The following is a 57,671-nucleotide window of genomic DNA, read 5'->3' as shown; positions in this document are numbered from 1 at the left end:
TGATTTCTGGATCATCAAAAATAACTTGACCTGCTGATTTAACAGTAATACTACCATTGATTGGATTCTTAATACTCAAAATACTAGTAATAATTTCTGCATCAATATTTTCACAATATTCAAATGCTAAATCCGTTCTCAAGACTTTACAGTTAATCATCTTCAACCCATCGATATAACAAAGTCCCTGTTCACTTTCAATTGTACAATTAACCAGAGTAATATTCTTAGTATTCCAAGCTAAATACTCACCGCTAATTTTTGAATCATAAATTGTTACATTTTCACAATTCCAAAAGGCATCTTTTGAAACAAAATTAGAATTATGAATTTCAACATTCCTAGCTCCATCGAAAACATAATTTCCAATTACATCAAGATTTTCAGCATAAATGTTATTACTATCCTTACCAAAATAATTACCATTAACTTGAACATTATTCATTTTAATATTGTCACAAGTCCACATAGTCTCTTCGGCATCGGCGAAATGAACGTTATTCAATACAATATCTGAGGCCCGACGGAACAACTTTGGTGCTTGTAGAGCTGAATTATTTATTTCTATATCCTCGGTATACCAAATACCTGAACGTGACATGGTTTCAAAAATACTGTTATCAACTTTTACATGCTTGCTATACCATAAAGGATATTTCCATTTAAATGTAACATCATCCAAAATTAAATCATGAGTTTCTTTAAGTGGCGATTCACCATTTCCAAAGGTTGTATCAATAATTTCAACATCATGTGCTTTAAACAATGGACGTTCACCATCAAAATAATTTTCTTTAATTTGTTTTTTCATTTAATTCCTCTTAATTATAAATTTTTTTCGTTGGCCGATTGTAATTCATATAATTCAGCATAATGACCACCGGCCTTTAGTAACTCATCATGCTTACCGCGCTCAATGATCTTTCCATGATTCAAAACTAAAATCTGATCTGCATCTTGAATCGTTGACAGGCGATGGGCAATAGCAATCGTTGTACGATCATCTCGCATTTTCGACATTCCTTTAGTAATACTCTGTTCAGTTTGGGGATCAATATTAGCTGTAGCTTCGTCTAAGACCAATATCTTAGGATTACGAACTATTGTCCTAGCAAAAGAAATTAATTGTCTCTGACCAGTCGAAAAGCTTGCTCCCCTTTCGGTTACCTTGGCATGATACTTGCCAGGCAATTTCTGAATAAATTCATCTGCATCAACAAATTTACCTGCTTGCTCAACTTGTTTATCGCTTATTTGATCGTCAAACATTCTAATATTTTTGGCAATATCCCCATAGAATAAATATGGTTCCTGAATTACTAACCCAAGTTTTTGATGCAGTTCCCTGGTTGAATAATCCCGTATATCTCGATCATCAATTAGAATCTCGCCTTCATTAAATTCATAAAAGCGCATTAATAAATTAATAATCGAACTTTTACCACTACCCGTGTGTCCAACAAAAGCCACTGTTTGTCCTGGTTGTACGGTAAAAGAAATATCTTTCAAAACCGGTTTCTTCGAATCATAACCAAAAGTTACATGACGAAATTCTATTTTACCTCTACGAATTTCTTCCAAACTTGTTTCATCTTGCTTAGGTGAATAGCCTTGGTTATCAAAAAGCTTCATAATCCGATATCCTGCTACTAATCCATCTTGAAAGAATGACATATAATTCATAACATCAGATAAGGGATTAAAAAAATTCTGTTGATAAGACAGGAAGGCATAAATTACACCTGCCTGTACAACCAAGTTCATACTTTGCCAACCAAATCCACTCAACGAAATAACCTCAGCTAAAATAAACATTAAACTGACAGTCGGATAAAGTAGGAAGGCATTAACATTAATCATCTTATTGCGCATTTGAAAATAAGCACCATTTTTATCTTCAAACTCAGAAGTCATGCGCCTTTGTTGACCAAACTGCTGAATAATATTAATACCCATCAGAGATTCATTTAATTTGGTGTTTATTTGGCTTAAATATTCACGTAAGTGCTGATAAATATTAAAACTGAGATGTTGATACAACCAGATGACCCCATAAAAAACAAAAACAAATAATCCAGTAGCAATCGCTAATTTAACATTGACCGAGAGCATTGCAATAAAGGCTGATATCATTGCAAACGCAGAAATAACAATTGTTAAAAATAACGTCCAAAAATTATAGAGTGTTTTTGTATCATTAGTAACCCGAGAAACAATTGAACCTGCTGGAGTTGTATCAAAATAATTCAATCCCAAAGTATGCAACTTGTGAAACAACTTACTCCGTATTTCTTCCAACGTTCGTTCAGCTCCCATTGAAAAAACAAATTCTTGAATAAACTGAACAATCGCTTTGATAATTGTCCCTATTGCATATACTGCTGCAAATCCTAAAATAACTTTGATACTGGTACTTTGTTTACTTAAATAGTGATCCATATAAAATTGCAACATCCTTGGAAGAAAAACATTAACAATGCTCAAAATAATAGCAAAGATTATTGCGATAATAAATTGACGTTTAAATAAATAAGCAAATTTAAAAAGGCGTTTAAGTACCTCTCGTCGACTACTCTTTGAAAGTGAATTTATTTCTTTCAAAGTCTCTTCGTTCTCATCCTTCATGATTTAGCCTCCCTTCAATTTCAGAGTTTTTAACCTGTAAATTGAACGTTTCAGCATACCATCCTGGTTTTTTTAACAGCTCCTGATGCGTTCCTTGTTCAACAATCGTTCCATGATCAACGACAATTATTTCATCGGCATTCTCAACCGAGCTTAATCGACTAGCGGCAATGATTGTTGTTCCATTTTGTCGATTCTCAGAAATTCTTTTTTCAATATTTCGTTCCGTTCTTGAATCAACTGCAGACAAAGAGTCATCCAGAATCAATAACTTAGGATCACTTAAAATAGCTCTGGCAATTGATAGACGTTGTTTTTGTCCACCTGATAAAGAAACTCCCATTTCACCAACCTGTGTATCATAACCTTCTGACATTTGTTTTACATCATGATCCAAATCTGCAATTTGACTCGCATTTCTGACTTCTTCCTCTGAAGCATCAATTCTAGCAAAACGAATATTATCTCTGATATTAGTTGAGAAGAGAAAATTAGTTTGAGGGACATAGCCAATCGTGTTCAAATAACTATCTAAAGCGTATTTACGAATATCAATATTTCCGAAGTTAATTGATCCTCTATAGTGATCAAAGTCACGCATCAAAAGACTAATAATCGTCGATTTTCCACCACCAGTGGGGCCAACGATTCCTAACGTTTGTCCAGAATCTAATTTAAAATGCAAATTATTCAGAGCCGTTGTCGGATCATCTGGATAATTAAATTTATCAATTTTAAAATCTAAAGTACCACTTGGTACACTCTTTATAGCATTTTTAGTTTCAACTAAAGAAGATTTCTCGGCTAGCAATTCATTGATTCGATCGTAACTAGCTGATCCTCGTTCCAAAAGATTAAACAAACTACCAACGGCATACATAGGCCACATTAATTCGGCCATATAAGTAATAAATGAAACTAATTGTCCAATAGTTATATTGTTATGAACTACAGCCAATCCACCAAAAATAATAATAATAATATATGAAATCCCCATAATAATTGTCGTTAAAGGATCAAACATCGCATCCAAACGATATGATTTCTTATTAGCTTTAATGTTTTCTTGAACATAATTATTAAAGTCAGCTTCATCCTCTTTTTCTTGACCCAAGGCCTTCAAAACTTTGATTCCTACAACACTCTCTTGAGTTTTATTATTAATACTGGAAAAAGCTGCCTGGGAATCTCTAAAAGCAACATGGATCTTATTTCCAAGTACATTAGCCATAACCGCTAAAAGAATTAATGGTAGAACCGCCATCAATGTTAATTTCCAATCAATCAACATCCCCATTGCTAAAATCATTGAAGATCCTGTAATTAATGAGTCAGCTAACGTCAAAATACCTGGTCCAGCAACATCACGTACTGCATCAATGTCATTAGTCGCATGTGCCATTAAATCACCAGTTCGCCATTTTTGGTAAAAAGTAGTATCCATCTTCATAAAATGACGAAAAAGTTTACTCCTCAAATCACGCTCCAAAACAAATGAACTTCCATAAATCATTTTTTGCCATAAAAATCTCAATAAATATTGAATAATAGCAATGACAAATAACAACGACATATTTTTAACTAGATAATTAATTGTCATATTTCTTTTACTTACAGTATCAACAATGTTTCCAACTATTCTTGGTGGAATGACGTTACAAATTGCAACTAGAATTAATGCAATTACACCAATTAAATACTGTTTCCATTGATGTTTAAAAAACCAACTCAATCTGGAAAATATCCCCATATTGCCTCACCACCTAATATCTAACTTACTTTGATAATTACTTTACACCCTAAAGTTAACTTCAATACAAGTATTTTAATTCGTGAAAACGTATTCAATTGAATATATTCAAAATAAATAGTCTGTATCGACATCAACCGTGTTCTTCCTTGAACACAATTGATAAACAATACAGACTATTTTTGATTATTTAAAAGTTTAGATAAGAATATATCTCTAATCTAATAATTCAGTATTCTTTACATCATTAATGGTTTTAGTACCTGCCAATTGCATAGTAATTGATAATTCCATATTCAAATGATCAATTACATCAGTAACACCTTGAGCACCACCAAGGTTCAAACCATAGATAATTGGACGGCCAATAGCAACCAAATCAGCTCCACTAGCCAATGCCTTAAAGACATGTTCACCACGACGTACACCACTATCGAAGACAATTGGTACACGCTTATCAACAACCTCGGCTATATATGGTAATACATCAAATGATGCGGGACCACCATCAAGTTGACGACCACCATGATTTGAAACCCAGATACCATCAGCTCCAAAATCAATTGCTAATTCGGCATCATCGGGTGATTGAATACCTTTAACAAAGACTGGAAGTCCTGACATATCTTTAATTTTTTGAATATCTGAAGGAACAATTCCCTGTTTAGCTGAAGCATAAATTTCAGAGATACCCTTACCTTCGCCATCACCGGCTGAATAACCTGCTAAATTAGGCATTGGTAATGGGAATTGGAATTTGTTAACAACATCAGCTTCACGGTATCCACCAAGTGTTGAGTCAACAGTCAAAATAATAGCCTTAGCTCCGGCAGCAACTGCCTTTTTAATCAAAAATTCGTTAAACTTATCATCTTTACTCATATACAATTGGAAAAATTGTGGAGCATCTGGAGCAGCAGCAGCAGCATCTTCAACTGAAGTACTTGCGTAAGTACTGATTGAAAAAATTGATCCAGCTGCGGCAACCCCTTTGGCAGTATCAGTTTCACCTTTGGCATGTGCCAAACCTTGAGCAGCAGATGGTGCTTGAATAATTGGTGTTTTTAGATCAATATCCCATAATTTAGTACTTAGATCCGCATGATCAATACCTTGAATTACACGAGGCATAATTGACTTATGATTAAATGATTCAGTATTTTGTTTCTTAGTCCATTCATCCTCAGAACCACCAGCGATATAACCAAAAGCACCCTTTTCGTTACTCATATGATCCTTAACTCTAGCTTCTAGACTTGCGATATTAACAATATCAACATGATTTTCAGCAGTACTTGCTTCATATTTCTTATTCATTAAAAATCCCATCCTTCATTGTGTAATTAATTAACAGGATCATTTTAACCTACAGTTGTAAATAATGCTGAGATTTGTTCCGAAAATATTAATTTATTTTTATCCTAAGACATTGCTCAATCTCAAATAAGCCACAAAATGAAAACCAATCCCTGCCAATAAGAATATCGCACCAATTGGAATTGAAAATAATGAACTAATAATTGCCAAAATATACAAGGAAACACTAATTATTGGGTCATATTTGTTCTTCGCAAAAGCAGCATCCTGCATCTCCTTAGACTTCAATTCATGATGTTTACCAATGTAAGAATATAGTACATAAAACATGAAAGAAATTATTAATGCCACAAAATCATACGTAATAAAGGCAACTCTTATATCATTCAAGTTTCCCCGACTCAAAGTATCTGCCACCAACGCCATTGGATAATTAATTAAAGTGATTGTAAATAGCATCAATAAATTAATCAAATTTAAATTACGATCGATTGATTCTAAGGCATTAAAATAATCATGATGGAATAGCCATAGTGTCCCCACATAAAAGTAGGAAACAATATAAGCAATTAATATTGGCCATTGATGAACCATTGCTATCAATAAATGACCCGATTGAAATTGTGGAACCGTGAATTCCAAAACTAAAATAGTAATCAAAATAGCAAAAACGCCATCACTAAAAGCTAATAATCTATCTTTTGTCAAAAGAATTCCCCCTATTCAATATCTTCAGAATTTTTAATAACTTTATTAAATAAAATTGGACAAATTAAACAGGTAATAATTGCAGCCAAAGTAATAGCCCCTGATTGAGTTGTTGTGATTAACTTTAAATTACGACCAACTTGTAAAATTGGCAAAACCAAAGTAATCGTTGTAGCGGTTACAATTGCAGCTCCACCAGCAAACTTTTTACCAAAACGACCTCTAAAAGCAAAATAAACAATAACTTTAGATAATATAAACGCGATTAAAAATACAGGAATCAATAACAAAGCATGCCAATTGCTAAACAAAGTTCTCAAATTCAAATTGACTCCGGTATTAATAAAGAAGACTGGAATGAAGAATCCATAGCCCATCGAACTTAACTTTTCTTCTGTATCAGGCTTTGGTTTTAGTAGCTTCATTACTGCCCCAGCTAAGAATGACCCTAAGATACTCTCAGCACCAATTTGTTCAGCGAATGTAACTAAGGTAAAAATCAAAAAGAAAGCCAGTCTGATATCCAATTGTGTAGTAGACTTATCAATCTTATCAAAGAAAACGTAAATTCGATTGAAACGATGTAATAAGATGATTGCAATAATAAAAATTACTGGTAATCCTAAAACTGAAATATAATGTTGCTGTTTTACAGCTGAGTAAACCGTCAAAGCAACTAAGGGAATAAACTCACCAAACGCTGACGTTAACAAGATGGTTTGTCCATATTTAGTATTCAACAAATTAACTTCTTTTAACAGTGAAATAATAACTCCTAATGCAATCGTACTAAATAGGATCACTGCTAAAATAAATTCACTAAAAATTCCTGTGAAATATAATATTCCGCTCAGAATAATTGACATTATAAATATCGAAATAAATCCAGCAAACGCCGTGCCTAGAGGAGAATATTCCTGACCTTCTTTTTTAGGCTCCAAAAGCGAAAAGTCAATCTCCATCCCACCTAGGAAAATCAACATGATAACACCTAAATCGGCAATATATTGAACATTAACATTTGGCTGCACAATATTGAAACCAGTTTTTCCAATAACTATCCCCATAATAATTTCAGAAATAGCTGTAGGCATTCGTTGTAAATGAAATTTTGCTGTGATTAAGGGCGTTGCCAATGCCGCAAATAAAACAATCAAAAGTGCAAATTTTTCCATAATTATATCCTCGTATCTTAATAACCTTAATAATATGACATTCACGACCTATTTGCAGTCACTTTAATAACTATCCAAAAAATCGATGAAGTTTTGTCTTCACCGATCTTTTTAATTTATAACAACAACTTTACCCAAGTTATGTCCACTCTCTAAATATTCATGAGCCTCTTTAACTTGATTTAATTTGTACACTTTAGTTGGTGAAACCTCAACTTGATATTTACTAATATAATCTAACATTTCATTGAGTTTGGCACTAGTTACCTCGCCAGAAGAAAATGATGTCAAATAGGCTCCATTAGGAATATCACCAATCGGCTCAAAACCATCCATATACCATTGTCCACCCAATTCTCCGGTACAACAAACAATACCGCCTTCATTAACTTTAGTGAATGTATCTTTTAAAGTAGCTGGTCCAACTAATTCAAGTACTTTGTCAAATTTTTCATCGGTCTTTAACTTGCCTTTTTTATCCTTAATAACTTTATCATAGCCAACGTCTAAAAGTACTGATTCTTTCTTCATGCTTCTAGCTGATGCTGTAACTTTAATTTTGGGATACTTGGCTTTCAACAAACGAAGTGCTGAAACTCCGACCCCGCTGGCTCCTGACCGAATCAATACCTTATCATCAGATTTTATTTGCATTCCCTTCAATGAACCAAAAGCAGTATAGAATGTTTCAGGAACTGCCGCTAAATCAGTCCAATTAAGCTTTGTTTCGATAGGGTGAATCTGCTCATTTGGTAGTAAAACAAACTCTGCGTACGAACCATCAAAGGCTCGGCCCATTTCCCCCATAACTGAAATAACCTTCTGACCTTTTTGCAACTTGTCTGAGGTACTTTTCTCAACTACGCCAACACATTCAATTCCCAAAATTCGCGGAAATTTGACACTTGGAGATTCACCTTGACGAGTAAAAATCTCGGAGTGATTGATACCAAATCCCTTTACCTTAACTAGAGACCAACCTGGTTTTACTTTGGGAGTTTTAACTTCCTTATATTTCAGTACTTCCGGCCCACCGGCCTTTTTAACCACAATTGCTTTCATAAAATGCCTCCATAAAGTATTTGTCTATTTATGATTATATTATAGAAGTAATTATTATGTTTGCAAAAAAGTTTTAAATTGCTAATCTTATCAAGGCCAATGAAATAATTCCCACAATAACTATTAATAATAATCTTTTAGTTAAAATTGCAGTTAAAACAGTAGGAATTGAAGCAATCAAATTGGCATAATCAATTATTGGTAAATGACCCAAATTTTGTTTAAATAAATTTTCAAACCATAAAGCAGCCATGATCGTAATAGGTACAAAACTTAAAAACTCAACTACTTTAGCGGGAAGATTGAATTTTTTGAGTAAAACAAATGGTAATATTCTTGAAAGCCAAGTAACTAAGCCACAGGCAATCAAAGTCCAAAAAACAAATTTAGTTGATGGCATGTTTCAAAATCACCCCTAACGCACAACCTATCAGTGTAACAACTAAGATTAACAGGTCACTAGAAATAAAAATAAGTCCAAAATATACTAATGGCAACATTATTGCTACAACAATTAATTGTATTTTTAATTTGATTGATTTATCACTGATTAATTGTAAATAAAGTAACCCAATAAACATTGCAACCAAAGCAAAATCCAATCCCAATTTTTTAGGATCACTGATCACCTTGCCCAACATCGCTCCAACCATAGTTGAAGCGGCCCAAACTAAATAAGCCATTAAGTTAACTGTATTGAACCATTTAAAAGAAAGTTTTCTTTTAGTAAAATTTAGCTTATTCATACTCAACGCAAAACTTTCATCGGTAATCAGACTACCAATTAAGATATTTTCAAAAAGTGAATTCTTTTTAAAAAAATTGGCTGTCGTCATACTCATTAAAATCATTCGTGAATTAACTAAAAAAACTGATAAAGCAATGGAAACCATCGGCGTACCAATCGCTAATAGACTAACTAAGATAAATTGTGCTGATCCAGCATAAACAATTAATGACATCGCCGTTGCCATCCAAACACTCATTCCTGCCGCAGCAGCCACGATTCCGAAAGAAATACCAATCCCAATATAACCGAATACTGTTGGAAGAGTATCTTTTATTGCCGAATCAATACTCAAACTGTCATCCATATATTCTCCCCCTTATGTTTAAATTATTATAGTAATTTTAATTTACTTAAATGTCAATTAGAGTAAAAAGTATTAAAGTAAAATTATAATTATTTTGAAAGAAGACAAACCTATGAAGTTCGCTATGTATAATCACCGTGCTGTCATTATAAAAGACGGATCAATGCAATTAATAAACGGTTTTAACGATGTTAAATCCCTACTCCCACATCTTAATGAAAAACTATTTTTAAGTAGTAAACGAAATTTACCCGATACTAATTTACTTGAAGCTCCAATTACTGATCCTAAACAAATATTTGCAGTTGGATTTAACTATCGAGATCATCTACAAGAACTCAAAACAAAGGCTCCAAAGTCTCCCAATATTTTTACCAAATTTGTTAGCTCACTAGCGGGACCCAACCCTACTGTCGCAATTCCCAGTTCAAAGACTGATTGGGAAACCGAATTGGTTGTCGTTATTGGTAAAGATGGAAGAAATATTAAGAAAATAGATGCACAAGAACATATTGCCGGTTACATGATTGGTCAAGACCTATCTGATCGTCAACTTCAATTTGCTAACGATGAGCCTCAATTTTCATTAGCAAAATCTTATAAAAATTTTTCGCCAATTGGACCTTGGTTAACCACCCCAGATGAAATAGACGACTTAGGTTCTTTGAATATTTCTACAACTTTAAATGGTGTTGAAAAACAACATAGTCAACTCAAAAACTTGATCTTCGATCCTAAAAACCTAGTTAGCTATCTATCAACTATTGCCGAACTATACCCCGGAGACTTAATCTTTACTGGTACTCCCGGTGGTGTTGGAGCCGGCAGGAATCCTCAAGAGTTTCTAAAACCTGGCGATCAATTAATCAGTCGTATTGATCAGTTGGGACAATTGACAATTAATTTTAAATAAAAAAACAGATAAGATTATTAATTAATCTTATCTGTTTTTGACTCTATATATGCATTTTTATATCATTTTGGATATCATCTCTACATTTACCGGTTTGACCATAATTTTCAAATTTATGAGCAACTTTTTCTAATTGATTATCTGTTAAAGGGCATGGCTGTCCTACCGATTTAGCCAAAATATACAATTTACACAGCCACTCAATATTTACAGCTGTTGACATGGCTTGTTTAATAGATGTACCAGTTGCTAACAGTCCATGGTTTGCCAGAAGAATGCCATGATCATTTCTCATAACGTCAAATGCCTCTTCAGCTAACTCATGGGAACCATAAATTCTATATTCAGTAGTTCTAATAGATTTGCATGCATCAGCTGCTGCATAATGCAAAGCAGGAATACTTATATGCAACGTAGAGCATGCCGTAGCATAATCTGAATGTGCATGAACAACAGATTTGATATCTGAATCATTTCTGTAAAACATACTATGCATTTCCCATTCACTCGATGGCTTGAGATCACCTTCAAGAATGTTTCCTTTTAAATCCATAACAACAATATCTTCTAGTTGTGTTTCATAATACGGAACGCCTGAGGGACTTATTAACATTTTATCTTCTTCTGGTAAATATATACTCAAATTTCCGCCTGTTCCTGTTGTAAGACGCTCATCAACTAATTTTTTACCATAATCTACAATCTGTTGACGTTCTTCAATATAATCCATAATAAACCTCTTATTATTTAATATCTTTTAAAGAATACAGCATTTTTTGCCATACTTTTTTGAAGTACTTGAATATGAGTATTTTTAAACATACCTGTAAATGGATATTAACTTTTTACTTCTAATTCTAAATTACTTTTATCATTATAAATTGCCTTGTGATCCTTAAAAACATCTTCAACTGTTCCTATCTTAATTCCCTTAGAATAATATCCATCTAAAGAACCCTGTAATTGCAGCATGGTTTGTTCATAAGCAATATGTGCATTATATTCCATGGTATCAACAACTGACACTGCTTTATGTATTGCAGTTAATCCTGACATATTCTTTCCACCAACGGTAATCATTGTTCCATGTGAATTTAATAAATATTCATGCATTAATGCAGCATCCCCCAATTTAGCCACATGTGCTCCTACCATTTCCGCAATTTCTTCAGAACAATTATGTCTAAAAGGTAGCACCTCAACACCCTTAACTTTCTGTGTTGCTTCAGTCAAATTTGGAATTGGAACTCCCATTGTTGCCCATGACAATTGTTCCTTTGCATGCCCATGAAGAATAGCTTTAATATCGGGATTAGCATCATAAACAGCCTCATGCATATTTATTTCACGTGTCAAATTACCGACACCATCAATAATTTTTCTTGTATGTGGTTCAACTACTAGAATTTGTGCAGCTGTTAATGTTCCTAAATATGCTTCTGACATCATTGTTGGAGTCATTATAATATATTCTTTACCAATCTCTCCATAATCACCATCACGATCAACCACTTTGAATGAAAAGTTTCCTCCGGCAACATTTGTATCAAATCTCTCCATAATAAATTTAACAATACTGGCCATATCTGCACGCTCATGTTCAAACGGCATTCTTCCTGCATTTCTCATACTTTATTTACCTCTATTTTTATAAAATTTTGCAAATCTTGTTTTATATCCAAATTCTTTAAATGCATAACATGTAACACCTATATAAAATGGAATAATTAAAAAATTAGTTTTAATGAATATAATGAACAATACTATATTAATAAACATCATTAAGTCCCAAAACATATTACTTCTATTTGAAAACAATTTTGTCATTTTATAATTACTTCCTATAATTTATCCCATATCTAAAATTCATTACCTAATTATTTGATTTTTTGTTACCTAACTCTTGATACCTTTCAGATGGAAGCGGTGCTTTTTTGATATGTCGATACATGAAAACAAACAATACCATTAGTACAACAAACCCTACATATGACCACCATTTACCTAGTGGCATATAAGCAAACATAATTCTTAAATCAGGAGCCTCAATTGACGACCATGTCACTTGTGAACCCGCTGGAATTTTAATTGCCTGTGTCATTTTTCCCATTTTAGTAAGAATTGGAGCTAGGAATGTAGCCCCATATAGGAATAACGGTGTATAAATAAAGCTCAAAACAATCATTCTCAATAAGTTGCCACCAGTTAACAACAATCCTCCAACGGCTAGGCAGTAATTAATAACTCCTGCGAATGGAAGAGTCGTATTACCCGGCAACACAATTGCCCAAAACATAAAGAAAATAATATTGATTGTTGCTGTTACCCAAAGTTCAGCACTTTGACCAACAATCGGCCAATCCAGACCAATAAAGAACTCACGATTCTTGAACCTTGCCTTCATATATTTACTCATAGCTGCGCCAAACGGCGTTAAAGCTGATTGGAAATATTTAGCAACGACTGGGAATATAGCCATAATAGCCAACATATATGTAGCAAAATTTAATACTGAAGCAATTGAGGCCCTTGATAACAATCCTATTAAAATACCTATAATAAAACCCATTGCCCACGGTTCCGATAACATTCCAATTTTTTTCTTCAATGATTTAGCATCAATACGTTTATTAAAGATGGGAATAAAATCCATCAATCTATTAATAGGAAACATAATAACTGCTGTAAATGTCTCAATATGCGTAACTGTCGTATTAGTATATCCGAACATATCCGCTATTTGAGATTCCCACAAATCACCTAATTTCAACTCAATAATTACTTGGATAGCTGTGAGACCGTATGCCCAAATATAAGATCCAGACATATAGTAAATAATATAGGCCGTTAAAACTTTTCCCCAAACATTCCACATATCGGCGTTAATAGTATTAGTCCAATTTAGAATTAACATAATTAAGTTAACACCAATTGTTAAAGCAAAGAATGTAAATGCTAATGACCAAGCCCATGAAATTGCTGCGGCCCCAGTCCATCCAACATCAATGGCTGTTAAATGAAGTCCCGTTGCGGCACCTAATTTTTTTGTCATCGGTGTAATCTGATCAACCAATGCACCAATTAAAATTGACATACCAACAAACCCAACAACTAAATCTGCACCAGATTTAATTGCTTTTCTGATCTTCATTTTAAACAACAATCCCAAAAGGATAATTAATACCGGAACAAATACCTGAGCACCTGGAGCCAAAATAGCCTGAACTATATCGTTCATACTCATGAGGTTTCCCCTCTCTTCTTATAATTTAATTTAATCCCGCTTTTTCAATAATCTTATTAAATATTTCTTCCTGTGCATCGTCATCAAATGTTAAATATGGATTCATGTTGAAATGAGGCATATTTAATTCTTCACATTTCCCAACAACATCCGGTGTTTCAACTCCAATATAAGCAACAATACTATCGTCACTTTCCATGATACTGATAGCTTCATTAACAGGATGGACCTCCGTGGATAACTCATCTTCTAAACTTGCATCTTCAATTTGATCATTAAATAATGATGCAGTTGTCTCACTACTTGCAACTCCAGATCCGCAACAAATTAATACTTTTTTCATGATAAAACCTCCATTAAATACTTAATTATTTTTGTTTAAGAACTTTACATACGTATTAAAAATTTTTATGTTATCGTTTGCATTTGATATAGAATCAATAAATTCATCATCCCTCAAAGCATAGATAATATTCTTTAACAATCCTGCTTGTCCTTTTCCATCCTTAATACCCAAAAAACAAAAGTTATCGGTTTGCATGTCTTTATTTATTGCCATTTGTTTTATATCAATAGGCTCAGTAGTCTTTCCAATAAATACAAATGGTTTTTTAATGTACTCTGCATCTACATGTGGAACTGCTAACGTAATTTTAGGCGCTAATAATCCAGTAGGAAATTTCTCTTCTCTTGTTTTAATAGCTTCTAAATATCCATCATTAACATAGTCGTTAGATTTTAATTGTTCAGCAACATAATTAAAAACATCATCTTCATTAGCCGCATCAATATTCAAATCAATTAATTCTGATTTGACCATGTATCCAAAACCGTCAGTGTTAATCATTTTATGCCTCCTGTTCATTTTAGTTCAAACATGTTCAATATGTTTCAACATTTGAATTGTATTCCCTTTCAAAAGCTCTGTCAATCCTTTTCATAAACAAATAATGTTCATTTATGTTATTATTTTGAACATTATTGAACACAAAAGAATTATGTGCTATTATGTTGAATAGAGCGAACGAAGTAAGGTGAAAAAATGATAAAGGAAGAACGTCACGACAAGATTATCGAAATAATTAATACTAAGGGTTACATAGAAACTGAAGAACTAGCCAGTATGCTTAACGTCACGGGAATGACGATTAGAAGGGATATATCTGAGTTAGAAAAAAATAAGAAGTTAAAAAGAGTCAGAGGTGGAGTTGAATCGTTACCGGAAAATAAAAAGGAAAAAACTACTAAGGAAAAATTAAGCTTAAATAATAAATTGAAATTGCAAATTGCTGATAAAATTGATCCCATCATTGAAAATGGACAAAATATCTTTGTTGGTGCAGGAACAACTATTCACGCGCTTATTCCACAATTAATCAATAAGGATTTACATATAGTTACCAATAATTTAGAAGCATTCAATTATTTTATAGATAACAATGAGGACGTTATGTTAACTGGGGGAAAGCTTCACAAAACTACCGGTGAGTTTTACGGTGAAGTTGCAATTAAGTCGTTTGAGAACCTACTTTTCGATTATGCTATTGGATCTACAAATGGTATTTACAATCAAAATATAACCACTGCAAATACTGGAGAGGGTCATATCCAAATGGAAGCCTTTAAACATAGTAAAAAAATTGTAATTGTAGCTGATCATACTAAATTCGATGAGAGTGATATGTATACATTTATTACTTCTGATAAGGTGGACTATTTGGTAACTGATAATGAAATTAGTGATGAACAACTAAAAAAATATTCAAAATGGTATAACGTCATTTAAAACACAATTGAAGGCTATTAAATAATCTGTAAAGGAGAAACTCAAAATGATCTTAACTGTGACCTTAAATCCATCGGTAGATACATTATATAAATTAGATACATTGAATATTGATTCAGTAAATCGAACTGCCCCATTGAAAGTATTAGGCGGCAAAGGTGTTAATGCTGCACGAGTACTATCGATTTTAGGTTCTCAAGCTATTGTTACTGGTTTTTTGGGTGGATATAATGGTCAATATTTCTCTGATAATTTAAATGTACTTCTAAAAAATAATCCCATGAAAAATGAATTCATTAAATGCCACGATGAAACAAGAAATTGTATAACAATTATGCATGATTCTGGAAAACAAACGGAAATTAATGAATTAGGTCCCAGAATAAGTAATAATGAATTAAATCAATTACTTTCTAAAATAAAAAATATAATTAATACTCGTTCAATTAATATTGTCGTTATAAGTGGCAACATTCCAATTGGAGTTGATGAGGATATTTATTATCAGTTAATTTCATTAATTAATTCCCTAAATCTAGATATCAAAGTTATCTTAGATACATCCCAAGATGTTCTAAAAAAGACCTTGAAACTTTGCAGTGAAAACTGTACTTTTCCTTATGCTATTAAACCTAATATTCATGAGCTAAAAGAAATTTCCCCTATTGCTTCAAATGATATTGCTAAATTAATTAGTGCCTGCTCTATGGATAATATTCCAATAGTAATTGTTTCTATGGGGTCTAAGGGTTGTTTTGCTAAAATTAAATCTTCAATCTATTCTGCAACTGTTAAGCCTATTACCGCCGTTAACCCCACGGGTAGTGGTGATTCCTCTGTTGGTGCTTTGGCTTATGCTATTGAGAATAATCTATCAGATAAAAATCTTATTCAATGCTCAATGGCCGCAGGGGAAGCTAATGCACTCGAAGAGAATATTGGCTACATTTCAAAAAACAAATATCAAGAATATTACAATTATGTAAAAGTAAAAAAAATAGTTTAGTAAATTGGTCTAAACAAAAAATAACCATCAGAAGACATCAATGTAACTTCTTCTGATGGTTATTTTTAATTCAATTCTTTTATAACCTTAGCTGGCACACCTCCAACTAAAGAATTATTCGGTACGTCTTTAGTAACAACTGCCCCAGCAGCAATCACTACATTATCGCCAATAGTAACTCCTGGCATAATTGAAACTTTGCCGCCAATCCAAACATCATTACCAATTGTTACTGGTAATCCCTTAGCAAGATATTCACGGCGTCCTTTAGCCGTCATAGGATGATTCACTGTATAAATATCAACATTAGGTCCAATCATGACATTATTCCCGATATTAACCGGTGCAATATCTAGGATAGTTAAATTATAATTACTTAAAAAATCATTTCCTACATGGATATTTTTCCCATTATCGCAATTAAAACGACTTTGAACTGAAATATTATTCCCATAAGAACCAAAAATTTCTTTAATTTTTTTAGTCTGTTCTTCAGGATTATTAGCAGATATTTCATTGAACTCCTGGCACAGTTTAGCAGCCTTAGCCTTTCTTTTGACTATCTCATCATCCAGAAAATAATACCATTCGCCATTATCTAGTTTTTGAATTTCATTCATTTTTCTACACCTCAGTTAGTACTTTATCACTGAACATTAATTTTAAAAATCAAAACGCCATTCGTCCCTTAATCTTCAGATAACTGTCTGCTAATACTTCCTGATTATTTTTAATATAGTTGACATTGTCAGTATCAAAAATATTATCTAATCTATTAGTTGCTACAATAACCGTTTTGCCTAAATCAACCAACTGGCGAAGCCATTCAAATACCATTTGTGAATAGGACAATCTAAGGTACTTTTCTGGATCATCAAACAAATAAAGCTCTCTATCAACCATTGTATTCAAATAAATTAATAACAATTTTCTTTCTTCAATGGTTAGATCTATAAATTTAAAATGCAATATTTCTTCAATTATGTTAGGCACCTCCAATTGAACATTCCCTTCTAATTGCTTCACGAAACAAATAATTTCACTGGCTGTCAATCCAACGTTGAATCCATTTTCCTGCGCTAAGTAAGCTATTTCCCAATTATTTGGGAATCCCAAAAAACTATCATCCTTAGCTTCATCTACATTAGCAATGCAGTCAAGTATTGTCGTTTTGCCTATTCCATTTTCACCTAAAATAAAATTCAACTGACAATCTTCAAAATAAAAATTTACATTTTGAAAAATATTTTTCAAACGATACTCATAAATAAAATTCTCTACTTTCAAAATTACTAACCTCATTTAAGTTTTTGTTTAATTGAAATATTTTTAAACATCATTGCCCCTATTAACAAATATCCACAAACACAAAGCATCATCAGAATTTGAAAACCAACTGTAGAACAGGGAAATATATATAATCCATAAATCAATTGAAAAGGATTTAAAACAGTTTGAACATATTCAATGACACCGCTTGGACGACTTCCTAATAATGCTATCCCTAAAATAAAGAAAATTCCACAAAATAAATTAAAGGTACTCTTTCTTATTCTTATTAATAATGCCCCTGATAACATAGCCGAAACAAGAAATGTTGCTAAAAAGGTTGCTAAGAATCCATAAATAAAAGTCATTAGAGAAACTTTGATGATAAATAGAAAAACGATTAAATTAAACAATAGAATCTCTAATTGAATAATCACAACTTGAACAAATAAATTCGATAAAACAATCGAATATTTCGAACCCATAAGATATGTTAAGGTTTTAAAGAACCCGCTTTCTCGTAACCTAATAATATTGAGCAAAAAACCATTAAAGACAGTTGTCACAACGATATATGACCAATAAATATAAAGTGACTCGTTGTCTTGGAAATCTTGAGTTTTGTTAATAAAAATCATAAATATAGGAACTATTAAGGTATAGACAAAATAAAACTTATCTTTAAAGGCAATCTTTAATTGCACTTTAAAGATTGCCAAATCATTTTCAAATTTCAAATAACAACCTCACTACCTATTAAAATCATCAATAAAATTAATATATTTTGATATCCATGTCAATTCCCATTCTGACATATCAGAATAGTACTTTTTTTCTAATTATTTATTACCTGAGAAATAAAAAAGCGGAAAAATTCGATACTATAGCAGAGACGTTCTATATAAAGCAAAGAGAGTCAGTAATCGATATTGATTGCTGGCTCTCTTTGCTTTATATTTTTTTACCCTTCTATTTTCCACCACCAAAAATATGATCTAAAGCATTATTAAATTTCTCTCGATCATCTTTAGTATGTGGTTCACTGCTCAATTGCAGTCCATCATGGAATGCTCCTAATAAAAAGTCCCAGAACGTTCCATTTAAACCTAACTCCTCATGATCTTCTGGTGAAATCGTGTAACGAATAGCATCCTCATCACCATCAATAACTTTTTGTACCCAATGAGGTTCACGAAGTATTTCTCGACCAATTGCTGCAAAATCAATTCCTTCATCAAGAACCTTTTCAGCATCCTTTGGAGTTTGAATATCACCAACACCGATTAATGGTAAATTGCCAAGATGTTCTTTGATCGTCAAATTCAATGGTTTAATAACTGATTTATCATTTAATGACTTTCTCCAAACATCCCCCATTGAAACATGCAAATAATCCAATGGCTTTTGCCTTAGAGCATCTATCAATTGCAAAGTATCATCAAATCTAATACCAGGAGTTTCAATTTCTTCTGGTGAAATACGGTAACCTAACAAGAATGGCCTATCAGCATATTTATCAATTGATGATTGAACCTCATCAACCACTGCCAATGGAAAAGTCATTCTCTTTTCAATCGAACCACCCCATTTATCGGTTCTACGATTTGAATGTGGTGAAAAGAATTGTTGAATTAAATAAGTGTTTGCACCATGAACTTCAACACCATCAAACCCAGCCACAATAGCCCTTTTAGTAGCCTGTCCAAAATCCTTGATAGTTTGTTCTATCTCAGCTTCAGTTAATTCACGTGGCGTTTCGGAATTATTTCTAGTTGCTTTTATGGCACTGGCACTAACTGGTTGTTGACCGCGCAGAATTACAGTTGATGACATTCTACCAGCACTAAAAATCTGTAAAATTGCTTTAGTCCCATCTCTATGCATTGCTTCAGCCAATTTAGTTAAACTGGGAATAAATTTATCATCAGCTACACTGAGTTCGCCTTCAAAACCTTTACCTAAAGCATTGACATTAGCAGTGGCAGTAATAAACATTCCAGCTCCACCACTGTGCATATGATAATAACGTAATTCATCACTTGTAACCTCACCGTTTGAAAAACTCATTTCCTCAGTCATTGGTGGAATTACAATTCGATTCTTAATCGTAATATTCTTCTTTTCAAATGTATATGGCTTTAAAAAGTTATAATCTGTCATCTTCATAGCCTCGCTTTTTTGTTCAGAATATCACAATATTTACAAATGTAAACCTTTTCACGTGATTTAATATATCAAAATAATTAATACAATTTTTTATAAATAAATCGTGTATTTTGATCTAAAAGCGTGTATGCTATTTGAAAGAAAATTTTTTAATCGGGGATAGAGCCTATGAATTACTTACTACTTTTGATCTCAATCAGTTTTGAGGTTTTAGGGACTTCACTTTTAAAAAAAACAGACGGTTTCACTAACCTTTTACCAACGTTAGGTACATTAACGTCATATTTTATCTGTCTTTTTGTCCTATCGCACGTTTTGAAACGTCTCCCACTGAGTCTGACATATGCCACTTGGGGCAGCGTTGGATTAATTTTGGTAACTATTGCTGGTATCGTCTTTTACCATGAATCAATTTCTATGCCGTCAATTGCTGGATTAATTTTAGTTATTTCAGGTACTATTTTAATTAATATATTTTAAAAATAGTTTTAATTGTTCAAAATAATAGCCTATGTTGATTATATTAATAAAATCAACATAGGCTATTTCGCTGTAATTTAAATTCTCATCACTAAAATTAGAATTAAATCTAATCAAAAATTTTTTGTGTGTGCATCAATTTATATTTTTAATTTCTCTTCTTTCTATAATTCCAAATAACACTAATTGCTACACTAATAAGTATGGCAATTACTCCTAGAACGATCCAAATATCTTTAGAACGATCTGGAATCTTTTTATTTATTTTGTAATTTTGTTTACTTGTAATAGTAAAATTACGCTTTAAATTCCAATGATCATTACCATTATTGGATTTCACATTCAAATACATTGTATAAGTTCCTGGTTTCAATCGCTTATTCTTATCAATACCATTAGTCGAATTAACATTCACTGGATAATCAAAATTGCTATTTGGAGCAATTGACATATTCTTCTTGGATGATTTTAATACTATTTTTGGACTATTCTTATGTGTTATTTTAGCATCAACTGAAACATTCTTTTCTAAAGTGGGAACATCATTATCTAACTCACCAGCAATATATATTTGTCCTTGATTAGATGTTTGATAAGCTTTAACAAATTTCAGGTCTGGTTTGACTATATCAGTACTCTCCTGTAATTGTAGTCCTAAAACATAATCATATTTATTTTTTAAAGTTACTCCCTTTACTGTTTGAGTACCATTAATTTGATTATTTTCTTCAACCAGAATTCCTCCCAATAACACTCCTGAAAACTTTTCTTTAGGCATGCTTATATCAACTGCTATTTCCTTTGATGAATTTTTATCAACAGTTACCTCTTTAGGATATTTAACTAAATCTTCAATATTATAAATCAAACTATCATCAGGTTGAACATCATGCTGGTTATAGATAATTACACCATTAGAATCAGTTGTGGCCCGATTTACAGCCACTTTATAAGTATGATCCTTTACATCATTATTGTTTATTTTAAACTTAATGGTTTCCTTTTGATTTGGTGCTACCTTTAAATCAAAATAACTTATATTAGAAGCAGCCTGATTATCCGGTAACTCTGCTGAAATACTGTAATTAACATTACTAGTAGAAGCGGCCGATACAGCTTGTTGATTAAATATCAAACTTAGTGTCACCGTAAAAAAAGCTAACAAAATCCCTAGGTATTTTTTCACATCAATATCCTCCTGAAAAAAAGAAAGGGTACATAATAATATACCCCTTCTTCATGATTTTTAGGATGGAGCATTTGACAATGTCCAAGTTAAGGTCGAAGTATAGGAACCTCCACCATCACCAGCTGGAACATAAAGATTAGCATCTCCAGAGCCATAAGTTGCGGCAAATGTACCAATGCCTTGTCCAGCTCCAGCTTTAAAAATAGTAGCTGGACTATTTGTGATAGCCAACGGACTGGTCAAAATTGGTGCCGTTGAAGTATTATCTGCATCTGCTGCAGCAACTGTTGGAGCCTTGGTAGAGTTGCCCATTGTTAATTTAGCACCCGTTAATGATGGTTGACCTGAAACAGTTGAACTAAAGCCAGATTCGGCTAACGTTACCGTCCAACCAGTTTCTTGACCTTGATTAGCTACGGCCAAAGGAGAAGTAAATGCGGTCGATGTATAGTTAGTATCATCTGCACTCGAAGCTACTGTTCCAAAAGTAATACTTGGTGCCGATTTAATCGTGATCGTTCCTGGCGTCAATGTCGCAGTTGCACTAGTTGTCGTTGGTGGATCCGGTGTAGTGGAAGATGTATCAGCAGCCTTGACGATCATTCCACTAGCTCCAATTGATCCAAATCCTAATAATGCTTCACCTATAAACAAACTATTTTTTAAAATTTTTTTCATTATATTTCCCCTCCATATACGATGTATACACCGATATGAATTAGAACCTATCATAAAAGATAGCATTAGGCCTAGGGTTCCAGGGAATGACATTATTATGCCATCTTTTGGAGATTTCCTAATCTCCACGGTAGTTATATAATCAATTTAATTGTGAAGCAAATATAAAGCTGTAAGTGTACAGAAAGTAAATTATAATGGATTTAATATCAATCAGAGGGTGTTTTTAGAATGGAAAAAAATGATTCAAGTGCTTATTTAAGTATAAATATAGTCAATATTATTTGGAGTTACGATGAAACTTCCAAAAAAATCTTAATACTTCTTATAAAAAATTCTCTAGGAACAAACGCTGACAAATGGGGGTTGCCTACCACAATGCTTCGTAATAACGAAAATGCTGAGGAATCCTCATTAAGATTAATCAGAGAAAAAATTGGTATCACATTACCAGACTTTTATACCGAACAACTGGCAACTTTTAGTAATGTTCATCGCAGTAATGAACATAGAGAAATTGCATTAACTTATATGACCTATTTACCTTCAATGCCCGAACTAACTGCTGGATATGGAGCTAAAGATGCGGAATGGTTTGAAATCGATTACTCCGAAAATTGTTATCTTCTAAAATATCGTAATTTAGTTTTTCAAACATTAAATGAAAAAATTTCAGCAAATGACTTTTATAATAATTTATTAAAATATCATAATGCCAATCATTTAGTTGATGATCATGAATTAATTCTTAGATTAGCTTTCCAAAGGGTAACCAATAGATTAGACTATTTGCCAACAATCCTATTAATTCTTGGCGACAATTTCACACTTAAACAGGCCCGTGCCGTCTATTCAACATTTTGGAAAGAACCTGTTGAGAATATTGATAATTCAAACTTTCGTAAGACTCATGCTCATCTGTTTTCCGAGATTGGAATGCAGCATGGCAAAAGCGGTCGGCCAGCTAAATTATATAAATTGCGTTAATAACTTGACCTTAAATAAGACTAATGCTAGTCTTGTTTTAAATTATTAAAGGTAATTTTTACCTTTAATAATTTAGATTATATTTTATATATAAATTTTGGAGGCAAGTCTTGAAAACAGAAATAAGGAACTCAGACCGTAGCGGTCTAAAACTGTTAATGATTATTGGTACTGCATGGTTATTTGACGCGGCCGATGTAGCATTATTATCATTTATTATGCCATTATTGAAAAAAGAATGGTTTTTAACTGATGGACAAATTGGATTAGTTAGTTCTATTACCACCGTTGGAATGATGATTGGTGCAATACTTTTTGGATATTTAGCTGATAAATTTGGTAAGAAGAACATAATCATCATAACTTTATTATTATTCTCTATTAGCAATTTGGTTTTAGCCTTAACGCAAAATCTCCCTCAATTTTTACTAGTACGTTTCTTAACGGGAATCGGATTAGGTGGTGAGCTACCTGTTGCTACTACGATCATTGCTGATTCATTTTCGGGGCATCGACGTTCTCGAATGTTGATTTTAGTAGATAGTTTTTGGGCTATTGGTTGGATTGTTGCATCTCTTTTAGCTTTCTTATTTATGCCACTTTATGGTTGGAGACCAACTGTTATCATCACCTCAGTAATGGCATTATATACATTAGTAATCCGACGTCATTTACCAGAACAGACAAACATTAAAAATGAAAAATTAAATCTTCGTGTGGCTATGAATCAAATTTGGTCAAAAGATTTTCGTCGGGCAACTTTATGCTTAAGTATCCTTTGGTTCGTCATTATGTTTGCCTATTATGGTATGTTCCTATGGTTACCAAGCGTTTTGATCAAACGCGGATTCTCGATTGTTCATAGTTTTGGATATACATTAATAATGAGTTTCGCACAATTACCTGGATACTTCTTGGCCGCTTATTTGATGGGAAAAATCAGTCGTAAAAAGGTCTTAGCAATTTATTTAGTTGGAACAATCATTGGCGCTTTTCTTTTTGGAACCGCGCAAAGTGTTTGGCTAGTTGTCCTCAGTAGCTGTCTATTATCATTCTTTACTTTAGGCGCCTGGGGAATAATGATTGCCTTAACCCCAACACAATACCCCTTAGAAATACGTGGTGTTGGAATTGGATTTACTCAATCCATTGGTCGAATTGGCGCTACAATAGGACCATATTTGATTGGACTTTCTCTAGGATTAGGTATTAACGTTACCACTATTTTTTCTTATTTTGTTGTCTCCTTAATCATTGGAATCCTAGTACTAGTCTTTGGTATGGTCGATCGCGATCAAAAATAAATTTTAATAGAGTTCTATCAGACGGAATATCCACTTGATAGAACTCTATTTTTTTGATTATATTCAATTTATTTGTTATTGCGAAGGAAAACTAAAAAAACTATAAGGATTTTGATTCTGGATGACTCTTTGTCAAATGTTCAATTCGTCCTTCAACTTTAAAATAATTCCCAATTAATTTCTTAAGTTCGACAATAGCCTCGCTTGCTCTTTTAGCCTGATTCTCATTAATGGCCTCAATTACTAGCACTGAATCAGTAGTATCTTCAGTCAACATAGTTCTTTGTGCTTCACGCCAATTTAAACAGCGACAAATTGCACCAGCATTATCATAATAAATAATTTCTCCAGGTAAAGCTGGCGAGTCCTCGGTAGCACCTAATGGTTTAAACCCTTCTCCACCCTTAGCTTCACCCAAATGTAGATCTCCATCAAATGCGTTAATATTCTCACCACCACATGGGACACCATATTTTAATGAAACACTATTATAGATGTCTACTAAAGGATTAATTGGTGAAAATGCTCGTCCCTGACTAACGCGTTTTAATAATGCTTCAATAGAACATCTAACACCTTTTTTAGTCTTAAATTTGCGAAATGCTTGTCGCCATTCATCAACTACTTCATTATCTTTAAAAGACTCATTAGATATAAACTTTTCCGATTCTTTAGCTGAATCACTTAATAATTTTGCGAAATAAGGATCATCTTTTTCATCTACATGATTATCAAATTGATGAATTACCAAGGTACTTATCTGCGCCTCAGGAAATAGTTCCCAAAATTTATCGTCTACCACTACTTTTGTCATAATGACTACTCCAATTCCTTTTTCAAAATATAATCTGTCTGAACCGAATCTCCCATAACAAACTTATGTGAAGTAAATTTTTTAAAGCCCATATATTGATAAAACTTCTGGGCTGCAAAGTTATTCTCCCATACACCTAGCCAGACTCGTTTTTTCTGCAACTCTTTGGCTCTTTTAATACCTAATTCTAAAAGTATTTTTCCCAATCCCATTCTTTTAAATGGTACTCGAATATATATCCGCTGAATCTCTAAAAAATCCGGCCCTAAAGATTCACTTTGAGCATTGGAAACGTTTATTTTCAAATATCCCGCTAATTCTTTATCCACATATAAAAAATAAAATTCTGAATTAGGATTGGTTAACTCTGCAGTTAAAATTTGAGTATTATAAGCATTATGCAAGTAATCTTTTAAATCTTCAGGTGTATTGAAATCCTTAAACGTATCGGTATATGTTTCAATACTCAATTCTTTTAATGTCGCTAAATTTGCTACTGTACATTTTTTTATTTCTATCGTCATTAATATAGCCGTTTATTCCCCTTCTTAACATACTCCCAATTGTCAGAAATATTTTCCTCAACAACCTCTAACAACTTAAAGATTTGCTTCCGTTCACTTGCAGTCAACCCTTTTAATGCCACTTCGTTCGAATAATGCTCTTCACGATAAAGAATTGGATATGTATCTTTTCCTTTTTGTGTAACATAAAGTTTTTTTTCTTTTTTATTATTTTCTGATTGTTTCCGAACAATAAAACCATTATCTTCTAATTTTTTTATTGCTCGAGCTGCCGTGGTGCGATCGACTTTAATCATTTCAGCAACTTTTTCTTGAATAATTCCTGGGTGTTCATAAATCCGAGCCAAATAAATATATTGGCCCTTTGTTAAATTATATTGTTTAAACTCTATATTACTAATCGAGTCCAATGATCGGGCAATTACTCCAATTGATCTCAAAATATCAGCCACAACTACGCCTCTCTTTCAAACAAAAAATATTGTATAACCATTTTGTTGTAATTGCAACAAAAATAATAATAAAAAAAATAACATCAATTTAAAAATCAAACTGATGTTATTCATTATATTATTCAAATGTTATTTAATTGATGGCATAACCGACATTATGTGAAAACTGATCGATTTGCTCTTTATATTCATCACCGTTATCTAAGCTATTCAAGGTAGATTGAACTTTGCGATCATCACGCAATCTGCCAAACAGATATTGGAATGAATAATTCCTGTTTAAAAGATTATATGTCTTCAAAACAAAATCTTTAGCATAATCTTCTTTATCTATTTCCTTATTGTTATTAATATCGGTATAAAGCTCCGATAGAATCCTCTTTGCCTCAGTATTGTCATTTAATTTCATCAATACACACCACCTAATTAATTATTGAAACCTCATACAGAAATAGTTTATGAAAACGTTTTCTATTCCTGTGACTTATATTATATAACTAATAGGAACAAATTTCACTTAATTGCCAAGAATCATTAAATTAATTATTTTTTGTTTTAAAATTATGTTTTAACTCAGGCCAAATCCATTTATCAGCCATTGCTATCAAAATTCCATTAAAAATAAATGAGAATAATGTTCCAATATTAACCGAATAGACATTATGAATTGCTAATCCAGCTATTGCAATAATAATAATTGGTGGAATAAAGTCAATTATTTGTGCAGCTGTTGAATTTCCCTTCAAATATAAGAATCTTAATATATTAGTTGTATCATCATTTGGATGCATTACTATGTTGGCTCTTTGGTAAAGTGAAATTGCAATGCAGAAAAAGGCAACGCCTAGACATGATAGAACAGCTCTTAACCAAATTGATAACTGTGGCACCCCAATACTGTTTAACATATCTGTAAATATATTAACAAAATAGCTGAAAAACATTACATATAATATTTCTCCAAATAGTCTTTTTCCATCAAAGTGTTTAATTAAAAATTGATTGGTTATTGCGTTAACAATACCGACAATAAACAACAATAGTCCTGTGTTCCAGCCGATCCATTTATTCATATTGACGGCCGCTGCAGTCCACAGCCCACTTCCCATATTAGCTGAAATACACAAACCATTTCCAAACGCATTCAAAATCAAGCCAGAAATCAAACCTATAATCCTTGTTTGAATAGAATTTTTGATATTATCCCTCCTCACAATATGATGATTATACTACATCAAAGAACATAGCTTCTCACACTAAAAAACAGCACTAGTAACCAAAATATGATTACTAGTGCTGTTTATTTGAATATTTTTTTATTGAATCACTTTAATAACTTTTTACTTACTAGATAATCATGGGCAACCTTTGAAGCCTTTTCATGTTTCACAGTCACTAAATAATTCATCTTTTGCATATCAGCAGTTGTTATTTTACCAGATAATTTATTAAGAGTTGTCTTAATCTCTGGATGTTTCATTGCAAATTTCTCTGTCATTAATGGCGCACCTTGATATGGTGGAAAGTGATTTTTATCATCTTTTAAAGCGACTAAATCGTATTCCTGAATTTCCGGATCAGTTGTATAACCATCAACTATATTAACTTTGCCATTAGCGATTGCTTTATATCTGATGGATGGTTCCATAGTCTTAACGCTAGCTAGATCCAAGCCATAGGCCTTTTTAATACCTGGATATCCATCACTTTGTTGGTAAAAGTCAGGATCAAATCCTGCATGCAACCTATGTTCAACTCTTACCAAATCACTAATTGTCTTCAGATTATATTTCTTTGCAAAACTACGTTTAACAGCTAAATCATAACCATTTTGATATTGCATTGGTTTCAAATATTCCATATTCGCTTGTTTTTTCAACAAGTCCTTAGCAACCTGATAGGTCTTTTCAGGATTATGACTGACATTTTTATTAGTTTTTACAAGCGACTCTAAAACCGTTCCCGTAAATTCTGGATAAATATCGACTGAACCTGATTCAAGTGCCTTATATAAAAAGCTTGTTCCACCAAAATTAGGCTTTAAGGAAACCTTCATATTTGGATGATCTTGTTCTATTAATTCTTTATACATATTAATAAGAATTTGCGGTTCGCTTCCCATTTTACCGGCGATCGTAACATTAACAGTTGGTTTAACAAAACTACGATAACCCGCAAAACCTCCAAAAAGTACAACTACAACTGAAAATAGAATTCCTATCTTCTTTAAAGATAATTTAGAAATACCATTAATCAAAGCACTAAAAATCAGTGTCAAAATAGCTGATAGAATTGCTCCAATTAATAGTAAAGCATTATTGTTAGTTTCAATACCTAGTAGAATATAAGTACCTAAACCACCAGCTCCAATTAGAGCGGCTAATGTAGCGGTTCCGATGATCATTACCATTGCTATTCTAATTCCAGAAATAATCATTGGCATTGCTAATGGTAACTGAAATTTTATTAATTTCTTTGTTCTTGAAAGTCCAAAAGCTTCGGCTGCTTCCTCCAAATTAGGATCAATCGTGGTTAAACCAGAATAAGTATTTTGGAAAATTGGCATTACTGCGTATACCACTAGAGCAATAATTGAAGGTATTGTTCCGATTCCAACAAAAGGAATCAAAATCCCCAATAATGCTAAACTAGGAATCGTTTGTAAAATACTGGTAATTTGTAAAATTATCTCAGCAATTCTTTTATGTGTCATTAAAATGATTGCTAAAGGAATGGCTATTATAGCGGCAATAAATAATGAAATTAACGAAATCGAAATATGTTGCCCCAATGCCTCAAGAATCCCATTACTTTGAGTTTGTAAAATATGTATTATTGCATTCACTATTGCTCACCTTCCTTTGCTAAATAATCTAGAAGATCAGCAGTGGTCAATTGATAATTAATATCATCCTTTTTAAAAATTACCATACCTTGATTATCCTTTAATTCAGTCGCTAACCGATTCACCGAATCTATCTTTAATAGAGATGAATTAATAGGTTGATCAGTCTCTTTACCCAATCCTGAATCTAATAATAGATTTACGGTTGCAGGTCCTCTTTTAGCCTGTTGAAAGAATCCTTCAACAAAATCATTTTTAGGATGATTTAAGATATCATCTCGATTACCAATTTGTTCAAGCTTTCCTTTGCTTAAAACTGCAATTGTGTTTCCTAAACGAATAGCCTCTTGCATATCATGAGTTACGAAGATAAAAGTAATTTGTAATTCTCGATGCAATTTAAGAACAAGATCTTGAAGCTGTGTTCGAGAAATTGGATCTAGTGCACTAAAAGGTTCATCCATTAAAACCATCTTGGGGCTAGTTGCAAGTGCTCTAATAATTCCAACACGTTGCTGTTCCCCACCGGATAATTCATGTGGATATCTTTTAGCATATAGCTTAGGATCCAATCCTACTTTATTCAACAAATCCCAAGCTACATTCTTTCTTTTATCTTTAGACCAATGTAAGGATTCAGGTTGTATCGCTATATTTTCTTCGATTGTTAAATTAGGAAATAATGCAATATTTTGTAAAACATATCCCATATTCAAACGCATTTTTTGCAAATTATAAGTTTTAATATCTTTACCATCAATCAGAATTTGACCTGACGATGGTTCGATTAAACGATTTATCATTTTTAAAGTGGTTGTTTTTCCACTACCACTAGTTCCAACCATCACAAAAAAATCCCCATCATTTATTTCTAAATTTAGATCCTCAATGGCTGAATTATCCTCATATTTTTTATAAACATGCTCAAACTTTATCATAACAAATCTCTTTCGTGTAACTTTTTAAGTAACAACAATAATACTATGATAATCCGATATTAGTGTCAAACGATACGCATATTATCAATAAATTGACTATTTATTAAAATCCCTTTAAGATAATACTTGTAAAAACAAAAGTTACAATATTGAGGTAATGTTAATGAGAGTTTCCACACGTTTCAGCGATTCAATTCATATTCTAGCTTTTATTGAAATCTATCAAGAAAAAAAATTATCCAGCGAATTGATTGCCAATAGTATTGAGACATCCCCAGTAGTCGTTCGAAGGCTAATGAGTACTTTGCGTGGTGCTGGTCTAATTGCTACCAAAAAAGGTACTGCTGAGCCCAAACTAGCTAAAGAATCAAAGCAAATTACTCTATTAGATGTCTATTTAGCAGTAGAAAAGGACAGGCAACTTTTCACGCTCGATACCAATACTAATCCCGAATGTATCGTTGGCGGTAATATTCAAAAAGTACTCGGAGCCTATTATGAAGACGCCAAAATGGCCGCACTGAGAAAATTTAATAATGTATCCTTACAAGATATTATTGAATCGATTTTAGTTGAACAAAAAATTAAACAGGCGAAAGAATAATATGGATCAATTTATTAAGGAAATGGAATAAAATCCTATAAGTTCTTTATCGTTAGTTAAACAGAGCCAGTAATCAAAATACGATTACTAGCTCTGTTTTTTTTGAATTAAAAGTATTTTTTCTTTCAATTATATATTAATACATAGCTTTATTAATTTAGTTTAATAAGCTATCATTAACTCGTATTCTAAATATAGTAGGTATATTCGTATGAAAATTTTGCACGAAAATGTTCAACCTTTAGCACAATTACCTTTCAAATATTATAAACACAATTTTAATGAAAACTTAGTAGTTGATCCTCATTGGCATCAAGGAATCGAGATCAATTACCTAGTTCAAGGCGACACACTTAATTTCGTTACCGCTGGAAAAACAATGAAATATCATTCAGGAGATATTTGGACCGTTAATCATCGTGATATTCATAGTGTCAATACCACTAAAAAAGCCCCTTTCTTAGAATTTGGTTTGATTATTGATGATAATTTTTTGCAACAACAAGTTCCTGCTAGTAAGGATTGGCATCTAATTTTAAATGGCATCAATTCTACACATGACCATTACCAATCTTATCAAAGAATCAAAACACATTTGACTAACATCCAACTATTATTGGAAAAGCCTTTAACCGATCTCACTCGCTTGAATATCCTAAGTCACTTCTATGGACTATTAAATGAATTGGGAGAAAATTTTAATCATCCTGAATCCAATAATCATGTCAATCCCAATTTATCCTTGTTGGATACTGTTATGTCAAATATCAATAAAAATTATGCCAAAGAAATTGACGGCAATACTTTGGCTACAGAATTTCACACTTCTTTGACTACTCTCAATCAGCAATTCAATACTAATGTGCAAATGTCAGTCAACCGTTATTTACGACTAATTCGATTATTAAATTCGCGTAAATTGCTTTTAGAATCTGACCGATCAATTGATTACATTGCTAACAGTTGCGGATTCTCCAGTGGTAAAACTTTCAATCGAAATTTTAAAGCCTGGAAAGGTCAAACTCCCAGCGATTATCGATCTTCTTTTTCTAAATATCACAAAATTGATACCAATTGCTTATAAAAATGTCCTTTGAACAAACAATTTTCATGCTAAACTGCGGTTATCAAAAATCAAAGAGGTAATAAAAAATGATTAAACTAATTGCAACTGATATGGACGGGACTTTCCTACGTTCAGATATGACATACAATGAAGAAAAATTTGCCCGACTTTATCAAAAATTGCAAACACGCAAGATTCAATTCGTTGTCGCAAGTGGTAATCAATATTTTCAATTGAAATCATTCTTTCAAAAGTATCCAGATATTATCTATATCTCAGAAAATGGCGCATTAATCCGTGATAATAATCAAGTTCTAGCAAAACATGCTTTTGATAGTGTATATATTCAAAAAATCATTACTCAAATTCAATCAATCCCGGCTTTGAAATTACTAGTCTGTGGTTCCAAGAGTGCATATACCTTATCGTCAACTGATCCCAACCATATCGCATATATGCGCAATTTTTATCATCATTTAGACGTGATTGATGACTTTAACGAAATTAATGATGATATTCTTAAATTTGCTATCACTTGCCCTCCTGAAAAAACCGATATTATCGTTGATCAACTTCGTCAAAAATTATCCGGATTAGCAGAACCAACTAGTAGTGGTCATGGCGATATTGATGTCATTCAGTTAGGCATGAACAAAGCCGCTGGACTTAAGGAATTGGGGCAAGTCCTAAATATCAATTTAAATGAAATGATGGCTTTTGGCGATGGCGGGAACGATTTGGAAATGTTAAGGGAAGTTGGATGTGGTGTAGCAATGAAAAATGCCCAACCTAAAGTCGCAGCAATCGCTAATCAAGTTACTGCTGATAATCAAGAACAAGGTGTTTTACAAACAATTGAAAAATTTTTGGAGAAATAAATATGAGACAACCTCCATTAAAAACCACCATTAGTATTCTAAGCTTATCAACAGTTAGTGGCATCACGACAGTTATTACTGGAATTCTTACACAATTAAAACAATCTTTTCCCACAGTTCCAACAACTATCATTGAATGGATCGTGACTATTGCTAATTTCAGTGCTCTTTTAACCTTAATGTTTAATTCTTCATTGGTTAAAAAATTTGGAGTTAGAAAAATTGTTATCAGTGGTTTGATTTTGAGTTCAATAATGGGGATAATTCCTGTATTTACATCCAATCTCTGGCTGATAATGTTAAGTAGAATTTTTTTAGGATTAGGAATTGGACTCTTTTCCCCGCATGCCATCAGCCTAATTGCACACACTTATCATGGTGAACTGCGTGCTAGATTATTAGGTTATCAAACAGGATTTTCAGCTTTAGGAAATGCTGTATTACTAGGTCTAGCTGGACTATTGATCGGCTTAAATTGGCATGCCGTTTTTTGGTTACATATTATTTTATTGATAGTCGCACTATTAATCTATTTCTTCGTTCCTGAACCTAATAATGAAATCGATGAAATCAAAACAGAAATAGTTAAACTCCCCAGACGTCAATGGAAAATGATTTTTTTAACTTTTGTTACATACCTTTTAATTTGGGGAATACAATTAAAATTACCAAGCTATTTTGAAAGTCGTAATTTTGGTAACGCTCAAATACTGAATTTAACTTTATCAGCAATGAACATAGGTGGATTAATTGCAGGATTAACCTTTGGTTATTTACATAAATATCTCCACCGATATGTCTTGACACTAGGTTATATTGGAGCAGCTTTGTCCGTTCTCTTACTTTATTTAACTAAAAATCCAAATATTGCAATTGGTTCGGCCGTCTTCTTTAATTTCATTTACTCTTATACTGGACCATATTTGATTTTTACCAGTAATAAAGGTTTAAAATCATCTCAAGTTAACACTCTTAGTAGCTACATAACCATTTCAACAATTATTAGTGCCTTTTTTGCACCTTTAATTTGGAATTTGTTAGGACAATTGGGACCATCAACTCTACCTGACAATGTTTTTCTTTGGATCATCCTGATTCTAATTTTATTAACTATCCTAACCATTATCTCGAAAACTCAGAAAGGAAGTACCATAAATGACACCAAATAATGAACGTTTACATACGGGAGAACTTTATCTTCCCAGTGACCCTGAATTAGAAAAAAGGCAAAATGCTTGTATGGAGAAATTATATGATTTTAATCAGACTCGTCCCTCAGAAAAATCTAAACGACAAAATATGCTTAAAAATATGTTTGCGGAAATAGGACCAGATTGTTATATTGAACCACCCCTTCATAGTAATTTTGGAGGCCATCATGTTCATTTTGGCAAAAATGTTTATGCTAATTTCAATTTAACTTTAGTAGATGATACTAATATTTATGTTGGTGATTACACCATGATTGGACCCAATGTCACTCTAGCTTCCGCTGGACATCCAGTTTGGCCAACCTTACGTCAAAAGAACTATCAATATAACTTCCCTATTCATATTGGAAAGAACTGCTGGCTTGGTGCTGGTGTGATAGTTCTTCCTGGTATAACAATTGGTGATAATGTAGTTATCGGCGCTGGGAGTATTGTTACCAAAGATTTGCCAAATAATGTTGTTGCCGTAGGTAATCCAGCTCATATTCTACGTGAAATCGGAGAACATGATCGTGAATACTATTTTAAGAATCGTAAAATTGAACCAGAGTTATTTGATAAATAATTATAAACAAAAAAGTACACTCAACCCATGAATAAGTTGAGTGTACTTTTTTACCTTCATATTTTTACAAAGTATTATCAATAAAATTAATATTCAAAAAATCTAAAAGAGGTGTTGCCTCACGTCCCATAATTTTTTGATAATCTGTACTGATCTCGTTCAATAATCCCCGACTACCCGCATCATACATTGAAGCTAACATATGTCCTTCATTGCCCTGATTGTACATTTCTGCAAATTTAGTTAGGGTAACCGGTTGATAACCTATGGATTTTCCAGAAACGTTACTCAAAACCTCAGCTAATTGAGGCATTGTATAGTTTCTAGTTTGAGTTAGCGTATAGATTTTCCCATCCTGTAATAATGACTTAGTTGCAGCAATTTTAGCAAAGGTTTTGGAACTATCGTTTAAACTAATAAAAGATAATGCCTGGTCCCTCATTGGGTAAATCACATTTTTCCTTTCAATCAATTCTGGTAAATAAGGTATCAAAGGATCAGCATATAAGGCATTTCTAACAATCGTATACGGAATACCGAAAGAGGCTAATCTTCTTGGTAAATATCCATAAAATGCGGACAGATCAAATGGATTGTTCTCCTGATCTGCAATAAAACCCATTGCTAATATATGTCCAACATTAGCCTTTTTTGCAGCCTGCAAAACATTTTCCAACTCTGTCACTCTGCTAAAAGAATCATGACTCTTGCTAGGAACATAAATTAAAACATCTTTTTCATTAAATGCATTAATTAAAGTATCCTCTTTAAAAAAATCAATTGGCAATACTTCAGCACCAGTATCAGCGATAGCCTTTGCTTTAGATACAGTATGAACTCCAGTAGTTACATCATTACTTGATACTAATTTAATTAATTCATTAAATATTTGGTTACCCAAGTGCCCAGTGACACCAGTTATTATATATTTCATAATTTATCTATCTCCTATTTGTAAAATACATGTTACTTCAAAAGTTACATGTGGTCAATAAAAAAGATGCGGTAATTTTTCACTGATTACCGCATCTCTTATAATAGAAAATTTAATCTACCATTGCTCATGATTCCAAAGACGGCCGTCTACTTCGCCCTGAAGTTGTTCTAGTCTTTTACTTTGTTCTTCAACCATTTTCTTCATTGCAACTAAGAAAGCCCGATTTTTATATTCTTTTTGTTTTTGTGATAATTCATCAACCTGTTGATTTAACCAAATTCCTGTATCATCCATAATTAGTCATCCTCGCCTTGTTTAATCAAACTAATTGTACTTTTCAATTGATCAATATTTTCTTTTCTTTGGATAAAAGTATCCAAAATTGTCTCACAAGCATTACAATTTATATCATTAAAATCCTTAAACCGATCAGCAAATTCACGTTCAAACCACTCCTGACGATTTTTTAAATTATCTGGATATGTTTGAGTTAAATATCTTTGATAATCTATCAACAATTGCATTTGCACTGATTCATTCATATATTGAAATTGTGCAATAGTAAAAGTTGGCAAGATTTTCATTTTGGCTCGATTAGCAATGGCAAAATATGGAGCCATAATCTCATCGATTGTCACGTTCTCACTACCACCATGACAAAAATCCTTCAGTGGCATACCTGTACTAACAACAATACCAAATTCTTTATCACCTAAATTATCATCACCGTCACCGTAAACAAAGTTTCTAGTTAAAACTTCATCTTCCCAATGCTTCAACCCTGAAGGGGCCGAATACCAATATAGAGGAAACTGAAAAATTATTCGATCATGATTTTTCAATAAGGATTGTTCTTTCTCAACATCAATATTCTTTAACTCTTCAACATGATGCCAAGTAACATCTTGCAATTTGGCACCCTCTAACAAAAATTGTTGTGTCTGTGAATCATTTATTTTTGGATGTGAAACTACCACTAATGTCTTCAACCTAAACATCTCCAATCAGTATTAGAATATCAAAAAATATCAAATCTATACAGTTTCAACGCTTGTTATCAATGCTATAATTTAAATAATAGTAAAGAATTTTTAAGGAGATAGAAATGGAAAAATATTATATTGTTGATAGTTCTATTCTTCCTGAATCCTTCGATAGAGTGATCAAGGCTCGTAACTTACTTGAAACTAAAAAAGTTCATAACGTCAGCGAAGCGGTTAAGGAAGTCGGTATTAGTCGTGGCACTTATTATAAATATAAAGATCTTGTCTTCTTACCCGATGAGGATATGAGTGACCGTAAGGCTGTCATATCCATGATGCTCCACCATCAACAAGGCACTCTCTCAAAAGTTCTAGTTGATATTTCTGAATCAAATGCCAGTATTTTAACAATTAACCAAAATATTCCCATCCATAATATTGCAACTGTGGTCATTTCTTTAGATATTAGTCATCTAAACGGAACAATCGATGATTTACTTGGCAGATTAAAGTTATCCGATTCGGTCAATAATGTTAATCTAATTTCAATTGAATAATAGCTAAAAAGGTTACAGGAATCAAATTAATGATTCTTGTAACCTCTTTTATATTCTAAAACTTATTATTTAGGCCAAGCAATATACATCGCCAATAAAACGCCAAAACTGCCAATGCAATATAAAAATCTGGAGAACATTCTACTTTTGACATGGCTACCGGAAACTTGGAGGAAAAGTCCTAGAACAAAAACTAATATCATTAGTAAAAAATTCATTCTATCACCTATTTATCCGTTTCTTTTTCTATTTAAAAATACTTTATAAAATAAATGTGACGAAATAATGAATATGATATGTAGTTTATATACTTTTTTACTCTCTTACCCACAAGAATCTCTCAATATCGTGTAAAACCCTGGGATTACGCCTTGTCAATGCACTATGTTCAGCTCTAGGACCAGTAAAAATTCTTGATTCATACGTTTGGTATTGACCTCTAAAAACTTTTTTCAAAGACTGGGCTGATGATACCGGGACAGCCTTATCAAAGTGATCCTTAGGTGATAATTGCCCCATGATATTTAGCTCTCTCATATGTAAATTACGTATTTGAGAATGTGGTGCAGTATAAGTGTGAAAATCTTTAGTTAACTGATTAGAATATCTCCAAATATTACGTCGATAAATGTCATGATTTAAAACTTGCATTGGAGCTGCAATATTAACTAGTGAATCAATCTGTGGTTGATTTTTCTTTTGACTGTAGTTTTCCAAGTAATACATAATTGCATTATTTCCCCACGAGTGAGCCACGGCATTGAACCTTGTAACATGATATTTTTTATGTAACATTTTTAAAATCGAATCAATCCATTTGGCTGTATGATGATAGTCAGATTCATGATTATTACCAAATAATACTTGTATTTCTGGATTCTTAGCCGAAACTGGCCAATGACCATCTAATAGAAGCTTTCCTTTAGGTGTAACAAAAATAGTCAGGGTTCTTGTCGCATAGCCATCTTTTTGGGATTGATCAATTAAATAGTCCATTGATCTCACCGTTCCACCAAAGCCATGAATAAACAATGTTGGAGTTTGTCTCTTGGGGACCGAATCACTTGCTAGCACCACTTGTGACGTTAAAACATTGATTGTAAAACATAAACTAATAATTAAAAATATTCTTGTTAGAAGATTCAGCTTTTTCATAAAATCACCATAATTTAACTTATTACCAAATTTTAAAACATTTTATTGGTTAGTCAACAAAATCATCTAACTAATGACAATTGGTATATGATAAAAAATCGACTGTGATAACCATATTAAATGGAAATTACAATCGATTTTTAATATTTATAGGTTTTGACCTTTTTCCCAAGTTGTCTTAGAAAGCATCAAACCTTTTTTAACAATTTCATCAAACAATTGATGAATTCTACGTGATACCTCACCGGCAGTTTTATGATTACTCTCAGTTAAGAATTCTGAAACATCACTAGAAAATCCATCAATTACCTCATCAGTAATATCAATTCGTTGACGAGCATATGATTGACATCCCTCCAAATAGGAATGAATCATATCAGAATATTCATGATAATGAGGCTCGATCATTACTGAAAGTGTCTTTTCTAACCAATAGACGTTATCAATAGAAACATCATTTGTCGTATTTTTATAATCATCAGGCGTATCAACAATATTTGTATAGAATGGAACATATGGACTATAAGCGAAAAATCCAAGTGATAGCCATTGAATGGCGGCATGATTAGCATCAACATCATTTCTAATTTGAAGAATCGAGGAAGCCTGATTACGATCCATAGCAATTGAACGGAATTGTTTCTGTTCTTTTTCAGTTCCAGAAGCAAAAGTTCCAAATGGATCATACTTAGTACCATTGTAGTGTGACTGTAAGAAGAATTCTACATCTTCAATAGCTATCTTCTTAGAAGGTTTTCTAACCATTGGCATATCTTGAGCCGTAGGGATTTGTTCAATCTCTGGATTAAAAAGCTTTTGACCATACCAGGTACGAGGCGTGTTGTAATAGGCATCAGCTTCACTTTGAGTTCCAAAAATCTCACGGAAGTTAAAATGATTTGACTGTGGATTCAGGTGATGTTTTTCAACAAATTCTACTAGATCAGTAGCAACCAAAAAATTATCAGTGTCACTAACATCAACTTCCTGCATGACAGTTTGATTAGGCACAATTGCATAGGTATCTTCCGGTAAACGCATAGCAGCCCAATGATGACCACCTGCTGTTTCCAAAAGCCAGATTTCATCCTTATCATTGAAAGCAATACTATTGCATTCACCTGTACCATACTTTTCCAATAAAGCACCTAAACGCTTTGCACCTTCTTTGGCTGTCTTAATATATGGTAAAACCAAGGTCAGCATGGCCTCTTCATCAACACCATCATGTACCAATGGATCATATCCCAATACTCGAGCATTGGTAGCAGTTGTTTCAGTCGAACTCATTCCAACATTGAATTCATTAATACCTGCTTCTTCATATTTTCCATCACTTTGATCCGCCTGTGGTGTAGCAGTATAACGATAGGAATGTTCAGGTAATGGTACCTTTACCCCTGTCGTTACAGATACATAAAAAGCATTCTTTTGATCTTTTGCAGCATGTGCAACAAACTTTATGGGATTGATTGGACCATAACCGTCTTCATTACGGGCGACAATAGTGGAACCATCCATACTAGCGGCTTTACCAACTAGAATTTCAGTACAATCGGAACTTGGATTTTTCATTTTGTTCCCTCCCTCTTTGTTACTAAGTATAGGATCAAAGACTATTTTAGACCAGTGGTATTATTAAAATTATTATAATATTATTTCAAGACATACCCTATTGGCTTCCAATAAAAAAGAGACCTTATAATCAGGTCTCTTTACGTCTATCTATTAAAGTACTTCAACAGATGCTGTTGTAACACCATATGAAGGGATTTGGTTATTTGGCATAGCAACATCTAATTGGTTAGGGTTACTGTATGCAAATGTACCTGTATCATTAACTGTTCTGATCAATACTGTACCATCAGAGAGTGTAATCTTAAGTGTTGTACCCTTAGGAAATACTGAAAGGTTAGCAGCAACACCGCTATAACCCATGTTTGAACCTAGTACAGCTGGATCATAGAAAGAAATCTTGAATGTTCCTTGTGATGTACCTGTTGTTGTTTGGGCAGCTTGCGTTGTAGCAGTAGTTGCACTTGTATCTGTTTGTGTTGTAGGTGCTTGATAACTAGTATTTTCTACAGTTGCTTGAGTATCTTGTGTTGTTGTAGTATCTGTTATTTGTGTAGTTGTTGCTCCTGGTAATGTAACTGTTTCACCTGGGAAGATCAAGTCAAATCCGCCAACTTCACGGCCATTTGCTTGTTCTAGTTCAGCAATTGTTATACCAGCATTAGCAGCAATACTCTTGTATGTATCACCTGATTCAACTTGGACATGATTACTGTCAAGTTGTACTGCAGCCTGAGCAGTCTTTGTTGATGTTGCGATTGCTGTTAAAGCCATAGTACTTACTAAAGCGATAGATAAAACTTTTTTCATGAATATATTACATCCTTATATTTAAAATTGTTTAGCCCTCATTTGCTATGTTGCATATACTAACAGGTGTTTATTACACAACAACGTCCTTTAAGTTACAAAAACACCGCTTTCTGTAATCTTAGTAATGTAAATGAAACAAACAAGTGTTCTATCGTTGGTAAAACAAGCTTCTAATCTTTATAAAAATGAAAATAAAATAACACATATTCTGAAAATTTTATTATATTTTTATGAACATCAATTTATAAAAATATTAAAAATCCTTCCTAAATGCCTTATTATCAGCAACTAGAACGACTTTTTCGTTTAATTATTATTTAACATGTTTTTTTTGAAACTCTGCTATCTCCTTATACTCTGGTTCCAAGGTTTCTGATAAACGTATCCAAATTGGTAATAATTCACGATAAACCTCAAAATTATTTTCATTAGGATGATGAACATCAGTTACCCCTATCATCTTTTTAACAACCGACAAGTTATCAACGTAACCTAAAGCGTACATCCCTAAAACAGCCGCACCAAGACAAGAGCTTTCAAAACTTTCCGGAATTGTAACATCTTGTTCAAAAACATCAGCTAACATTTGACGCCATAACTTAGATCTGGCAAATCCACCTGTTGCCTGAATACTTTTGGGTTTCCCAGTAATTCCTTCAATTGTTAACATCACTACATAAAGATTATAAACAATCCCTTCCAATGCTGCTCTAACCATATGGGCACGCGTATGGTTTCTCGTTAAACCAAAAAATGATCCACGCGCATAAGCATCCCAAATTGGAGCCCTTTCCCCGCCTAAATATGGATGAAATAATAATCCGTCTGATCCCGCTGGAATCTTGGAAGCAATTTGCGTCAAAAGATCATAAGTAGAAATCTTCATCTGTTCAGCAGTTATTCTTTCAGGTGCAAACAATTGATCCTTTACCCAACGAAAAACAATCCCACCATTATTAACCGGACCACCAACAACCCACTTATCTTTAGTCAGAGCATAACAAAATAATTTACCATTGGGATCGACAACTGGTTTATCAACCACCACTCGAACCGCACCACTAGTTCCAATAGTTACAGCCACAATACCAGGATCAATTGCACCAACCCCTAAATTAGACAAAACCCCATCACTAGCTCCAAAAATAAATGGCGTTTGTTGGGATATATTTAATATTTTTCCAAACTTTTCTTTAATTCCCCTAATTGAATCAGTCGTCTCCACTAATTCTGGCAATTTATCTTTTGATATCTGTAGTAAACTTAAAGCTTGTCTATCCCAAGTTAAATCAAAGATATTGAATATTCCTGTAGCAGAGGCCATTGAATAATCCATCTTATAAACTCCAAACAGTCGAAAGAAAATATAGGATTTTATATCAATAAACTTTTTAGTTTCTTTAAATAGTTGCGGGTACTCATGACGAATCCAAAGTATCTTAGATAACGGTGCCATGGGGTGTATTGGAGTTCCTGTTTTGGCATAGATTTGGGCACCTAAACCATTTTCTTTTAATTCTTCACTATATTTTGCAGCACGATTGTCTGCCCATGTAATGGCTCTTGTTAATGGATGATCATTCTTATCCATCAGAATTAAACTATGCATCGCTGAAGAAAATGAAACACCCTTAATTTCATCAATCTCCGCCTTTCCCTTACGAATAATCTGACCCATAACTGCAATCACAGCATCAAAAATATCCTCAGGATCTTCTTCTGCCATATCAGGAATATCTTGATATAATTGATAGCCAATATTAGCGTGTGCAACAACGTTTCCTTGTAAATCATACAAAACTCCCTTAGTGCTTGTAGTACCAATATCAACACCAATCATATATCTCATAAATAAAAACCTCTTTTATTAGTAATAACAACTCTTATAATTGTAAGCAGAGATTTTTAAAATGTCTACTTTCTTCTTATAATATGGTTATTTGAAAAAATCCGAAAATAAATAGATCATATTGATATTATTTGTAAAATCAATATGATCTATTTACTCGTATATTTAAAATTTCTAAAGAAGAATAATTATTTCCAATATAAATCTAAAATCAACAAAAAAATGAAAGTTAAGCTTGTGACCATTCTGATCTCAAAATACCATATTTAACTGAATCATAATATTTATTATCATAAAACCTCACTTGACGAATATAGGCTTCTTGTTTCATACCAATTTTTTCAGCCACATGCATCATTCGAGGGTTTCCTGACCAAGTTGTTAATCCTAAATGTGGTAAATTATATGTTTTAAACAAGTAAGTTATAAACAATTTCAAAGCAGAACTACCAATATGCTTATCCCACATTTCTTCAGGATAAATGGTTATTCCTATGTCTAACCAGTGTCTTAATTTGCCATCTTCAAAATGAGCTCCGACTGAACCAACAATTTGATCATCATACGTTATTATCAAATGATCTTTATTATTAAGCCAAGTTCGATAAGCTAATACATTAATAAACTCATCTTTACTAGGTAAATCATTTAAAAAATATGGTCCATCTAATTTTGTCCAAGCAGCATTAGAATCACTAAATGCAATTTGCCAAAAATCTTCCACTTCTTCTGGCAAAACTGGTCTGATATTAACATCACCCATCTTGCACCTCCATATATAAAAAGGATTTGCCGTTTATTATATGACAAATCCTTTCAATTAAAACTATAAATTCAAACTAATTTGCTTGTGCTGGCTCACGACTACCTAATCTTACCTTTTCAACTTCATGACTATTCTCCAGATCTTCTTCCTTAAATCCGAAGAAGTAAGTACATGTAAAGGCAACGATAATTGTAGCAGCAGATGCAATCAAATATCCTGTGAAGCTTGCATCGATTCCCTTAGGATTAATAAATGAAGCAAATCCGATTAATGAACCGGCGAATCCCCACATATCAACATGTAGTAAACCTGTAATTAAACCACCTACAGCACTACCAATATTAGCAGTCCAGAAGATGCGTCCATATTTCAAATTAATACCGTACATTGCAGGTTCTGTAACTCCAGAGAAAGCAGATAATGTTGCGGCACCTGCAATCTGTTTCATATCAATATTTTTCTTTGTTTTAACAAATACAGCCATTGCAGCGGCACCTTGTGCAACCATTGTTGCTGAAACAATAGCATTCAATGCACTGTGACCAGTTGTTGCAATTTGACTGGCAACAACTGGAATAACTGCCCAATGTAAACCAAAAATAACCAAACATTGATAAAATCCACCAATTAACAATCCTGATATGGCGGGACTGAATTTCAATAGAGCAACGATACCATTAGCTAAATATGAACTTAATAATGTAATAATTGGTCCAACAATAACAAGAATAATAGCACTGACAATAAATACTTCTAGTAATGGACTAAGGATCATACGTAGTGACATTACGATATGTTTCTTGAGCCATGGTTCTAGTTTAGATGCCAACCATGCAGCAGCAATCATTGGGAAAATTGAATATGTATAGTTAGCTACGTGGATTGGAATTCCAAAGAAATTAGCATTGATATTCATTTGAGTACTACTTGTTTTAGCAGCCAACTGAACTAAAGTAGGATATGCCAAAACTCCACCAATAACACCCATAATGACTTGATTTGCACCTAATCTCTTAGCGGCTGTAAACCCAACCAAAATAGGTAGGAAATAAAATACTGAATCACCCATTGCATTAATGATCATATAAGTAGAACTAGTTACTGATAACCACTTTGCAGAAACAATCAGAGCTAGTAGCCCCTTTAAAATACCTGAAGCAGCTAACAAACCAATAACAGGCATCATGCTGGCAGTAATTACACCTATTAAAGCACTGAAATAGAATTTAGTTTTAGGCCAGGCACCCTTTGGCGCAACGGCCTTTTGAGTTTTGACCTCTGAATCACCACCAAATCCAGGGCCTAATGCCTTAACGACAGCATCAAAAACATCTTCAACTGCTGGCCCAATAACTACTTGATATTGTCCGCCAGCTTTAGCAACATCCAAAACTCCTTGCATATTCTTAATAACATCATCATTGGCCTTATTGTCATCCTTTAGATAAAAACGAACACGAGTAATACAGTGAATGACATTTTCTACATTTTGTACGCCGCCAACGTTTTTTACAATATCTTGACCAAGCTGATTATAATCAACTTTTTTATTTGGCTTAGTATTTGCTTCGCCAGGTGCCATAGGTTGTACTTCTGCCACATTATCACCTGCCTTAACAGGTCCTTTGGTAACATGAATTTCCTTTACAATTTTATTTGTATTAGTAATAGCAACAATAACATCTGTCACTTTCCCAGCATCCTTAATTGCATCAATATCCATTGTTGCAATCTTCTCACCAGCTTGGACAGTGTCACCTTCCTTAACTAACACATCAAAAGGAGTACCATTCAATTCAACTGTATCGACACCCATATGGACTAATACTTCAAGACCATCATCAGTACTAAATCCAATGGCATGTTTAGTTGATGCTACCAGCATAACCTTTCCAGAAACCGGAGCTACAATATCTCGGCTATTAGGAATTATCCCATAACCTTCACCCATCGCCTTTTCAGAAAACATAGGATCATGGACTTCGGTCATTTCAATAGCTTGACCAGAAACTGGAGCCAACATTTTAACTGTGCCTTTCATAACGAACACCTCCTTAAATAATAGTAACCGATTACATGTTCTAAATATACTATATACTCTTAGTTTTTGTATAAACATCAGTTTTGAATATAATTCATTACAAAAAATGTATTAAAACACTATCTAGACGGTGTATAATACGAACTGTATGAATATGTTTAAACACAATTACAAAAATAATTATATTTTCTAATTCATGGAGGAATTAATTATGAAATTATTATATATTGATTTTAGTAATACTCAGATTATGTACTCAATTAATGAAAATAAACCTAATGAGAATAAATATATTCTAGATACAAATTTAGATTTAAAAACTAATTTAAACACATTTAAAGATAATTTAGACCAAGAATTGGATGTTATCATTGTAAATAATCAACCTCAATATACTTTGAAGAAAAATATTATTACTTATAATGATGAATTATTGGATCTAGCAAGCGAGCTTGAAGACATCTTTCATATTCCCGTGATAAATCTTCAAAATATACTTGATTCTAATATTGATACCGCTATCCATAATGAAGAAAAATATTCTACCTGGCATCTTGATTACTACGGTCTTTCGCATGGTAAAAGACAATACGGTCAAGAATCAATGCAAACAATTGGAAATGGATTCTTAGGATTACGTGGAACCTATCTTGAAGCAAAAGCAAACGATGATAATTATCCAGCAACCTACATCGCTGGAGTCTTTGATCAATTATCTACACCAATCAATGGCAGAGATGTTATTAATGAAGACTTAGTAAATTTACCAAACGCTCAATATATTACTTTTAGTGTAAATGATGACAATTACTTTGAAATTAAAGAGAGAAATATCTTGGAATCGTTACGATCTTTAGATATAAAGACCGGCATTCTAACTATTACTCTTCTAATTGAATTAGATGATGGTAAAAGATTAAAAATCATCGAACAAAAAACGGCTGGGTTAACAAATTATCACGACTATTACCTAAGTTATTCATTGCAGCCTTTAAACTTTTCCGGGAACATTAAATTATTAACTCAAATTGATGGTAGTGTTATTAATTCCAATGTTGAACGTTATCGTAATCTGGCTAGCAAGCATTTATCAGTTGATAAAATAGAAAATCATAATTATTCAACATCAATGCAGGCTCATACTATTCAATCCAAAATTGATTTAGTCATCAAAGCTACATTAAATTTCAAAGATATTCCTAACGCCAACTATCAAATTGATAATAATAACGAAATTGCTAATCAGATTGTTGAATTTGCTGCTCAAAAGGACAAAACCTATATAATAGAAAAAACTGTCAATATCTTTACATCACTAGAAACAAAAAAGCAACTTGAACAAATTGCTTTTAACCATAAAGTTGAATTTTTTACAGATATTATTTCTCAAACTATTAGCTCATGGAAACAAATTTGGAAAAAAGAAAATATAACCGTTATAGGAGATATAACGGCACAAAAATTATTAAGATTAAACAGTTATGGCATGTCAATTGCAGCACAAACTAAGGCAAACCAACATCTTGATGCGTCAGTTGGATCACGAGGTTTGACTGGTGAAGGCTACCGGGGTCATATATTCTGGGATGAATTATTTGATATGAACTTCTATATTTTGCATGATTCGAAACTCGTTAAAAATCTTCTAATGTACCGTTACCAGAGATTAAATGCGGCTATTGAGTACGCAAAAGGAGATGGACATAACGGCGCAATGTTTCCTTGGCAAAGCGGTATGTATGGAGATGAACAGTCTCAACTAGTACATTTAAACCCTATTACTAACAGCTGGGACCCCGACAATTCCAGAAAGCAGCGTCATGTTTCACTTGCTATTGCCTACAATATAATTAATTATTATCAGGTCAGTGAAGATCATGAGTTCATGGAAAAATATGGTTTAGAAATGCTATTAGAAATCGCTAAATTCTGGATAGATATGTCACAATTCAACTCTAAATCTGGGAAATACAGCATTTCTAATGTAATGGGTCCAGACGAATTTCACGAAAGCTACCCTGGACATGAAAATGAAGGTTTAAAAAATAACGCCTATACCAATATTATGGTCAGCTGGCTGTTTAAGAAAATATTAGGTTTTGTTAATAACTTTGGTAATAATGTTATTAATGAAAACTTCCAAAGAACTAGCTTCTCTGATAGTGACTTACAAAAATTAGATGACATTAGTCATCATTTGAAGCTCGACTTCAAGGGTGACATTCTTGGTCAATTCGAAGGATACTTTAATCTTAAGGAAATAGACCTTCAAAAGTATCGTCAACTGTACGGAAATATTTCTCGAATGGATCGAATTCTTAAGGCACATAACGATTCACCTGATAATTACCAAGTTGCCAAACAAGCCGATACTCTAATGGCATTATTTAATATTTCTGAGAAAGAGTTTTTTGAAATAATGTTTGATCTTGGTTACCCAATTGAGAATCCAGAAAAGTTTATTAGCGACAATATTAAATACTACCTTGCTAGAACCACTCATGGCTCAACCCTTTCAAGAGTTGTTTATTCAATGTTAACGTTAAAAATTGGTGATAAAGAATTGGCATGGAAACTATTTTATGAGGCCTTAACCAGTGACTATTATGATATTCAAGGTGGAACCACTGCTGAAGGAATTCACCTCGGCGTTATGGGAGCAACATTAAACATTGTTACCTCCTATTTTGCCGGTATCGATTATCGTGGTTCAATATTAGAAATTCATCCTAATATTCCTGACCAATGGAAAAAAATCACTTTCCGTATGACTTTTAAGAATATCAACTTCAAATTCACAGTGAAAAATGGTGAGGTTGAAATCAAAGCAGACCATGATACTGAGGTTGTTTTTATGGATAAAAAACTCCCATTAGTCGCTAATCAGAATATTAAACTTACCTATTGATATTTAAGTCTTAAAATGTAAATTTCTGTCGCCTTCCACAAAATTGAAATTTGGCTAAGGATAATTTTCCAATCGAATCGATTCCAATATAGATTCCGTTATTAAAATTATTTTAGTTAATCAAAACAAATAGCCTGTATTGATTATCAATTGTAGTCAAGAAACTAAGTTGATATCGACACAGACTATTTTTGATATATTTAAGAACTTAGAATAAAACAAATTAAAATTACTGCAATGCAAAAAGAAGTCCCTCATATAATCCAAATAGTATCTATCTAGCACTTACATCCCTAGCCACTCTCAATACTCTCTCTATACAATTAAATAATCATGATTTTTATACATATTCATCGTCACTTATAATTTCAAACATGCTAAAATAGTCATAATCTTTATAGAAAGGGAATTAGACATATGATAGATCTGACACAAGGCAGGCCTATGAAAGTCATATTTCTGTATACGATTCCTTTATTACTAGGTAACTTTTTCCAGCAATTCTATAGTTTTATTGACACATTAATTGTTGGAAAAACAATCAGTGTTGACGCTTTGGCAAGTGTTGGTGCTACGGGGGGATTAACTGGGTTAGTTATTGGATTTGCCCAGGGCATGACTAGTGGTTTAACCATTCTAACCGCTAGAAAATATGGAGCTAACGACGAACAAGGTGTTAGACAAAGCTTTGCATCTGGAATTATTATTTCTGTTTGTATTGCTATTGTTTTTACAATCGTGGCCGTTTTAATCGCATATCCTTTACTTGTAGCTATGCAAACACCAAAAGTTTTAATTCATGATTCATTTATCTTCTTGGAAATAATCTTTGCAGGAATATTTTCTTTTGTTGGTTTTGACTTTTTAGGAAATACTATGAGAGCTTTAGGTGATTCTCGTGTACCACTATTCTTCTTAATTGTAAGTACAGTATTGAATATTCTCTTGGAATTAGTTTTTATTTTGTATTTACATATGGGAGTCGCTGGTGCAGGACTTGCCACTGTGGTGGCTCAAACAATTACTTTTATCATTTTGTATTTTTATATTCGGAAACATATTCCGTATTTGATTTTAACCAAGGACGATTTCAAGATTGATATGGATGAGATCAAAGAATTATTAAAAATTAGCTTACCTATGGGATTTCAATCTTCGATTATCGCTATTGGTTCCATCATCCTTCAAGTAATGCTAAATACTCTAGGTGCTAATGCTGTTGCTGCTTATACGGTCGCTGGAAGGGTTGAACAAATTGCCACCTTACCAGCCTTTAGTTTTGGCCTAGCCCTAGTTAATTACACTGCTCAAAACCTAGGTGCGAAGAAATTTGATCGAATTTTAAAGGGCGTTAAAGATGGCATTATTATTTCTGTCACGTCTAGTTTGATCATTGGCGCATTTTTAATTGTATTTGGTCGCAGTATTTCTCATTTATTTATGAATGGCAGTCAAGATACTGTTTTGAATTTAGTTCAAATTTACTATTACTTCAACGGTTCGAGCTACTTTATTCTATCAATTCTCTTTATTGTTAGATACACCCTTCAAGGACTTGGTAATCAAAAAGCCCCAACTATTGCCGGAGTTGCTGAATTACTAATGAGAGTCTTTGCTGGTATTGTTTTGATTAGAATTTTTGGATTCTATGGTGCCGCCATGGCAAATCCACTTGCTTGGATCGGCTCTGTCCTAGTTCTAGTAAGTACCTGGAATATCGAGATTAAGAAACTTAGAAATTTAAAAAATCTTTTAGATCATAGTGAATCCCAGGATATAGTATAAATTATATCTTAAACATGAAAAAATCCGATCTAACAACCATCGAAAGTAATTGTTAGATCGGATTTTTCTGTTCCTTTATTTTAAAGCCTTTGCGCATTCAATTATTGAATCTTCTACTGCTGGAATCTGATTAATATAATTTAGAAAAGCATGACCCAATCCACCATAACGAATATATTTAGCAGTACATCCTGCCATTCCTACTTTTTGAATAAATGCCTCATCCTGCAATCTAAAAGGATCAAACTCACCTGTCATAATTAAAACACGTTTAAACCCTGTTGGATCAGCATATAGTGGCGAAATTATTGGTGAATGTAAATTTATTTCTTGATGGTCAGTATAAAATTCTGTCATAATCGTATCTAATTGTTTAAACTGCGTATAGTTATTATGTAAGACTCTTCTCTGATTATTATCAATTGAAATCAAGTTATCATCCCAAAGTGAGCCATCATGATCTGAACCATGAACCACTGTTGGATAAAATAAAATATATTTATATATCTCACAGATTCCCATCAAATGGCTTAATTGACCCGCACCTAGTGCAATAGAAGCTCCAGCTGAATCTCCGGACAATGAAACTTGTACATAATTTTTTTTCGCCTCAGCAATAACTGCTAAACAATCGTTAATTGCAGATGGATAAGGATTCTCTGGCGCTATACCATAATCAACACTATAAATTACACCAGCAAATTCACTGGCTAGTAGTTTCAAAAATGGTAATGTATCTTCAGGAGTACCGCCATAATAAGCTCCCCCATGTAAATAAATTAAAACTTTGGAAGCTGTTATTTTTCCTTCATGATAAATTTTTAGAAATCTAATTCTTCGACCTGAAGTATCAGTAAATTTCGTATCTACCCTTATATCTGAATAAGTTTGTTCAAAAATATCATTATGATTATTACCATCACGCAATTTTGTCAAATCATTTGGTAAACTGGGATTATCAGATAATCCTTTAAGATGATCAAAGATTATCGGTTCATAAGTATGCGCATCTACTCTATCCTTTATAATCATTTGAACATTTCTTAAATGTGGTATATCAACTGTATTTATATGGCTTAAACGATTTAATTCAATATCATAATCATTTTTAATCATAATGTTCACTACTCCTTAGTTTTTCAAACTAATTATAGTTCTTGTTTAAACATATTTTAAACTGATTAATAATAATTATTTTTATCAATCCTGATTTATACTACAACTCTATTGAGGAGGTCAATTTTGACAACAACTAACAAACTCTCTGCACGTCAACAAAATCTAAAACAGGTTCTTACATTATTAGATAATAATGATGAATTGTCAGCCAAAAAATTATCAAGTCTGACAGGCTTAAGCATCGTCAGTGTCAACAAATTACTAGACATTTTGATTTCTAAAAGTAAAATAATTGCTACTGATTATCTTAATACTCGTGGCCGCCGAGCAAAAATCTATAAAATGAATTATGAAGCTATTTCCCTAGGAATTGTTCAACTGGTTGAGGATAAAAATCAAATTAAGGCTACTTATTTTTTGACTGATCTACTTGGAAATATCAAATATAAAAAATTCAATAATAAAAGAATCTCTTCTATTGAACAATTGACTAACTTTATTCACCAACAAACTAATTTAAATAAACCATCAAAAATAATTATTGGCATACCTGGGGCCGAGTTAGATGGCTACCTTCAAATAAGTGACGTTAAATCACTAAGTGGAATTAATTTATCATTAGCAATTGAAACTGCCACAAACATTGAGACTATTGTTGCCAATGATGCTAATGCTGGAACTTTTGGCGGAGCAATTAAATTGCATCAAAATGAAGGCATAGCAGTAGGAATTTATTTTCCTAATAATTTCGGACCGGGTGTCGGTATCGTTATCAATAATCATCTAATCAACGGTGCTGATGGTTTAGCTGGTGAAATTGAATACAGCACTGTTAATAAAAATTTGAATATAACTGATCAAATAACACAACATATTCAAAATATTATCAGTCTATTAAACCCTAATTTAATTATCGCTTATGTGGATAAGCTTAGCCTTCCTCCAATTCAAATTGATCAAATCAAGCAAACTATTCAACGAAATTTACCCTTATATCAAAAATATCAACTCGATTTTAATCGCAAATTTGAAAATGATTACTTAATTGGACTTGCTGCAATAGGTCGGAAAAACATTTTGAGAAAACTTGCAACTGATTGAAACCGTTTTACTAATTTGGTACAATATCCCTATCTTAATTAACCATGTTAAAAAAGGGAGTTCATTATGATCAAACTAATCGCAATTGATATTGACGACACACTTTTAAGTTCTCAGCATAAAATTACGCCAGATACAAAAGAAGCTCTTCAAAAAGCCTTAAACCAAGGAATTAAAATTGTACTTTGTTCCGGTCGCCCACTTGCTGGTGTTAGCCCTTTTCTTCAAGAACTAGGTATTATTGGAAATGAACAATACGTCATTACTTATAATGGTGGCTTAGTAGAAACTGTCTCTGGAAAATTACTGTCTCGTAAAATTCTCAATAATAGCGATTATCGTCGCATTGTTAAATATGTTAATGAAAACAAAATGCAATATTACGTACTGGATGATCAAAGTAATGTTTATACATCAAATCATGATATCAATCGCATTGCGGTTATCCAAGCATGGGAAAACAGTGCTGGCATACTGGTAAGAGAGCCAGATGAATTACCTAATGATTTTGAAATAACTAAGGCAGCAATTGTCGGAGAAAAAGAAACTCTCGATCAATATGAACAACCTGTTAAAAATGAATTTTCCGATGATTACTATGTTGTCCGTGCAGCAGATAACTTTTTAGAAATCATGCATCAAGGCGTTAATAAAGGAATCGGCCTTCAAAAACTATCAGAAATACTTTCAATTGCTCCAGATGATATTATGGCTATTGGGGATGAACAAAACGATATTCCAATGTTCAAGTTTGCTAAGACCGCTGTTGCAATGGGAAATGGTTCTAAATTGGCTAAGAAACATGCAACATTTATTACAGATACCAACGACAACGACGGAATTGCAAAAGCCTTAGAAAAGTTAGTGTTCTAATGAATATTAAATATGAAGTTGTTCAACCAACTCCCAAACTCCCTTTCAAATATTATTTACACGATGAAAACTCTCAAAAAATCGTTACTCCACATTGGCACCGCAGTATTGAGTTAGGTTATTTAACATCAAATAACTACTTGGAATTTAAAGATAATGACATCACTTATCATTATCAAAAAGGTGATATTTGGGTTATAAATTCTAGAGATGTTCATTCATCTCAGTTAAATGACAGTAAGAATCTTATGCAGTTTTGTTTGATAATCGATTATGATTTTTTGAAACAAGCTTATCCTAATATCAATCAACTAACATTCTCTCTCCATGGACGTCCTACATCCATTAAGCAATTAGTTGCTTATCAGGAATTAGAAAAAGAGTTACGCATGATGATTCAACTGTTACAAGATCAACGTGATGACGGCTCTAATTTGTCATTAACTGGACATATTTATTTGATTATGGCTAATTTAATTCAGAATTTTTCTCATAAGAGTGATTCGACTCAAACACAACTAAACGAAACTTTAATCGATCAAGCATTAGGGACAATCAATACTTACTATATGGGAGACCTCAATAGTAATAATCTCGCTAAACAATTAAATACCTCGGTCACAACGCTTAATCAACAATTTCATCAAGCGGTACAAATGCCGATTGGAAAATATATTACTACCGTCCGCCTCTTAAATGCACAAAAAGAATTGTTAAATACAACTAATAATATTGATTCCATTGCAATGAATTGTGGATTCTCTAGCACCAAATCATTTATCAGAAACTTTAAACAATGGAAGGGAACTACCCCTTTTCATTATCGAAAAAAATTTAACTAACTTAGGAGAAACATCAATGACAATTAAATTAGTAGCAACTGATATGGATGGAACTTTCTTGACTGATGAAAAACATTTTGATAGGGAAAGATTCAGTCGCATATATAGTTACATGACTAATCACAACATAAAATTTGTCTCTGCCAGTGGTAACCAATATTATCAATTGAAGGATTTTTTCAAAGACTTTCCTGAAACACTCTTTGTTGCTGAAAACGGAGCCCTTATTGGTAGTCACAAAAAGATTTATCAAACTGACAATTTTTCGATTGAAACTACTCAAAAAACCATCGACGTATTAAATAATTTATCTGAGATTCAATTCATTATGTGTGGTGAAAAGTCTGCCTACATTTTAAATAGTGCAACACCTGAATTTTATGAAATAAGTAATTTTTATTTTCCAGAACTCACTAGTGTGGATGATATGGCTATGGTTGACGATAAAACATTAAAGTTTTCAGTTAACTGTCCTGATGATAAAACTGAATACTACATGGATAAACTATCTCAACTAATTGGACCAAATGTTTCAATTGTTTCCAGTGGTCATGGCGACATTGATGTTATTCGAGCCGATGTTAATAAAGCAACTGGTCTAAGTTATTTATCCGACAAACTAAATATTGATCCAGCAGACATGTGCGCTTTTGGCGATGGTGGCAATGATTTAGAAATGTTACGCTACGTTGGACACGGAGTTTCGATGCAAAATGGTTCCAATATCGTTAAAAAAACGGCCCCCTATCAAACAATTGACAACAACCAACAAGGTGTCTTACAACATCTTGAAGAACTATTTGAAATTTAATATCAATTTTTCTTCATACTTTGTTTAATATATCATCTAATTTTTTCAATATTTTCTTCATATTGGGTTGGTAAGATTAATACATAATCAAATAAGAAATAAGTTTTGATTATCCTCCCCCCCTATAATGGAAGTATTCTAAAAACAAAAAGAGATAGAAAATCCAACAAATTGGATTCTTTATCTCTTTTTTCATATCTTAATATTAATTATTGTAATAAATGACACTATATGGCATATAATCAATATTAAGCACTTTTTTAAATATTGGAGGGAATATTTATGAAATTGAAAACGTCTCTGATAACAACTATTGGTATTTCGCTTTTTTCTACTATAGTTCTAGGTAGTTTACCCACTCAACAAGTTAAGGCTAATACATCTAATCAACAACCTACAACTGATGTTAGTGATAACACTGATTTAAACACTCAAAATACAAGTCAAAACAATAATGAAGATAGTAATTCCTCATCAACTGATACTATTAGTAACACAGCAGATTCTCAAAAAAGCATAAACAATAGTACTTCACAGCAAACACAAACAACCATACAATCGGCCACTGTCACAAACGCCGCGAACACATCCACAACAACAAACAGTGACGATACACAATCAGCTACTATTTCTTTTACTGATACTGGCAATTCTGACGGCTCGGTAATTGATAAAACGGGATCAACTTATACACTTAGTGGTTCTTACAAAGTTGGAACTAAAATAACAGATTTATTACCTTCAGATTTTACAAGAGCTTATACAGTAAATAATCCTGACACTGAAATTGAAGCTGGAACAGATAAATATAATCTAAGCGTTACTGGTAAGTCACTAACAATGAAAGTTCAAGGTTTTAATAACCCTGATAACTATGAAGCTCCTGATCTTATATCTCCCAGTTATACCGTTTCCAATTATGGTAAAAAAGTTAATTTAATATACACAAATGGTAATCCAAGTTTATATTCACCTTCAAACACTGCTAATGGTTATACATTGACAAAACTTGTAGATAAGAATGGAAATGATCTTCCTACCGCCGATGGAGATTCACTAATTTTTACTTTTGATATGCCTGATATATCCACTACTAACCCAAGTGGTGGGTACTTCATCCGGGCAATCTATGACACTCCCATTAACCAGGACCTAAATGTTAAGTATCTTGATGATGAAGGTAATACACTTTTTACTAAAACCATAAACAAATACAAAGACGGTAACGACATTATGACCGGTGACGTCATCAGTGATCCATCGTCCATAATGGATTTTGACACTGATAATTACACTTATTGGAAAACAAATGACTTACCTTATACAGTTACAGGCAGCAATAATGTGGACATTTATTTATTATTAAATAATCTCAATTACACTATTGTGAATTATATAGACAAAAGTACGGGGAAAATAATTTATACGGATAAATTACGTGGCGATGTGGGTAATACCATATCTATCAAAGATATTCAAAGCATCCAACCATCCTATCATATGGTCGATAACGCAGGAGATTATACTGTTAAAAAGGATAATGAAACTCTTAATCTTAATGTCTCAGATGAACTTGTTTTAAATATTACCCAAAAAGTAAATGGCAATATTATTTTCGATGCTCCTGTAAGTAATAAATTGGTTAAAGATATATTACTTAGTGACTCAAATAACGTTACTAGCTTTCAATATGGTATGTCTAAGGATATCCTTATTCCTTTAGATTTATCCCAAGTACCTGGCATAAGTTTAGATCAAGTTATTAATCTCTTAACTGCAGCGGGAGCTAGTAACTTTGTAATTGATTACGGAACTAACGAAAGTATATCTTTGACGGTTTCATATCAAGATTCAACTGGTAAAGAAATAAGTAGTTTTACCCTGTCCAACTCTTCAAATGATGATTTAGATGCTGTTCAAAGTATTAAAGACAACTTACCTAATAACTATACAATTGTTGATGAAAACAATTTATACACGGTTAAAGATGGAAAGATTGTTGTTCAAGTTAAAACTAATTCAGATAATAATACTGGTAGCGGATCTGGCAGTGGTTCAGGTGACTCAGATAATAATACCGGCGATAAGGAAGCTATTGAAGAGACACTCGGAACACATCCAAACCTATCATCTATTAATATTTATGATGATAATGGTAATTCAACTGGATCAACAGTCGCTCCAAATACTGACTGGCGTACAGATGAAAAAATGATATTGAATGGCAAAACATACTACCGTATCGCCACTAATCAATGGGTCAATGCCAATGATATCTATGTCTACTACAATAATCCTAGTTATGTTAGAACTTATTCTGATTCTTACAAGTTGTTAGTCAACTCACAAGACCAAGCAATTACCAATCGAGGATTAGCCGCTGGCAGCGATTGGGTTTCAGACCGATATGCTTACTTCAATGACCAAAAATATTACCGTGTAGCTACTAACGAATGGATCAGTGCTAGTGATGCTTTTGAATATCAACCAATTGACCAAGTTGTCCAAACCACAAGTAATGCACAGCTCTTTGATGACAAGGGTAATGTTGTAAGAACCATTTCCTCACTTAGTCTCAAAGCTGATAAAATTGCAACAATCAATGGAACAAAGATGTATCGTGTAGCCACTAATGAATGGTTACCCATTACTGATATACAAGAATAATATATGTAAAAAGACACTAGTAATCAAAGTAGATTACTAGTGTCTTTTGGCTGTACGATAAATAGAGTTGATAGGCATTTTGCCATCAACTCTATTTTTGTATACCATTTATTAATAAAACTATTTTAGAACATCAAAAAGACACCATCCATACCTTTAGATGTTCTACCCTCTACAGCTTCACAATGAAAGGAATTTGAATGATGTCCCTAAGTAATAAGTCTATACGAAACGCTCTT

56 protein-coding genes (1 of these 56 running past the window's edge) are annotated in these 57,671 nt (G+C 32.9%); 19 read left to right on the top strand and 37 right to left on the bottom strand.

Annotated elements, in window-relative coordinates; translation table 11 throughout:
- From CBP76_RS12380 to CBP76_RS12340, 9 genes are all read right to left on the bottom strand, one after another.
- A protein-coding gene (locus CBP76_RS12380; protein WP_102197169.1) for a DUF3737 family protein crosses the window boundary here: on the bottom strand, positions 1-811 show its 5' portion. 56 nt of this gene lie to the left of the window's left edge; the window shows 811 of its 867 coding nt (coding positions 1-811); its start codon is at positions 809-811; its stop codon lies beyond the left edge, outside the window.
- A gap of 14 nt (positions 812-825) precedes the next feature.
- Positions 826-2,625 carry an ABC transporter ATP-binding protein gene (locus CBP76_RS12375; RefSeq protein WP_102197168.1) on the bottom strand — a complete coding sequence of 600 codons (1,800 nt, stop codon included), beginning with the start codon at positions 2,623-2,625 and terminating at the stop codon, positions 826-828.
- The gene (locus tag CBP76_RS12370; RefSeq protein WP_102197167.1) at positions 2,615-4,375 is read right to left on the bottom strand and encodes an ABC transporter ATP-binding protein; all 1,761 of its coding nucleotides are present in this window, start codon (positions 4,373-4,375) and stop codon (positions 2,615-2,617) included. Before CBP76_RS12370 ends, CBP76_RS12375 begins: the two co-directional genes overlap by 11 nt.
- Before the next feature lie 216 nt (positions 4,376-4,591).
- The gene (locus CBP76_RS12365; RefSeq protein WP_102197166.1) at positions 4,592-5,692 is read right to left on the bottom strand and encodes a lactate oxidase; all 1,101 of its coding nucleotides are present in this window, start codon (positions 5,690-5,692) and stop codon (positions 4,592-4,594) included.
- Positions 5,693-5,791: 99 nt separating this feature from the next.
- The gene (locus CBP76_RS12360) at positions 5,792-6,400 is read right to left on the bottom strand and encodes a TMEM175 family protein (RefSeq protein WP_102197165.1); all 609 of its coding nucleotides are present in this window, start codon (positions 6,398-6,400) and stop codon (positions 5,792-5,794) included.
- An 11-nt stretch (positions 6,401-6,411) separates the two neighbouring features.
- Complete coding sequence (locus CBP76_RS12355; RefSeq protein ID WP_102197164.1) at positions 6,412-7,575, bottom strand: cation:proton antiporter; 1,164 nt, start codon at positions 7,573-7,575, stop codon at positions 6,412-6,414.
- Positions 7,576-7,686: 111 nt separating this feature from the next.
- Positions 7,687-8,637, bottom strand: coding sequence for a zinc-binding dehydrogenase (locus tag CBP76_RS12350; RefSeq protein ID WP_102197163.1), 951 nt, complete (start codon positions 8,635-8,637; stop codon positions 7,687-7,689).
- 73 nt (positions 8,638-8,710) lie between these two features.
- Positions 8,711-9,037, bottom strand: a complete 327-nt coding sequence (locus CBP76_RS12345) for an AzlD domain-containing protein (RefSeq protein ID WP_102197162.1) — start codon at positions 9,035-9,037, stop codon at positions 8,711-8,713.
- Complete coding sequence (locus tag CBP76_RS12340; RefSeq protein WP_102197161.1) at positions 9,024-9,731, bottom strand: AzlC family ABC transporter permease; 708 nt, start codon at positions 9,729-9,731, stop codon at positions 9,024-9,026. Before CBP76_RS12340 ends, CBP76_RS12345 begins: the two co-directional genes overlap by 14 nt.
- Positions 9,732-9,843: 112 nt before the next feature.
- On the opposite strand from CBP76_RS12340, the gene CBP76_RS12335 reads away from it, so the two are divergent.
- Positions 9,844-10,644: a fumarylacetoacetate hydrolase family protein gene (locus CBP76_RS12335; protein WP_102197160.1), complete on the top strand. Its 801-nt coding sequence runs from the start codon at positions 9,844-9,846 to the stop codon at positions 10,642-10,644.
- Between the two features lie 43 nt (positions 10,645-10,687).
- Here CBP76_RS12335 and CBP76_RS12330 read toward each other — a convergent pair whose 3' ends face one another.
- The 5 genes from CBP76_RS12330 to CBP76_RS12305 all read right to left on the bottom strand — a co-directional run bounded on the left by CBP76_RS12330 (position 10,688) and on the right by CBP76_RS12305 (position 14,735).
- Entirely contained in the window at positions 10,688-11,374 is a 687-nt protein-coding gene (locus CBP76_RS12330; protein WP_102197159.1) for a class II aldolase/adducin family protein, read from the bottom strand.
- A 107-nt stretch (positions 11,375-11,481) separates the two neighbouring features.
- Positions 11,482-12,273 carry a class II aldolase/adducin family protein gene (locus CBP76_RS12325; protein WP_102197158.1) on the bottom strand — a complete coding sequence of 264 codons (792 nt, stop codon included), beginning with the start codon at positions 12,271-12,273 and terminating at the stop codon, positions 11,482-11,484.
- A 244-nt stretch (positions 12,274-12,517) separates the two neighbouring features.
- Positions 12,518-13,888 (bottom strand): PTS transporter subunit IIC, encoded by a 1,371-nt coding sequence (locus tag CBP76_RS12315; RefSeq protein WP_102197156.1) that lies wholly within the window; start codon positions 13,886-13,888, stop codon positions 12,518-12,520.
- A 25-nt stretch (positions 13,889-13,913) separates the two neighbouring features.
- Complete coding sequence (locus CBP76_RS12310; RefSeq protein ID WP_102197155.1) at positions 13,914-14,231, bottom strand: PTS sugar transporter subunit IIB; 318 nt, start codon at positions 14,229-14,231, stop codon at positions 13,914-13,916.
- 21 nt (positions 14,232-14,252) lie between these two features.
- A complete protein-coding gene (locus tag CBP76_RS12305) occupies positions 14,253-14,735 on the bottom strand; it encodes a PTS sugar transporter subunit IIA (protein ID WP_166667275.1) in 483 nt (160 codons plus the stop codon).
- Positions 14,736-14,930: 195 nt separating this feature from the next.
- Here CBP76_RS12305 and CBP76_RS12300 point away from each other — a divergent pair, with 195 nt between their 5' ends.
- Both CBP76_RS12300 and CBP76_RS12295 read left to right on the top strand, forming a co-directional pair.
- Complete coding sequence (locus CBP76_RS12300; protein WP_102197153.1) at positions 14,931-15,674, top strand: DeoR/GlpR family DNA-binding transcription regulator; 744 nt, start codon at positions 14,931-14,933, stop codon at positions 15,672-15,674.
- 46 nt (positions 15,675-15,720) lie between these two features.
- A complete protein-coding gene (locus tag CBP76_RS12295; protein ID WP_102197152.1) occupies positions 15,721-16,680 on the top strand; it encodes a 1-phosphofructokinase family hexose kinase in 960 nt (319 codons plus the stop codon).
- Positions 16,681-16,745: 65 nt separating this feature from the next.
- Here CBP76_RS12295 and CBP76_RS12290 read toward each other — a convergent pair whose 3' ends face one another.
- From CBP76_RS12290 to CBP76_RS12275, 4 genes are all read right to left on the bottom strand, one after another.
- The gene (locus CBP76_RS12290) at positions 16,746-17,300 is read right to left on the bottom strand and encodes a sugar O-acetyltransferase (RefSeq protein WP_102197151.1); all 555 of its coding nucleotides are present in this window, start codon (positions 17,298-17,300) and stop codon (positions 16,746-16,748) included.
- Between the two features lie 49 nt (positions 17,301-17,349).
- On the bottom strand, positions 17,350-17,967 hold the full coding sequence (locus CBP76_RS12285; RefSeq protein WP_166667274.1) for an AAA family ATPase: 618 nt from the start codon (positions 17,965-17,967) through the stop codon (positions 17,350-17,352).
- Between the two features lie 11 nt (positions 17,968-17,978).
- Positions 17,979-18,686, bottom strand: coding sequence for a hypothetical protein (locus CBP76_RS12280; RefSeq protein WP_102197149.1), 708 nt, complete (start codon positions 18,684-18,686; stop codon positions 17,979-17,981).
- 232 nt (positions 18,687-18,918) lie between these two features.
- The gene (locus CBP76_RS12275; protein WP_102197148.1) at positions 18,919-20,109 is read right to left on the bottom strand and encodes an NADH-dependent flavin oxidoreductase; all 1,191 of its coding nucleotides are present in this window, start codon (positions 20,107-20,109) and stop codon (positions 18,919-18,921) included.
- A 174-nt stretch (positions 20,110-20,283) separates the two neighbouring features.
- Between CBP76_RS12275 and CBP76_RS12270 the strand changes: the two genes are divergently transcribed.
- Positions 20,284-20,595 (top strand): DMT family transporter, encoded by a 312-nt coding sequence (locus CBP76_RS12270; protein WP_102197147.1) that lies wholly within the window; start codon positions 20,284-20,286, stop codon positions 20,593-20,595.
- Between the two features lie 148 nt (positions 20,596-20,743).
- Here the strand turns inward: CBP76_RS12270 and CBP76_RS12265 are convergent, their stop codons facing one another.
- Positions 20,744-21,781: a WxLIP family cell surface protein gene (locus tag CBP76_RS12265; RefSeq protein WP_102197146.1), complete on the bottom strand. Its 1,038-nt coding sequence runs from the start codon at positions 21,779-21,781 to the stop codon at positions 20,744-20,746.
- A gap of 60 nt (positions 21,782-21,841) precedes the next feature.
- On the bottom strand, positions 21,842-22,462 hold the full coding sequence (locus CBP76_RS12260) for a WxL domain-containing protein (protein WP_166667273.1): 621 nt from the start codon (positions 22,460-22,462) through the stop codon (positions 21,842-21,844).
- Positions 22,463-22,693: 231 nt separating this feature from the next.
- Between CBP76_RS12260 and CBP76_RS12255 the strand changes: the two genes are divergently transcribed.
- Together CBP76_RS12255 and CBP76_RS12250 are read left to right on the top strand one after the other, a co-directional pair.
- Positions 22,694-23,449 carry an NrtR DNA-binding winged helix domain-containing protein gene (locus tag CBP76_RS12255; RefSeq protein WP_102197144.1) on the top strand — a complete coding sequence of 252 codons (756 nt, stop codon included), beginning with the start codon at positions 22,694-22,696 and terminating at the stop codon, positions 23,447-23,449.
- Between the two features lie 122 nt (positions 23,450-23,571).
- The gene (locus CBP76_RS12250; RefSeq protein WP_174683329.1) at positions 23,572-24,753 is read left to right on the top strand and encodes an MFS transporter; all 1,182 of its coding nucleotides are present in this window, start codon (positions 23,572-23,574) and stop codon (positions 24,751-24,753) included.
- A 100-nt stretch (positions 24,754-24,853) separates the two neighbouring features.
- Here the strand turns inward: CBP76_RS12250 and CBP76_RS12245 are convergent, their stop codons facing one another.
- From CBP76_RS12245 to CBP76_RS12215, 7 genes are all read right to left on the bottom strand, one after another.
- Complete coding sequence (locus tag CBP76_RS12245; protein WP_102197143.1) at positions 24,854-25,567, bottom strand: B3/B4 domain-containing protein; 714 nt, start codon at positions 25,565-25,567, stop codon at positions 24,854-24,856.
- Between the two features lie 5 nt (positions 25,568-25,572).
- Positions 25,573-26,091 (bottom strand): GNAT family N-acetyltransferase, encoded by a 519-nt coding sequence (locus CBP76_RS12240; RefSeq protein ID WP_102197142.1) that lies wholly within the window; start codon positions 26,089-26,091, stop codon positions 25,573-25,575.
- Positions 26,091-26,543 (bottom strand): MarR family winged helix-turn-helix transcriptional regulator, encoded by a 453-nt coding sequence (locus tag CBP76_RS12235; RefSeq protein WP_102197141.1) that lies wholly within the window; start codon positions 26,541-26,543, stop codon positions 26,091-26,093. Before CBP76_RS12235 ends, CBP76_RS12240 begins: the two co-directional genes overlap by 1 nt.
- 133 nt (positions 26,544-26,676) lie before the next feature.
- Positions 26,677-26,952: a hypothetical protein gene (locus CBP76_RS12230; RefSeq protein ID WP_102197140.1), complete on the bottom strand. Its 276-nt coding sequence runs from the start codon at positions 26,950-26,952 to the stop codon at positions 26,677-26,679.
- A 130-nt stretch (positions 26,953-27,082) separates the two neighbouring features.
- Positions 27,083-27,715, bottom strand: coding sequence for a DUF6198 family protein (locus CBP76_RS12225; RefSeq protein ID WP_483862448.1), 633 nt, complete (start codon positions 27,713-27,715; stop codon positions 27,083-27,085).
- Between the two features lie 152 nt (positions 27,716-27,867).
- Entirely contained in the window at positions 27,868-29,388 is a 1,521-nt protein-coding gene (locus tag CBP76_RS12220; RefSeq protein ID WP_102197139.1) for an ABC transporter permease/substrate-binding protein, read from the bottom strand.
- Entirely contained in the window at positions 29,388-30,326 is a 939-nt protein-coding gene (locus tag CBP76_RS12215; protein ID WP_102197138.1) for an ABC transporter ATP-binding protein, read from the bottom strand. Before CBP76_RS12215 ends, CBP76_RS12220 begins: the two co-directional genes overlap by 1 nt.
- Positions 30,327-30,489: 163 nt before the next feature.
- Here CBP76_RS12215 and CBP76_RS12210 point away from each other — a divergent pair, with 163 nt between their 5' ends.
- The 5 genes from CBP76_RS12210 to CBP76_RS12190 all read left to right on the top strand — a co-directional run bounded on the left by CBP76_RS12210 (position 30,490) and on the right by CBP76_RS12190 (position 34,650).
- The gene (locus CBP76_RS12210; protein ID WP_102197137.1) at positions 30,490-30,930 is read left to right on the top strand and encodes an Rrf2 family transcriptional regulator; all 441 of its coding nucleotides are present in this window, start codon (positions 30,490-30,492) and stop codon (positions 30,928-30,930) included.
- 211 nt (positions 30,931-31,141) lie between these two features.
- Positions 31,142-32,014: a helix-turn-helix transcriptional regulator gene (locus CBP76_RS12205; protein WP_102197136.1), complete on the top strand. Its 873-nt coding sequence runs from the start codon at positions 31,142-31,144 to the stop codon at positions 32,012-32,014.
- A 68-nt stretch (positions 32,015-32,082) separates the two neighbouring features.
- Positions 32,083-32,874 carry a Cof-type HAD-IIB family hydrolase gene (locus CBP76_RS12200; protein ID WP_102197135.1) on the top strand — a complete coding sequence of 264 codons (792 nt, stop codon included), beginning with the start codon at positions 32,083-32,085 and terminating at the stop codon, positions 32,872-32,874.
- Between the two features lie 2 nt (positions 32,875-32,876).
- On the top strand, positions 32,877-34,043 hold the full coding sequence (locus CBP76_RS12195) for an MFS transporter (RefSeq protein ID WP_102197134.1): 1,167 nt from the start codon (positions 32,877-32,879) through the stop codon (positions 34,041-34,043).
- Positions 34,030-34,650 (top strand): sugar O-acetyltransferase, encoded by a 621-nt coding sequence (locus tag CBP76_RS12190; protein ID WP_102197133.1) that lies wholly within the window; start codon positions 34,030-34,032, stop codon positions 34,648-34,650. Before CBP76_RS12195 ends, CBP76_RS12190 begins: the two co-directional genes overlap by 14 nt.
- Before the next feature lie 64 nt (positions 34,651-34,714).
- On the opposite strand, the gene CBP76_RS12185 is transcribed toward CBP76_RS12190, so the two are convergent.
- The 3 genes from CBP76_RS12185 to CBP76_RS12175 all read right to left on the bottom strand — a co-directional run bounded on the left by CBP76_RS12185 (position 34,715) and on the right by CBP76_RS12175 (position 36,585).
- Positions 34,715-35,584: an SDR family oxidoreductase gene (locus CBP76_RS12185; RefSeq protein ID WP_102197132.1), complete on the bottom strand. Its 870-nt coding sequence runs from the start codon at positions 35,582-35,584 to the stop codon at positions 34,715-34,717.
- Between the two features lie 117 nt (positions 35,585-35,701).
- Positions 35,702-35,881 (bottom strand): hypothetical protein, encoded by a 180-nt coding sequence (locus CBP76_RS12180; protein ID WP_102197131.1) that lies wholly within the window; start codon positions 35,879-35,881, stop codon positions 35,702-35,704.
- Positions 35,882-35,883: 2 nt separating this feature from the next.
- On the bottom strand, positions 35,884-36,585 hold the full coding sequence (locus CBP76_RS12175) for an NAD(P)H-dependent oxidoreductase (RefSeq protein ID WP_245865793.1): 702 nt from the start codon (positions 36,583-36,585) through the stop codon (positions 35,884-35,886).
- Positions 36,586-36,692: 107 nt separating this feature from the next.
- Here CBP76_RS12175 and CBP76_RS12170 point away from each other — a divergent pair, with 107 nt between their 5' ends.
- Positions 36,693-37,127 (top strand): ACT domain-containing protein, encoded by a 435-nt coding sequence (locus CBP76_RS12170; RefSeq protein WP_102197129.1) that lies wholly within the window; start codon positions 36,693-36,695, stop codon positions 37,125-37,127.
- Between the two features lie 315 nt (positions 37,128-37,442).
- Here the strand turns inward: CBP76_RS12170 and CBP76_RS12165 are convergent, their stop codons facing one another.
- The 6 genes from CBP76_RS12165 to CBP76_RS12140 all read right to left on the bottom strand — a co-directional run bounded on the left by CBP76_RS12165 (position 37,443) and on the right by CBP76_RS12140 (position 45,326).
- Positions 37,443-38,282, bottom strand: a complete 840-nt coding sequence (locus CBP76_RS12165; RefSeq protein ID WP_102197128.1) for an alpha/beta hydrolase — start codon at positions 38,280-38,282, stop codon at positions 37,443-37,445.
- Positions 38,283-38,429: 147 nt separating this feature from the next.
- Positions 38,430-39,857: a C69 family dipeptidase gene (locus tag CBP76_RS12160; RefSeq protein WP_102197127.1), complete on the bottom strand. Its 1,428-nt coding sequence runs from the start codon at positions 39,855-39,857 to the stop codon at positions 38,430-38,432.
- A 153-nt stretch (positions 39,858-40,010) separates the two neighbouring features.
- On the bottom strand, positions 40,011-40,667 hold the full coding sequence (locus CBP76_RS12155; RefSeq protein ID WP_102197126.1) for a DPBB and LysM peptidoglycan-binding domain-containing protein: 657 nt from the start codon (positions 40,665-40,667) through the stop codon (positions 40,011-40,013).
- Positions 40,668-40,983: 316 nt separating this feature from the next.
- A complete protein-coding gene (gene gntK, locus CBP76_RS12150) occupies positions 40,984-42,519 on the bottom strand; it encodes a gluconokinase (RefSeq protein WP_102197125.1) in 1,536 nt (511 codons plus the stop codon).
- 229 nt (positions 42,520-42,748) lie between these two features.
- Positions 42,749-43,282: a GNAT family N-acetyltransferase gene (locus CBP76_RS12145; RefSeq protein ID WP_102197124.1), complete on the bottom strand. Its 534-nt coding sequence runs from the start codon at positions 43,280-43,282 to the stop codon at positions 42,749-42,751.
- Positions 43,283-43,358: 76 nt separating this feature from the next.
- Positions 43,359-45,326, bottom strand: a complete 1,968-nt coding sequence (locus CBP76_RS12140) for a PTS sugar transporter subunit IIABC (RefSeq protein ID WP_102197123.1) — start codon at positions 45,324-45,326, stop codon at positions 43,359-43,361.
- A 211-nt stretch (positions 45,327-45,537) separates the two neighbouring features.
- Here CBP76_RS12140 and CBP76_RS12135 point away from each other — a divergent pair, with 211 nt between their 5' ends.
- Together CBP76_RS12135 and CBP76_RS12130 are read left to right on the top strand one after the other, a co-directional pair.
- Positions 45,538-48,234: a glycoside hydrolase family 65 protein gene (locus tag CBP76_RS12135; RefSeq protein ID WP_102197122.1), complete on the top strand. Its 2,697-nt coding sequence runs from the start codon at positions 45,538-45,540 to the stop codon at positions 48,232-48,234.
- A gap of 417 nt (positions 48,235-48,651) precedes the next feature.
- On the top strand, positions 48,652-50,019 hold the full coding sequence (locus tag CBP76_RS12130; protein WP_102197121.1) for an MATE family efflux transporter: 1,368 nt from the start codon (positions 48,652-48,654) through the stop codon (positions 50,017-50,019).
- Between the two features lie 75 nt (positions 50,020-50,094).
- Here the strand turns inward: CBP76_RS12130 and CBP76_RS12125 are convergent, their stop codons facing one another.
- The gene (locus CBP76_RS12125; protein WP_102197120.1) at positions 50,095-51,135 is read right to left on the bottom strand and encodes an alpha/beta hydrolase fold domain-containing protein; all 1,041 of its coding nucleotides are present in this window, start codon (positions 51,133-51,135) and stop codon (positions 50,095-50,097) included.
- Between the two features lie 126 nt (positions 51,136-51,261).
- On the opposite strand from CBP76_RS12125, the gene CBP76_RS12120 reads away from it, so the two are divergent.
- The 5 genes from CBP76_RS12120 (at position 51,262) to CBP76_RS12100 (ending at position 57,432) form a co-directional block, all read left to right on the top strand.
- On the top strand, positions 51,262-52,239 hold the full coding sequence (locus tag CBP76_RS12120; protein ID WP_102197119.1) for an ROK family protein: 978 nt from the start codon (positions 51,262-51,264) through the stop codon (positions 52,237-52,239).
- A gap of 63 nt (positions 52,240-52,302) precedes the next feature.
- Positions 52,303-53,112, top strand: coding sequence for a Cof-type HAD-IIB family hydrolase (locus CBP76_RS12115; RefSeq protein WP_166667276.1), 810 nt, complete (start codon positions 52,303-52,305; stop codon positions 53,110-53,112).
- Entirely contained in the window at positions 53,112-53,954 is an 843-nt protein-coding gene (locus CBP76_RS12110; protein ID WP_102197117.1) for an AraC family transcriptional regulator, read from the top strand. Before CBP76_RS12115 ends, CBP76_RS12110 begins: the two co-directional genes overlap by 1 nt.
- 16 nt (positions 53,955-53,970) lie before the next feature.
- Positions 53,971-54,765: a Cof-type HAD-IIB family hydrolase gene (locus CBP76_RS12105; protein ID WP_102197116.1), complete on the top strand. Its 795-nt coding sequence runs from the start codon at positions 53,971-53,973 to the stop codon at positions 54,763-54,765.
- Between the two features lie 282 nt (positions 54,766-55,047).
- Entirely contained in the window at positions 55,048-57,432 is a 2,385-nt protein-coding gene (locus CBP76_RS12100) for an SLAP domain-containing protein (RefSeq protein WP_102197115.1), read from the top strand.
- Positions 57,433-57,671 lie beyond the last annotated feature (239 nt).

Origin of the sequence: Companilactobacillus nuruki (assembly GCF_002872255.1) — a bacterium.
GTDB classification, from domain to species: Bacteria; Bacillota; Bacilli; order Lactobacillales; family Lactobacillaceae; genus Companilactobacillus; species Companilactobacillus nuruki.
The sequence above is the reverse complement of the archived record's forward strand: the minus strand, read 5'-3'. Positions and strand labels throughout refer to the sequence as shown.

Excerpts from the sequence above, each read along its gene's own strand:
- CBP76_RS12355 (WP_102197164.1), bottom strand. The coding sequence starts at position 7,575 with ATGGAAAAATTTGCACTTTTGATTGTTTTATTTGCGGCATTGGCAACG.
- CBP76_RS12255 (WP_102197144.1), top strand. The coding sequence starts at position 22,694 with ATGGAAAAAAATGATTCAAGTGCTTATTTAAGTATAAATATAGTCAAT.
- CBP76_RS12365 (WP_102197166.1), bottom strand. The coding sequence starts at position 5,692 with ATGAATAAGAAATATGAAGCAAGTACTGCTGAAAATCATGTTGATATT.
- CBP76_RS12165 (WP_102197128.1), bottom strand. The coding sequence starts at position 38,282 with ATGAAAAAGCTGAATCTTCTAACAAGAATATTTTTAATTATTAGTTTA.
- CBP76_RS12135 (WP_102197122.1), top strand. The coding sequence starts at position 45,538 with ATGAAATTATTATATATTGATTTTAGTAATACTCAGATTATGTACTCA.
- CBP76_RS12170 (WP_102197129.1), top strand. The coding sequence starts at position 36,693 with ATGGAAAAATATTATATTGTTGATAGTTCTATTCTTCCTGAATCCTTC.
- CBP76_RS12270 (WP_102197147.1), top strand. The coding sequence starts at position 20,284 with ATGAATTACTTACTACTTTTGATCTCAATCAGTTTTGAGGTTTTAGGG.
- CBP76_RS12200 (WP_102197135.1), top strand. The coding sequence starts at position 32,083 with ATGATTAAACTAATTGCAACTGATATGGACGGGACTTTCCTACGTTCA.
- CBP76_RS12100 (WP_102197115.1), top strand. The coding sequence starts at position 55,048 with ATGAAATTGAAAACGTCTCTGATAACAACTATTGGTATTTCGCTTTTT.
- CBP76_RS12375 (WP_102197168.1), bottom strand. The coding sequence starts at position 2,625 with ATGAAGGATGAGAACGAAGAGACTTTGAAAGAAATAAATTCACTTTCA.
- CBP76_RS12290 (WP_102197151.1), bottom strand. The coding sequence starts at position 17,300 with ATGAATGAAATTCAAAAACTAGATAATGGCGAATGGTATTATTTTCTG.
- CBP76_RS12190 (WP_102197133.1), top strand. The coding sequence starts at position 34,030 with ATGACACCAAATAATGAACGTTTACATACGGGAGAACTTTATCTTCCC.
- CBP76_RS12275 (WP_102197148.1), bottom strand. The coding sequence starts at position 20,109 with ATGACAGATTATAACTTTTTAAAGCCATATACATTTGAAAAGAAGAAT.
- CBP76_RS12185 (WP_102197132.1), bottom strand. The coding sequence starts at position 35,584 with ATGAAATATATAATAACTGGTGTCACTGGGCACTTGGGTAACCAAATA.
- CBP76_RS12350 (WP_102197163.1), bottom strand. The coding sequence starts at position 8,637 with ATGAAAGCAATTGTGGTTAAAAAGGCCGGTGGGCCGGAAGTACTGAAA.
- CBP76_RS12140 (WP_102197123.1), bottom strand. The coding sequence starts at position 45,326 with ATGAAAGGCACAGTTAAAATGTTGGCTCCAGTTTCTGGTCAAGCTATT.
- CBP76_RS12125 (WP_102197120.1), bottom strand. The coding sequence starts at position 51,135 with ATGATTAAAAATGATTATGATATTGAATTAAATCGTTTAAGCCATATA.
- CBP76_RS12330 (WP_102197159.1), bottom strand. The coding sequence starts at position 11,374 with ATGGATTATATTGAAGAACGTCAACAGATTGTAGATTATGGTAAAAAA.
- CBP76_RS12130 (WP_102197121.1), top strand. The coding sequence starts at position 48,652 with ATGATAGATCTGACACAAGGCAGGCCTATGAAAGTCATATTTCTGTAT.
- CBP76_RS12325 (WP_102197158.1), bottom strand. The coding sequence starts at position 12,273 with ATGAGAAATGCAGGAAGAATGCCGTTTGAACATGAGCGTGCAGATATG.
- CBP76_RS12105 (WP_102197116.1), top strand. The coding sequence starts at position 53,971 with ATGACAATTAAATTAGTAGCAACTGATATGGATGGAACTTTCTTGACT.
- CBP76_RS12310 (WP_102197155.1), bottom strand. The coding sequence starts at position 14,231 with ATGAAAAAAGTATTAATTTGTTGCGGATCTGGAGTTGCAAGTAGTGAG.
- CBP76_RS12175 (WP_245865793.1), bottom strand. The coding sequence starts at position 36,585 with ATGTTTAGGTTGAAGACATTAGTGGTAGTTTCACATCCAAAAATAAAT.
- CBP76_RS12110 (WP_102197117.1), top strand. The coding sequence starts at position 53,112 with ATGAATATTAAATATGAAGTTGTTCAACCAACTCCCAAACTCCCTTTC.
- CBP76_RS12215 (WP_102197138.1), bottom strand. The coding sequence starts at position 30,326 with ATGATAAAGTTTGAGCATGTTTATAAAAAATATGAGGATAATTCAGCC.
- CBP76_RS12315 (WP_102197156.1), bottom strand. The coding sequence starts at position 13,888 with ATGAGTATGAACGATATAGTTCAGGCTATTTTGGCTCCAGGTGCTCAG.
- CBP76_RS12295 (WP_102197152.1), top strand. The coding sequence starts at position 15,721 with ATGATCTTAACTGTGACCTTAAATCCATCGGTAGATACATTATATAAA.
- CBP76_RS12180 (WP_102197131.1), bottom strand. The coding sequence starts at position 35,881 with ATGGATGATACAGGAATTTGGTTAAATCAACAGGTTGATGAATTATCA.
- CBP76_RS12160 (WP_102197127.1), bottom strand. The coding sequence starts at position 39,857 with ATGAAAAATCCAAGTTCCGATTGTACTGAAATTCTAGTTGGTAAAGCC.
- CBP76_RS12205 (WP_102197136.1), top strand. The coding sequence starts at position 31,142 with ATGAAAATTTTGCACGAAAATGTTCAACCTTTAGCACAATTACCTTTC.
- CBP76_RS12370 (WP_102197167.1), bottom strand. The coding sequence starts at position 4,375 with ATGGGGATATTTTCCAGATTGAGTTGGTTTTTTAAACATCAATGGAAA.
- CBP76_RS12195 (WP_102197134.1), top strand. The coding sequence starts at position 32,877 with ATGAGACAACCTCCATTAAAAACCACCATTAGTATTCTAAGCTTATCA.
- CBP76_RS12305 (WP_166667275.1), bottom strand. The coding sequence starts at position 14,735 with ATGATTAACACTGACGGTTTTGGATACATGGTCAAATCAGAATTAATT.
- CBP76_RS12335 (WP_102197160.1), top strand. The coding sequence starts at position 9,844 with ATGAAGTTCGCTATGTATAATCACCGTGCTGTCATTATAAAAGACGGA.
- CBP76_RS12300 (WP_102197153.1), top strand. The coding sequence starts at position 14,931 with ATGATAAAGGAAGAACGTCACGACAAGATTATCGAAATAATTAATACT.
- CBP76_RS12240 (WP_102197142.1), bottom strand. The coding sequence starts at position 26,091 with ATGACGATAGAAATAAAAAAATGTACAGTAGCAAATTTAGCGACATTA.
- CBP76_RS12210 (WP_102197137.1), top strand. The coding sequence starts at position 30,490 with ATGAGAGTTTCCACACGTTTCAGCGATTCAATTCATATTCTAGCTTTT.
- CBP76_RS12345 (WP_102197162.1), bottom strand. The coding sequence starts at position 9,037 with ATGCCATCAACTAAATTTGTTTTTTGGACTTTGATTGCCTGTGGCTTA.
- CBP76_RS12260 (WP_166667273.1), bottom strand. The coding sequence starts at position 22,462 with ATGAAAAAAATTTTAAAAAATAGTTTGTTTATAGGTGAAGCATTATTA.
- gntK (WP_102197125.1), bottom strand. The coding sequence starts at position 42,519 with ATGAGATATATGATTGGTGTTGATATTGGTACTACAAGCACTAAGGGA.
- CBP76_RS12145 (WP_102197124.1), bottom strand. The coding sequence starts at position 43,282 with ATGGGTGATGTTAATATCAGACCAGTTTTGCCAGAAGAAGTGGAAGAT.
- CBP76_RS12340 (WP_102197161.1), bottom strand. The coding sequence starts at position 9,731 with ATGGATGACAGTTTGAGTATTGATTCGGCAATAAAAGATACTCTTCCA.
- CBP76_RS12245 (WP_102197143.1), bottom strand. The coding sequence starts at position 25,567 with ATGACAAAAGTAGTGGTAGACGATAAATTTTGGGAACTATTTCCTGAG.
- CBP76_RS12230 (WP_102197140.1), bottom strand. The coding sequence starts at position 26,952 with ATGAAATTAAATGACAATACTGAGGCAAAGAGGATTCTATCGGAGCTT.
- CBP76_RS12155 (WP_102197126.1), bottom strand. The coding sequence starts at position 40,667 with ATGAAAAAAGTTTTATCTATCGCTTTAGTAAGTACTATGGCTTTAACA.